We start from the raw sequence: 57671 nt of genomic DNA, 5'->3' as shown, positions 1-57671 counted from the left end.
TCCGCTCCCGTACCCATCACTACCCCTTCCGGCTGCTCCCGCCCGCCACCATGCGCGGCCTGCTCGGCAAGATCTGCGACCAGGAGAACGTGCAGGTCGAAGAGTCGGTGTACCCGTTGGTGATTCGCGCCGGCGGCGGTTCCCCCCGCGACAGCCTCAGCGTCCTGGACCAGCTGCTCGCGGGCGCCGGCCCGGAGGGCGTCACCTACCCCCGCGCCGTCTCCCTGCTCGGCGTCACCGATATCGCCCTCATCGACAATGCCGTCGACGCCCTCGCCAACTCCGACGGCGCGGCCCTGTTCGGCACCATCGACAGCGTCGTGGAAGCCGGCCACGATCCCCGCCGCTTCGCCACCGACCTGCTCGAACGCCTCCGCGACCTCATCCTGCTGCGCGCCGTCCCCGACGCCACCGAACGCAACCTGGTGACCGGCCCCGGCGACGTCCTCGACCGTATGCGCGCCCAGGCGAACAACATCGGCCCCGCCACCCTGGCCCGCCACGCCGAACTCCTCCACGAGGGCCTCGGCGACATGCGAGGCGCCACGAACCCCCGCCTCCTGCTCGAGGTCATCGCCGCCCGCATGCTCCTCCCCGCGGCCTCCGACACCGAATCCGCGGCCCTGCAACGCCTCGAATCCCTCGAACGCCGCATAGCCAACGGCCTCCCCGCCGCCCCGGCCGGTGCACCACAACCACAATCCGCCCCCGCGGCCGCTCCGCCCAGCACCGCCCAGTCGGCCCCGAGCGCACCCCCGGCCGCCGGCAACCGCCGCCGCGGAGCGGAAGCCCTCGCCGCCCTCCGCGCCGAAAAGGGCGGCGACCCAACACCTCCCGAAGCTCAGGCCGTGACGGCCGCCGCCACTCCTTCCGCCCCGCCGCAGGTTGCCGAAGTCGCGCGTCCGACTTCCGCGCCGCAGCCGCCGGCCGCCGAGCCTGAAGCGGCTGCGCAGCCCGCCGCGACGGCTATTCGTCCACCGGAACTGAGCCCGGTGTCGGCTGCTGCGGTCCAAGTTGCGGCAACCACCGGGACGCAACCGGATTCCGATGCCGGTGCCCCGGCCCCCGCGAATACCGCTGCGGCACAGGAGCAACCGGCGCATCCGGCGGAGCGCGCCACCGCCATGCCGTCCGAGCCTGAGGCGGGGGGACCGGCCGTCACGGCCCACTCGGCTGCGATGGAATCCACGGCCGTGGATGCCGTCGACGCATCGCAGCCCGCCGGGGGTGCCGTAGTGGAAGCGCCGCCGGGTGCGGTGGCAGCCGAGGCGGAAGCGCTTTCGGCTGTCGCGCATGAGACCGCTCGAGCGGCCGAACAGTCTGCACCACAGCACATTTCCGAATCGCTGCCGGATCCGGCCGACGCGGCGGGGCCGGATGTCGCCGCCGGTATCGAGCCGGACGTAGCGACTCCCGGAGCCGATGCGCCGTCTCTTCCGGATATTGCACCGGCAGCGGAAGCCGTTGGCGCTCCGGCCGATTCGACTGCCGGAAGTTCTGGTGTCGTGTGGGGTGCGCCGGTCGGCGCCGCTCCGGGTGCGGTCGGGGCCGACGCGGAGTCCGGTGCGGCCGAGGCCGCCGAGCCGGCGGCGGTCGTGGCCGGTGGCGCGCTCGCGCACGCTCCCGATGATGTGCTGCAGGAGATCGAGGCGGCTTGGTCGGATATCCGGGCCAAGGTGCGGGAGTTCGGGGCCGCGGTGCAGGCATTGCTGTCCGGGGCGAGCGTGGCCCGGGTCGAGGGGATGACGATCGTGTTCGCGCATCAGCACGCGCCGTTGGCGCAGCGGTTGTCGCAGCCGAAGAACCTGGAGGCGGTGCGGTCGGCGGTCAAGGCCGTGCTGGGGCGCGATCATGACGTGAAGTGGGAAGTCGGCGGGGCGGGGTCGGCTCCGGCGGGGCGGGGCGGGGCGAGCGGTTCGGGCGGGCGGGGGCCGGCGACCAAGGAAGCGGAGAAGAAGGCGGCGCCGAAGTTCTCGCGGCCGAGTCAGGCCAAGGGGGCGGCTCCGGCGGCCGAGGCGCCGGCCGGATGGGGGAGTGCGCCCGAGGCGAAGGCCGCGCCCGCGGCGCCGGTCCAGGCTCCTGTCGAGCGGGGTTCCGGTGGTTCGGGTGCGGGTGCGCCCGCGCCGCAGGTGACGCCGTACGACGACGATATTCCGCTGCCGGACGGCCCGGACCTCCCGGACGACCCGGGGGCTGTTGACTACCCGCCAGTAGGTTATGACGGCGTTCCACCTGCCACTACGGAGGAGGAAGAGCGCGAGATGCTGGAGGAATCGGCGAAGCCGGTGCCGGCGGGGGAGCGGCGCGACCCGGATGATGTGGCGCTGGAGCTTTTGCGAGCTGAGTTGGGCGCCACTCCCCTGGAGGGTTGACAGTTCGCCTGTGGAGAGCCTTAAGTTAACCGGAGTTCGCATCGCGGCGTACTATGATCGGGTGGCCGTGAGTTCCGGTTCGGTGAGGTTCTAAGGTATGCCCAGGCGTACGGGCTACTGGCGAGTCAACTAACTGGTTCCTGTCGCAGTTTGTACAGCGTCAGGAAGGTCGGTCCGCGAGGACAGATCGGCGAGGGTAACCCGCGGCCAACCCGCACATCGCGGTGTCGGCGCACCTAAGAGAGGACAACTCGGATATGACCACTGAGGCCTACATTTACGAGGCCATCCGCACTCCGCGCGGCAAGAACCGTAAGGGCTCGCTGCACTCGGTCAAGCCGATCGACCTGACCACCGGTCTGGTCGCGGAGCTGCGGAACCGGTTCCCGAACCTGGACGAGGACCGCATCTCGGACATCATCCTGGGCGTCGTCTCGCCCGTGGGTGATCAGGGTGCCGACATCGCCCGCACCACCGTTCTCGCCGCGGGTCTGCCCGACACCGTCGGTGGCGTCCAGATCAACCGCTTCTGCGCCTCCGGCCTGGAAGCCGTCAACCTGGCCGCCCAGAAGGTCCGCTCCGGCTTCGAGGACCTGGTCATCGCCGGTGGCGTGGAGTCCATGTCCCGCGTGCCGATGGGCTCCGACGGCGGCGCCATGTTCATGGACCCGAAGACCTCCTACGAGGCTTACATTGTCCCGCAGGGCATTTCGGCCGACCTGATCGCCACCATCGAGGGCTTCTCCCGCGACGACGTCGACGCCTACGCCGTCCGCTCGCAGGAACTGGCCGCCAAGGCCTGGGACAACGGCTACTTCGCCAAGTCCGTCGTGCCGGTCAAGGACATCAACGGCCTGACCGTGCTCGACAACGACGAGCACATGCGTCGCGGCACCACCGCCGCCGACCTGGGCAAGCTGAACCCGGCCTTCGCCGGCATCGGCGACATGGGCGGCTTCGACGCCGTGGCCATGCAGCGCTACACCTACGTCGAGAAGATCGACCACGTGCACACCGGCGGTAACTCCTCCGGCATCGTCGACGGCGCCGCGCTGGTGCTGGTCGGCTCCGAAGAGGCCGGCGCCGCTTCGGGTCTGACCCCGCGCGCCCGCATCGTCGCCACCGGCATCTCCGGCGCCGACGCCACCATCATGCTGACCGGCCCGACCCCGGCCGCGCACAAGGCCCTCGCCAAGGCGGGCCTGACCGTGGACGACATCGACCTGTTCGAGATCAACGAGGCCTTCGCCTCCGTGGTGCTGAAGTTCCAGAAGGACCTGAACATCCCGGACGAGAAGCTCAACGTCAACGGCGGCGCCATCGCCATGGGCCACCCGCTGGGCGCCACCGGCGCGATGATCACCGGCACCATGGTCGACGAGCTGCACCGTCGCAACGCGCGCTACGCGCTGGTCACCCTCTGCATCGGCGGCGGCATGGGTGTCGCCACCATCATCGAGCGCGTCTGACGCCCACCCGAGACTTTTCAGGAGAACGAAACACAATGACTGAGAACATGATCGGCTGGGAAAAGGACGCCGACGGCATCGTCGTGCTGACCATGGACGACCCCAACCAGGGCGCCAACACCATGAACCAGCTCTACAAGGACTCCATGCGGGCCACCGTGGACCGCCTGGTCGCCGAGAAGGACGACATCACCGGTGTCGTCATCACCTCCGCGAAGAAGACCTTCTTCGCCGGCGGTGACCTCAAGAACATGATGCAGACCACCAAGGCCGACGCCGCTGCCATCATGGAAGAGCTGACCTTCATCAAGGACGACCTGCGTCGTCTGGAGCAGCTCGGCAAGCCGGTCGTCTCCGCCATCAACGGCGCTGCCCTCGGCGGCGGCCTGGAGATCACCCTCGCCACCCACTACCGCATCGCGGCCGACATCAAGGGCGTGCAGCTGGGCCTGCCCGAGGTCTCCCTCGGCCTGCTCCCGGCCGGCGGCGGCGTCACCCGCGTGACCCGCATGCTGGGCATCGCCAACGGCCTGATGGGCGTGCTGCTGCAGGGCCAGAAGTTCACCGCGCAGAAGGCCAAGGCCACCGGCCTGATCAACGAGGTCGTCGGCTCGGTCGAGGAGCTCGTCCCGGCCGCCAAGGCGTGGATCAAGGCCAACCCGGACAAGGGCGTGCAGCCCTGGGACGTCAAGGGCTACAAGATCCCCGGCGGCACCCCGTCCACCCCGGCGCTCGCCGCCAACCTCCCGGCGTTCCCGGCCAACCTGCGCAAGCAGCTCAAGGGCCAGAACATGCCGGCGCCGCAGGCCATCATGGCCGCCGCGGTCGAGGGCGCGCAGGTGGACTTCGACTCCGCCTCGCTCATCGAGTCCCGCTACTTCGTCTCCCTGCTGACCGGCCCGGTCGCGAAGAACATGATCCAGGCGTTCTTCTTCGACCTGCAGTCGATCAACAACGGCGGCTCGCGTCCCAAGGACATCCCGAAGCGCGAGATCAAGAAGGTCGGCGTCATCGGCGCGGGCATGATGGGCGCGGGCATCGCGTACGTCACCGCCAAGGCCGGCATCGACGTCGTCCTCAAGGACGTCACCATCGAGGCCGCCAACAAGGGCAAGAACTACTCCGAGAAGCTCGAGGAGAAGGCTCTCTCCCGCGGCAAGACCACCCCGGAGAAGTCGGCCGCGCTGCTGGCTCGCATCACCCCCACCGCCGATCCCAAGGATTTCGCGGGCGTGGACTTCGTGATCGAGGCCGTCTTCGAGAAGCCGGAACTCAAGAACGCGGTCTTCCAGGAGATCGAGGACATCGTCGACGCCGATGCGCTGCTCGGCTCGAACACCTCGACCCTGCCGATCACCCTGCTGGCCAATGGCGTGAAGCGGGCCGAGGACTTCATCGGCATCCACTTCTTCTCGCCGGTCGACAAGATGCCGCTGGTCGAGATCATCAAGGGTGAGAAGACCTCCGACGAGGCGCTGGCCCGGGTGTACGACTACACCCTCGCGATCCGCAAGACCCCGATCGTGGTCAACGACTCGCGTGGCTTCTACACCTCGCGCGTCATCGGCAAGTTCATCAACGAAGCCATCATGATGCTCGGCGAGGGCGTCGACCCGCAGACCATCGAGCAGGCCGGTCTGCAGGCGGGCTACCCGGCGGCGCCGCTGAAGCTGTCGGACGAGCTGAACTTCACCACCATGCAGAAGATCTACAAGGAGACCGCCGAGGCGATCATCGCCGCCGGTGGCGAGATCGACGCCGCTTCCGGCGCGACCGCGCAGATCCTCGACAAGCTGGTGGACGAGTTCGACCGCAAGGGCAAGGCCGGCGGCGCGGGCTTCTACGACTACGTCGACGGCAAGGCCACCAACCTGTGGCCCGAGCTGCGCACCCTGTTCAAGACCTCGCGGGAGCTGCCGGAAGGCGTCACCCTGCAGGACCTGAAGGACCGCATGCTCTTCGCCGAGGCCATCGAGACCCAGAAGTGCTTCGACGAGAACGTGCTGACCTCGACCGCGGATGCGAACATCGGTTCCATCTTCGGCATCGGGTTCCCGGCCTGGACCGGTGGCACCCACCAGTTCATCGTGGGCTACCCGGGCGGCCAGGAGGCCTTCGTGGCCCGTGCCGACGAGCTGGCCGCCAAGTTCGGCGACCGCTTCCAGGTTCCCGCCTCGCTGCGTAAGTAATCGGGTTGCGGGCGCAAATGCGCCACTGACCTGATGTTTCACCCGGCCCGGGCCGCGTTTGTCGCGGTCCGGGCCGTTGTGCATTCTGGAGACGCTTGGTCTTGTCCGCCCGGGTTACTCGTAGCTGTGTCGAATCGTGTACGTCTGCGCCGGGACCGCGCTACGTTGGATTATGCGCGGGTGAACACCGGAACAGCCCGTACGCGATTCGGTACGCGCTCTTTCCAGTTCGAGGTGGCCAGAGATGAATCCACAGGCGCGCCCGGGAGGCTCCCGGAGTGAATCCACCGGAGCCGAATCCGCCACCGCGGCGTATATCCCCATGACCATCACCGACGAGCTCGAGGCCATGGGCCTGTTCGACGCCGAGGAGATCGGTCGCGGCGGGTTCGGTGTCGTATTCCGTTGTGCGCAAAAGACGCTGGATCGGATTGTAGCCGTGAAGGTGCTCTCCTCGGAGATAGACGAGGAGAGCCGGGAGCGGTTTTTACGGGAAGAACAAGCGATGGGCCGGCTGTCGGGCCATCCGAACATCGTCGACATCCTCCAGGTCGATGTGACGCCGGCGGGTAAGCCGTTCATCGTCATGCCGTACGCGGTGCACGGCTCGCTTGAGCGGCTGGTGCACGAGAACGGGCCGTTGACCTGGGAGGATTCCCTGCGCGTCGGGGTCAAACTGGCGGGGGCCATCGAGACCGCGCATCGCGCCCAGGTGCTGCACCGGGATGTGAAACCGGCCAATGTGCTGCTCAGCCGCTACGGCGAACCGCAGCTCACCGACTTCGGAATCGCCCGCATCCCAGGCGGATTCCGCACGTCGACCAGTCTGATCACCGGTTCGCCCGCGTTCACCGCGCCCGAGGTGCTCAAGGGCGACGAGCCGACCGTGCGCTCGGACGTGTACGGGCTCGGCTCCACCCTGTTCGCCCTGCTGACCGGCCACGCCGCCTATGAACGGCAGGCGGGGGAGAAGGTGGTCGCGCAGTTCCTGCGCATCACCAGCCAGCCGCTGCCGAACCTGCGCGAGCACGAAATCCCTTCCGACGTAGCGGCGGCCATCGAAGCGGCCATGTCGACCGATCCGCGCGACCGCCCCGCCAGTGCCGTCGAATTCGGCGATCTGCTGCGTGCGGTGCAGCGCGAGCACGGGCAGGTGCCCGACGAGATGGCGCTGCTCGACGGCGACCTCACCGGCACCGCCGACGGGCCGGATCCCACCGGCTCCCAGAGCTATTCGCGACAGCGCACCGGCACCGTGGTGACCGCGCCGCGCGGCCGGTCGCTGTCCTTCCGGCCGCCCGGACCGGCCACCGAATCCTTCCCGGGCGGCGGCACGGCGGTGGGCAATACGCTGCCGCCCACGGCCGCAACGAAATTCCGGCCGCCGACCTCGGTCCGGGAACCGGTGACGCGGCCGCGGCTGCTGGATCCGCTGCGCGCGGGCGGCCGGCGGCGACTGGCGGTGATCCACGGTCCGGCGGGATTCGGCAAGAGCACCCTGGCCGCGCAATGGTGCGCCGAACTCACCGATCGCGGGGTGGCGGTGGCCTGGATCGCCATCGACCGGGACGACGACAACGAGGTGTGGCTGCTCGCGCACATCATCGCCGCCATCCACCGGGTGCGCCCGGAGATCGGCGCGGGCCTGGAGCAGGTGCTGGAGGAGCGGACCGCCGAGGCGGTGCCCTACGCCGTCTCCGCGCTCATCGACGAGGTGCACGCCGGCGGCGGCACCGTGGTGGTGATCGTGGACGACTGGCATAGGATCACCGACCACGGCGCGCACCGGGTGATGGAGTCGCTGCTCGACAACGGCTGCCACCATTTGCGTTTCGTCATCACCAGCCGGGAGCACGCCGGGCTGCCGCTGAGCCGGATGAAGGTGGCCGACGAACTGGTCGAGATCGGCTCGGGGCAATTGCGGCTGACGCCGGAGGAGACCCGGCAGATCCTGGTGGAGCGCACCGGGCTGGAACTGTCCGACCGGCAGCTGGAGCAGATCCACACCGCCACCGACGGCTGGCCCGCCGCCATCCAATTGGCGAGTCTGTCGCTGCGCAATGCCGGGCAGGACGCGGATGCCCTGGTGGCGCGGCTGTCCGGGGACAACAAATCGATTCGCGACTATCTGGCCGAGAACGTGCTGGACGCGCTCGACCCGCGAATGCTCGAATTCCTCACCGCCATCGCGATTCCGGAGCGGGTGAACGCCTCGCTGGCGGAGGCGCTGACCGGGATGACCGACGCGGCGCAGCTGCTGGAGCAGGCCGAGCAGCGCGAGTTGTTCGTGCACCGGCTCTCCGACGATTCCAGCTGGTACAAGATGCAGCCGATGGTGGCCGAGCATCTGCGGGCCCGCCTGGAGCGGGCGCAGCCGGGCGCCGGTAAAGCCCTGCACCGCAAGGCTTCCCGCTGGTTCGCCGAGCATCAGCTGCTGCGGCAGTCGGTCGATCACGCGCTGGCCGCCACCGATTTCAAGTTCGCGCTCGACCTGGTCGAGAACGGCGGCATGGATCTCATCGACCGTTCCCGGCTGGCCACGCTGTTCGGGACGGTGTCGAAACTGCCTGTGCAACAGGTGACTTCGCGCTCCAAGCTGCTGATGGCGCTGGCCCGCGCCAATGTGAACCTGCAGCAGTCCGGCGCGGCCCGCACCGCGCTGGGCCGGCTGTCGAACATGCTGGCCCGCAGCTCACCGACCGATGCCGAGGCGGTGCAGCAGCGCTGCCAGGCCGCGGTGCTCGGGGCGGCCGATCAGATCGCGCGCGATCGCACCGAAGGCGTGCTGGAACGCCTCGCCGACTGCCTGCGCCTGGCCGACGAACTGCCCGCCTGGACGGTGTCCACGGCGGCGAATCTCGCGTCCTACGTCCGGCTGTGCGAATTCGACTTCGTGGGAGCGCGGGAGACGCAGGACTGGGCCGCGCCCTATCACGCCCGTTCCGCGGATCCGCTCGGCGAAGTGTTCGGGCTGTGCGGGCAGGGCGCCGCCGCCTACGAACAACTCGATATCGTCGCCGCCGATCGCTGTTTCGATCAGGCCTGGCAGACCGCCCGCGACCGCTCCGGTCCGCGCTCGCACGCGGTCCGGGTGGCCGCGGCGCTGCTCGGCGAGGTGACCTATCGCCGCGGTGAGCTGGACAGCGCCGAACGCCTGCTGGATCAGAGTCACGAACTGCTGCCCAAGGTGGGCCCGGTCGATTTCCTCATTCCCATCTTCGTGATCGGCGCCCGGGTGAAGGCGGTGCGTGGCGACCTGGAGACCGCCACGGCCCGCCTCGACGAGGGCGCGCGAATCGCGGTGGACCGCAAGTTCACCCGGCTCGCCGCCCATATTCGCGCGGAACGCCTGCGTCTCGGCCTGCCCGCCGATCCGCTGACCGCGGGGCTGGTCACCGATCCCATGGTGCGGCCCATGCGCCATGCCAGCGGCGCCGCCGCACTGGCCGCCGAGGCCGAGGAAATCGCGACCGTCCGGGCGCTGCTCTACCGGCATTACCACGGCGACGACCGCGCCCCCGACGATTTCGCGCCGCTCGGCACCGACGACACGGCCGTCAAACGCGCCCGCGCCCTGCACGGCCGCATTCGCGAACAGCATCGTCCGCGTGCCGAACTCGACACCGCCATTCTGCTGGCGGAGTGCCTGTCCGCCGCGGGCTGGATGGGGGAGTCCATCGCGACGCTGACTCCGGCCGTCATTCGCTGCGCCGAACTCGGCTGGACCCGGCCGCTGCTGGACGCGGGCCCGGGCGTGCTCGGCATCCTGCGCACGCTGCGCAATGAGATGCCGTTGGGTGCGGTGGATTCCGCGGAACTACCCCGGCAGTTCCTCGACGACCTGATCTGAGCCGCCGGCGGCCGCCAGCATCCCCGGAGCTTGTTCACAGGGTTTCTCGAGGAACGCCGACCATGATCGCCGTCGTGCCTCCGCCGCCGCCGAACCCCGTGCAATCGGTCAACCGGACCTTTCATCATGGGCTGTCGCTGCTGCACGGCTGGGTGCCGCAGGTGCTGGTGTTCGTGGCGGTGCTGCTGCTGGTGGTGGCGTTCGCGCGGGCATCGCGCCGCTGGTGGCTGGTGGGCGTGCCGGTCAGTCTCGGCGTCGGGCTCGTAGCCGCGTGGGGCGCTCGGGCTTACATGAACGATGAAGGGCTGGCGTCGAATCCGGCCCCGATGCTGTTGTGGGTGTGCATCGGCGCGACGGCGGCGGCGCTGACTGCCGCGGTGGTGGGTGTGCGTTCCGGTGCGGTGTGGCAGCGCGTGGTGGCGGTGCTGGCGGTGCCGGTCGCCCTGCTGAACGCCACTGTGGTGCTGAACCAATGGGTGGGTTACTACCCGACGGTGCAGGCGGCCTGGGCGGCGGCCACCGCCGAGCCGCTGCCGCATCAAACCGACCTGGACGAGCTTGCGGCGCTGCGGAACACGGATGTGGGGATCGGCCGGATCGTGCCGGTGGACATCCCGGAGTCGGGCAGCGATTTCCGCCATCGCACCGAGTACGTGTACCTGCCGCCCGCCTGGTTCAAGGGCGGCACCCCGCCCGCGCTACCCGTGGTGCTGATGATCGGCGGCGAATTCAACACTCCCGCCGATTGGGTGCGCAGCGGCCAGATCATGCCCGCCGTCGACGATTTCGTGGCGAGCCACGGCGGAGCAGCCCCCATCCTCGTATTCGTCGATGCCGGAGGCAGTTTCAACAACGACACCGAATGCGTGAACGGCCCGCGCGGCGACGCCGCCGACCACCTGACCCGCGACGTACCCGACTACCTGAAGTCGGAATTCGGCGTCGCACGGGATCCGGCGCAATGGGCGGCCGTCGGCTGGTCGATGGGCGGCACCTGCGCGGTCGACCTGGCCGTCATGCATCCCGAACTTCTGCACACCTTCGTGGACATAGCCGGCGACGCCGGACCGAACTCGGGCACCAAGGACCAGTCGATACGCCGATTGTTCGGTGGCGACCCGACGGCCTGGGCGACCTTCGATCCCGAGACGGTGATGGAGAAGCACGGCCCGTACACCGACATGTTCGGCCTCTTCGACGACCTGACCCCGCCCAAGCGCCAGGCCGGCAACGGCCGCCCCCACCCCACTCACACTGCGCTGGAAGACGATTCGGCCGGCTACGGCGGCCGCGATGCCGTCTACGACAGCGGCGAGGTCGGCGCCGCGGCGGCCCTGTGCGATCAGGGCCGCCGAGTCGGCATCGACTGCACGGTGTACACCACCGAAGGCGGCCACACCTGGCAGTTCGCCGCCTCGGCCTTCACCTCCGCACTACCCTGGCTGAACTCCCGCCTCGGCCTGTAAGAAGGTTCCAAGTGCTTACTGCACGGCGCGGCCCGGCCGGTAAGGGTTTCCGAGAGTCGCCTCGCCACCCCACTCGGCCGGCGCGTGACGGATCGCGTACCTCGCCGCCCAGCCCGGCCGCTTCGCCTCGTAAGGGGTTTCAGGGGCTTGCCCCTGAGAGCTACGAGAGTTGTCCTATGCCTTCCACCACGGCCGCAGCGGCACCGTCCACGCCTGGTCGGCCCCCAGCTTGACGCCGAGGACCTGGTGTAGCTGCACCACGTTCCGTTCGAACCCGAGCTGACAGCCGGCCATGTATAGACCCCACACCTTGGCGGTGCCCTCGCCGACCTCCTTCACCGCGGCATCCCAGTTCTCCACCAGGTTGTCGCACCATTCGGCGAGGGTGAGCGCGTAGTGGTACCGCAGGTTCTCCTCGTGCAGCACCTCCAGGCCCACGTTCTGCGCCTCGGAGATGATCCGCCCGGACCCGGCCAGCTCCCCGTCCGGGAACACGTACCGGTCGATGAAATCGCCCGCCTTGGTGGTGTGCTTGTTCTCCGGCCGGGTGATGGAGTGGTTGAGGAACAGCCCGCCGTCGCGCAGCTTCGACTTCATGAACTCGAAGTACGCCGGGTAGTTGTGCACCCCGATGTGCTCGGTGAGCCCGATGGAGGACACCGCGTCGAACCCGGATTCGCGAATATCGCGGTAGTCCGAATGCCGCACCTCGGCCAGTTCCGCCAGCCCGTCCTCGACGATCTTGGCCTGCGCCCATTCGGCCTGTTCGGCCGACAGCGTCGCCCCGATCACCCGGACCCCGCGCTTGGCCGCGTATCGCACCATGCCGCCCCAGCCGCAGCCGATATCGAGCAGCCGGTCCCCGGCCTTCAGGTTCAGCTTCTCGAAGACCAGCCGGTACTTGTTCTCCTGCGCCTGTTCCAACGTCCAGGCCGGATCCTCGTAGGCCGCACAGGTGTAGGTCATGGACGGCCCGAGCACGTACTCGTAGAACGTATTCGAGACGTCGTAATGATGGTGGATGGCTTCCGCGTCGCGAGTCTTGGAGTGCCGCAACCCTTCCAGCGCGATGCGCCGCCAGCGCGGCAGCGTCTCCTGCGGCGGCGGCGCGATGGGCTTGAGCAGTTCCCAGCCCAGCGAGCGCGCGATGACCACCAGCTGCATGGCGGTGGGCCGGCGGAACTTCATGTTCCCCATGGCCTTCAGCAGCTCGTACGGATCGCCCGGGTGCACGCCGTGCGCGATCATGTCACCGGAGATGTAGGCGCGCGCCATGCCCAGGTCGCCGGGCGCGGTGGCGATGTAGTTGACCCCGCGCGGGCTGGTGATCTCCAGGCCGAATTCCGAATCCTCCGGGCCGGTGCTGCTGCCGTCGTAGGCGGTCAGCCGGATGGGCACGGGTCCGTCGATGAGCGTCTCGAAGATCTCGGCAATGGTGAGCTTGGTTCCGAGCTCTGTGAAAACGTCGGAACGATCCTTGAACGTGGTCATTTGCGTTGCACCGCCTTCGAATACAGATCCAGTAAACGATGATCCGGGTCGTAGGTTCGCTTGAGTTGCCGATAGGTGTCGCCGCCGTAATACAGCGCGGCGAAGTCCTCCTCGGAGTAGTAAGCATCCGAGTAGAGCGATTTGTGCCCGTCCAGCCGGGACACCTCGTCCTCGATGGCGCGATTGGCCGCGCCTTCGATCTGCCCCGCCACGGTCGGCACCGCGGACCAGAAGCCGACGTTCACGTAGGTCCGGCCCGGTTCCAGCGGGTACAGCGGCCACGGCTGTTCACCCTCGGTGTCGCGCAATCGCAAGGGACACAACCAGATCGGTTCGATGGGGATCTCGCGCAGGAACCAGTCCAGGAAGTCGGCGGTGCGCTCGATGGGCACCTCGATGTCCTGCACCACCCGCTCGCGCGGCAGGTTCCCCTGCCGGGCCTCCAGCTTGTCCCCGATGTGGTACTTGTGATCGAGTGCGATCAGCTTCCAGTAGAAGCTGGAGCGCAGGTACTTCTTCGGCCAGAAGCGCCGGATCTTCGGGTTCTGGGTGCCGAAAGCCCGTGAGCACCAGAACCAGTCGGTGTCCCAGCGCCACAGGTAGTCGGAGATGGTGAGCCGGTCCCGCTTGGGCGTCGTCGAATCGTGCTGAATGGACCGGTAGTAGATGTTCATCCCGGTGTAATCGCTGGTCGGCCCCGGTTCGTCGGTTTGCCGCCCGACGGTCAGATAGCTCTCGTCCGCGCTGAACACCACACCGTCGAGGTAGTCGACCCGCTCCCCGGCGTACGAGCGGTCCGCGATGATCTGCGCCATGGTCGCCTCCAGCTCCCGCAGCTCATGAAACCGTATGTGCCGCAGCGCCACATAGGGTTCCACCGCTTCCAGCTCGATTCGTAACCGAGTCGAATAGCCCAGCGTGCCATAGGAGTTCGGGAAGCCCCGGAACAGATCGGCGTGCGCGCCGTCGCGGGTGGCGGTGACGATCTCGCCGGCTCCGGTCAGCACGTCGATCTCCAGCACCGATTCGTGCGGCAGACCGTTGCGGAAGGACGTCGATTCGATGCCCAGCCCGGTGACCGCCCCGCCCAGCGTGATGGTCTTGAGCTGCGGCACCACCAGCGGCGCCAGCCCGTAGCGCAGCGTGGTCGCGACCAGGTCCTCGTAGGTGGTCATGCCCGCCACGTCGGCGGTCCGGGCCTCCCGGTCGACCGCGATGACCTGGTTCAATCCGGAGACGTCGAGGCCGGGTGCGGGGTTCTTGGCGCGGGCCCGGAAGAGATTGGACGTCTTCTTGGCCAGGCGCACATTGGCGTCCGGCGGTATCGCCCGATACGAGGCCAGCAGTCGATCGACGCCTGCTCGATGCGCGGCGAAACCTGATTCCTGTGCGGCCGGTGCGCGGCCGGCCTTCCCCAACAGACTCACTGCCACCCTCGGAACCTATCGTGCACCGGACGGTCCGGCCAGCAAGATGACACCGGCGGGGCGGTTTTTCACGCAGGGTTTGCATACGTGTCGACGGTCCCCACCTGCTCGTGTTCGAGTCTATTCCCGCTGCGAAGGTGAATATTCTTACGCTTGCTAACTATCTGGTAACCAAATAGTCCGATTCGCGCCGGAATTCCGCCGTCAGCCCGACCGTCCCGCCCGCCACCAGCAAACCCCCGATGCCCAGCAGGACCCACGGCGCCCATCCGCTGTCGTCCCGCTGCTCGTCGAAGGTCCGGCTGACGGTCCGGCCGTTGCGGGTGATCGCGCAGGTGTCACCCGGATGCATCTGCCGCCACCCGCACATCACCTTGCCGGAACTGTCCGCCAGCGAAGCGCAACCACCGATGATGAGACCGGCCCCGAAAACCGCGCAGAGCAGATAGGGCACCGCGTCCTTGACGCGACGCACGGTGTGCATGGCGAGCGATCTCCTCGAAAAACCTGGTACAGCAGCGGAATCCGGCCGGATCCGGCTGCGGCGTAGCATAGCCGGGCCCGGCCGCGCTCACAGCGGCTCGTCGAGCCGGAGTTGCCGGATCTGCGGCTGATACGGCTCCAGCTCGCCCACTTCGAACCGGTACATGCCGATCACCTGCCAGAACTGGCCCGCCGTCAGCCCTTCCGCCTTGTAGCGGCCGTCCGGGGTGAAGGCCACCCAGCCCTCGGGCAAGCCGAGCAGGGTCGCGCGCAAGGCGGGCGCGTCGCCCAGCGACCAGACCATGACGCAGCCGTCGTTGCCGCCGCTCACCAGCAAGTCCCCGGCCGGATCGAAAGCCAAGGACCGCACCCGGTTTCGATGCCCGGTCAAGCTGTGCAGCAGTTGTCCCGACGCCAGCTCCCACAGGTGGATGACCAGGTCGTCGCCTGCGGTGGCGAGCAGTCCGGCAGTGCGGTCCACGGCCGCGCACCAGAGCTTGCCGTGATGCTCGCCGAGCCGGTAGAGCGGCTGTTCGGCGCGCGGATTCCAGATGCGCACGGTAGCGTCCCAGGACACCCCGGCCAGCCGATCGGCATGCACCCCCACCCCGTAGACGCGTTTGAGCGGCTCGGATTCGCGAGTGTCCCAACCGGATTCGCCCTGCTGCCGGTCCGAGAGCGTATCCAGCAGGGTGCCGGTGGCCACCTCCCACACCCGGATCTTGCCGTCGTCGCAGCCGGTGGCCATGCGCCCGCCGTCCGCGGTGAAGGCGATCGACCGCACCCGGCCCCGATGTTCCCCGCACACCGCGTGCTCGCCGCCGGTATTGAGCGTCCACAGGGTGACGGTGTCGTCGTCGTTGGCGGTGGCGAACAGCCGTCCCGCCGGGTCGTAGGCGACGGCCCAGACCGGCGCGGAATCGATGCTGATCCGGGTCTCGTGCGCGCTGCCGTCCACCGCGAACACCCGCAGGGTGCCGTCCCGGGCGACGGTGGCCAGCTGTTTCGGATCGTGCGGTGCGAAGACGGCCCAGTCCAGCGGGACCAGCGAATCCGTGTCACCGTGAATCCGGTCCACCAGCCGCCCGGTCCGCAGGTCCCACAGCCGGACACTGCCGTCGTTGCCGCAGCCCGCGATCAGCGTGCTGTCCGCGTTCACCGAAACGCCCCGCACGTGCCGGCCGTGCCCGGTCAGCACATGGCGGCACGCCCCGGTGCCCGGATCCCAGATCCGCAGCGCGGATTGCCCGTCGGCGACGGCCAATTGGCTGCCGTCCGGCCGGAAGGAGAACGGCCAGATGGAACTGGTGTGCCCGGCCAGCCGATGCCGCGGCGCACCGTCGCGCGCGTCGCGCACGAACACCAGCCCCGCCGCGTCGCCGGTGGCGAGCAGTTCCCCGCCCGGATCGAAACTCAGCCAGTGCACCGGGACGTTGCCGTGTTCGGCGCATTGCTGGAATACCGTGCCGGCCAGGGCATTCCACAGGATCACCGCCCCGGCATTGTCGCCGGTGGCGAGCAGCGCCGGGTCGCTGGGATGAAATGCCAAGGTGTAGACGCTGCCTCGATGCCCGTCCAGCCGATGTCGCTGTCCCGTTTCGAGATCCAGGATCGCCAGGTTCCCGTCCGCCCCGCCCGCCGCCAGCCGCGTACCGGACGGGTCCCACGCCAATCGCCGCACCGACTCCGGATCGCCCGGGAAGACCGCTGTCTCGGAGCCGGTCCGGGCGTTCCACACCCGGATCGTTCCGTCCTGATACGCCGCGGCCAGCCGATCATCGTGGAACGCCAGGCTGAAGATCCGCTGCGCGAACCCGCGCGGCGGGCCGAATCGATGCCGGAGCTCGCCGCCCGGCAATTCGAAAACCCGCAGCACCCCCGCCGCGTCCCCGGTCGCGAGCAGGCCGCCGCCCGCGTTCACCTCCAACGGCCACGGCCATTTCGCGAAGTCGCTCAGCAGTTTCCGCAGTTCCCCGGTCGCCGCGTCCCAAATCCGCGCGGTGCCGTCCGCCGACCCCGAGACCAGCACGTGCTCGGTGAACGCCACCGCGACGGCCCGCGCCTGATGCCCCTGCAAGGTTCGCAACGTCCGCCCGGTATCGGCCCCGTAGATGACCACCCCGCCGTAATCGCATCCCAATGCGATAGCCCGCCCGTCCGGACTGTAGGCCAGCGGCCGGGGCAGCCGTCCGTGCTGCGTATCGATCCCGTGCCGGACTCCGATTGTCGCCGGGGCGAATTCGGTTCCCGACCCCGTGCCCGGCACCTGAATGGCCCCGGCCAGCGCGGTATTCGCCGGACGCCCGGTGGCCTCGATCAGTACCGCCCGGGTCCACCGGCTGCCCGCCCCGCGACTGCCGGACAGATCGGTCCGCACCAAGCGCGCCGCGGTCAGATCGGCGCGCTCCAGATCGGAGCCGGTCAGCGCGGCATGATCCAGCCGGGTGCGATGCAGTCGCGCCCCGCTCAGATCGGCTCCGCTCAGATCGGCGCCACCCAGATTCGCCTCGGTCAGATCCGCGTCCCGCAGATCCGCCCCGGTCAGCGTGGTCCGCGCCAAATCGGCTCCGGCCAGGCGCGCCCCACTCAGGTCCGCCCCGTCCAAAGCGGTATCACTCAGCCGCGCTCCGCTCAGATCGGCGCCCGAGAGATTGATCCGGCGCAGATCCCGATCCGACAACTCCGCGCCCGCCAACATGGCCCCCCGCAGATCCGCATCGGGCCGGATCCGCAAGCGAGTCGCGATGCGCACCGCATTGGCCCGCCCGATGTCCGCCGCGGCCTGGTTCGTCTCCGCACCGGTGGAATCCGGGCGATCGGTATTTCCGGGGCGCCCGGCGGGTTCGGCGGTGGCGTCCGGGTCGATGCGGGCTATCCAGGAGCGCAGGGCGGTGATATCGGCGAGGTCGCAGAGAAAGCCGACGGCCATATCGCCGAGGTGGCGCGCGGTCAGTGGCGCGGGAGTCTCCGCGCCGCTGTCGAATTCGTCGCTGACCTGTCGCATCACCAGCCACTCGGTGACCGACGGGTGGATGAGGGCGAAGCGGTTGTCTTCGGTGCGGACGACGAGGCTGCGGGCTCCGAGATAGTGGGCGAGTTGTGCGACGCCGAGATGGCGGGCGGTGCCGAACCGTTCGGCCACGAGCTGGGCGACCTCGTTCAAGTCCCCGGGGCCCAGGTCCGCCAGGCCGAGGTCGGGTTCGCCGGAGTTCCAGACGCGGAGGGCGAAAAGGGTTACGGCCGTGCGTAGTTCGTCGAGGCGTAGTTCGCTGCGGCCGTCGGGTCCGGCGGGCGCTCGGCTGATCTCGTAGCGCAGCCAAGTATCCAGGAGGGCTTCGTAGAGCATGGTCGGGCCGATGAGTTCGCCCGCGTCGGCCACGCCGCGCAGGCGGTGCTCGTCGAGTTCGGCGATGAAGCTGAGCATGCGCGGGTTGCGGGCCAGGGCGAGCAGGGCGGGGATGCGGTGCAGCAGGCGCATACGGTTCGCGGCGGCCGATTCGGCATCGGGGTAGCGATTGCCGAGGAAGTCGCGGACCTGGTCGTCGGTGAAATCCTCGATGCTGATCAGGGTGCGGTCCGAGCGGGTGCGCAGGCGTTCGCCGAGGGCGATGGAGACCTGGTCGCGGGAGCGGAAGTGCTGGGTGCGGGCGGCCACCACGACTTTGGCCTTGCCGACGGCGGCTTGCAGCAGGGTGTCCATGTGGTCGGCGGCGCTCTCGTAGCTGAGCCGGGACACCAGTTCGTCGAAGCCGTCGAACAGCAGCACCACGCGACCCTGTTCGAGCATGTAGTTCAGGGCCGCCAGATCGATGCGGTCCTCGCCGTGATTGGCCAGGTGCGCGGCGATCAGGGTTTCCACCGTGCGGGTGCGGTCGAGGGTGCGCAGTTCGATGAACAGCGGAACCAGGGTGGGTTCGCGGGCGCTGATCCGTAACGCCAGCTCGCGCAACGCGAACGATTTGCCGCGCCCGAAATCGCCGAGCAGCAGCACGAACCGGCCGTCGTCGGCGGTCACCTGATTCAGCAGTTCGTCGATCAGGTCCGCGCGGATCTCGCGGCTGCCGCGCTCCAGGATCCGGAAGCGTTGCGGCACGTACAGGGTGGAGGCGTAGCGCGGCTCTTCCCGCAGTCGCACGGTCTGGTTGCGCAGGTATTCGCCGAGATCGACCAGTCCCTGGAAATCGATGAAACTGCGCACCAGCACGCCCCGCAGCCCCGCGCGTTCCCGCAAGCGCCGGTCGGGCGCGCGGCCGCTGTAGACGAGTTCGGAACCCGGCTCCGGATCCTGGTTCAGGAATTCCTCGACGATCGGCCAGGTCACCTCGCCGTCGTGCACCCCGATCCGCCACTGATCCACCACTTCTCCGCGCTTGGCCGTGATCAGCAGGCACGGCAGCCCGGCCGGAATGCGCCGGAGCTTGGCCCCCGGATACCGCACCCGGCACACCTCCTCGATCCGGTCCAGCAGCAGATCGATGGGCCGCAACGCCGGAGCCGCGGGCAGTTCGGGGGCAGGCGCTTTCCGGAGCTCGACGACCGGCCGGCTGCTCGGTAGCGTCTCCGCGGCATGCCGCCAGGTGCGCTCGATGGAAACCGTTCCGCCCGTGCCGTTCTCGCACGGATACCGGGTCAATCCGGTCGCGGTCACGTGGATGATCTCGGCCCGCCCGGGTCCGGCGGCGGGCAGCACCGGCAGCGCGTCGCCCAGCGTGCCCGCGTGCACGCCGCCCGGTCCGGGCCCGTGCAGCAGCAGGTTCAGTCGCGGCGCGAGATGCCGGAACGCGGCGGCGGTATCGCGCAGCAGTTCCGGATGCCACGGCGAGGTGCCGGTGTCCGGCAGCGGGTCGTGGCGCAGCACGCCGAGCCGGAACCACCCCTGCCGCTCGAATTCCCGCAGCTGCTCGGCGAACCACAGGGCCTGTGGATCGCCGAGGAAGCCGTAATCGTCGTCCGCCAGATGCGTCGCGGCCAGCGTCGAATTCAGTCCGGCCACGACCATGCGCAGCTCGGGAATCGGGAACAGCGTCCACGGCTGGGTGCTGCCGAACACCAGATCGTCCATGCCCCGGAAGACCTCGGTGAACATGCGCTCGTACAGTTCGAGCTTGCGATAGTACGGCGGTTGCGGGCGGCGATTGTTGGCCTCGCATTCCAGCATGTACGAATGGCACAGCGGTTTCGACACGTCGTGATTGCCCGGCACCACCACGACCCGGCCCGGCTCCAGCTTGAGCAGCACGCGCAGTCCGCGCAGAAATGTTGCGGCGCTCTGGAATTCGGTGAGGTTCGCCGATTCGGTGAGATCGCCGCTGACCACCAGCAGATCCGGGGCGGGCACCTGCCGGTCCGCGAGTTCGCCGACCGCGCCCCGGATCTGCGATTGCAGCGTCTCCGGATCGTGCGCGGCGGCATCGAGCGTCCCGGCCCGCCCGAAGCGCGGACCCGCGACGTGCAGTATCGAAACCCCGGTGCGCCGCTGGTCCGGCGCGCCCCCGCCCGGGAACGCCGGCGCGGTCGGTGGACGCTTCCGCCCCGTCCCCGCCGGCTCTTCGAAATGCCCGAAGCCGCTGCGCCGCACCGGGAATCCTGGCCCGCTCCGCCCGCCCGGCAAGTGCGCCACCCACTCCAGCACCTGTTCGCGCGCGGCCGCGCCATCGCTCACCTGCACCAGATCCAGGCAGTCGACGCCCGCCGGCAGCGCCTCCAGCGAGCACTCCGTCACCCGCACCGCCAGCAGCTTGCCCGGGTCGGTGTCCAGCGCCGCCCGCCATTCCGGATTGGTGTGCCGCGCCGCCACATAGTTCGGCGACCACACCACCAGTACCGCCGCTGCTTCCCGCACCCCGCGATAGGCGAAATCGTCGAAATCCGCCCCCGGCGCGAAGTCCCAGGACTGCAGCAGTGTCCGATATCCCGCCCCGGCCGTCTCCAGCTCCCACGCCAGCCAGGTCGCCCACCGTTCGTCGGCCGGCGAGTAGCTGATGAAGAACTCTCCGGGCCGCCCTCCCGTCGAACTCACCGCACCAGTATTACTCTGCGGAATACTTATCGGGGGCAACTGAATAGGATCGGACCGGACACGATGTGGTCTGGGTCGCGCGCTAGATCCCCCTGAGATGACCGACTGTGCGAGGACGGATGGAATCGGATCCACCGGGCCCCGGGCCCGAAGGCGCGCCTTCGCCTGCCCATGATCGCCCGGCTCGCTCCCGCCCGTCCGGTATCCGTCGTGACCGGCCGGCCCGACCCGCCGGCACCCGCCCGGGCCGCGCCTTTCGCGACTGGCTCCGCAGCCTGCGCACGCGGCTGAGCCTGCTCGACGGCATCCGGCTGGGCCTGCTCGCGATCGGATTGCTGTGTGTCGCCACCGGTCTGCTGCCGCGTGCGGAAGCGGCCGACAATATGCGGCGGATCGCGCCGTTGCTGTTGTTCCTGGCGAGCGTGATCGTGCTCGCCGAGCTGACCAGGCGGGCCAAGGTGTTCGATGTGATCGCGCATCGGCTGGCCATCATCGCGGGCGGGAATTACGCAGCGCTGTTCCTGTTGTGTGTGCTGTTCGCGGCCACTACGACGACGGTGCTGAATCTGGATACGACCGCGGTGCTGCTGACGCCGGTCATGCTGGCGCTGGCGATTCCGGCGCGGATCGCGCCGGTGCCGCTGGCCATGACGACGCTGTGGCTGGCCAATACCGCGAGTCTGCTGCTGCCGGTGTCGAACCTGACCAACCTGCTGGCGGCCGATCGGGTCGCGCTGGACGCCACCGGGTTCGCGGCGAGAATGTGGCTGCCGCAGGCGTTTTCGGTGCTCGTCACCATGGTGTGCCTGTGGTGGTGGTACTGGCGGCGGACCGAGCGCGGGGCGGAGCGGTACGTGGTGCCGGAGCCGGTACGCCCGGCGGATGCGCGGGAACGGATTCTCATGTACACGACGGCGGGGGCGTGCGTGCTGTTCGTGCTGGCGATCCCGTTCGTCGGCGACAGTATCGGGCTGGCGGCGACCGGCGCGGCGGTGATCGCATTGGGGGCGTTCGCGGTCTTCGACCGTTCCGCGCTGCGCTGGTCGCTGATCCCCTGGCAGCTGCTGGTTTTCGTGGCGGGGCTGTTCCTGGTGGTCCCCACGCTGAGCCGGTACGGGCTCTCGGAGCTGATGCACGGGCTCATCGGAGACGACTCCGGGGTGGGCGGCGCAATCCGGGCAGCGGCGGCGGGGGCGGGGCTGTCGAATCTGGTGAACAACCTGCCCGCGTACACGGCGGGCGAGGCGGTGATCCCAGCGGGCGAGCGAAACCAATTGCTGGCCTTGCTGATCGGCACCAATGTCGGGCCGGTGATCACGCCCTGGGCTTCCCTGGCCACGCTGCTGTGCCTGGAGTTCTGCCGCACTCACGCCGTCCGGATTCCTATGCGGCGCTTCGTGCTGACCGGAGCGGTGCTGGCCGTCACGGCGACCGCGGCGGCGGTCGGCGGGCTGCTGCTGACCGGTTAGCCGCTCAGAACGGATTCTCCGGGCGCAGCGCGTACCGGACGATCTCGCTCACATCCCGATCGGTATAGGTGGCCGGCAGCGGCAGGCTCAAGTGCGTGAACAGCCGCCGCACCTGCTCCAGGCTCGGCTCGGCAGGCGGCGTCAGATCCCCGCGATAGCCGAGCGGAATCTGGCGCGCCTGTCGGAAACTCACCGCCAGCTCCCTGGTGAAGTCCTGATAGTGCGGCTTGCCGCGCTCGAAGAACAGCGCCGGCGTGGTCGGATTCCGTTGCGTCATGATGACCCCGCTGGCCGACAGGTCCCAGCGAAATGTGGTGGTACCCGCCGACACCGCCAGATCGATGGTCAGGAATTCCGACTGCTGCCCGTGCCAGTACGCCGCGAGCACGGTCGCATAGCACTGCTTGCGAATCCGCTCGGCGGTCCACGGGCGTCCGGCCGCATCACCCTGGGGTTGCAGCGAGGTCCGGTACTGCGCGTCGGCCTGGCACAGCGGCACATTGCCGGGATCCAGAATCTCGATCTGCATCCGCAGCGTCCGCTGTTCCCGGCGCGCCTTCTCCAGCAGCATGGGCAGCGTGACCGCCCGCAGATAGGACCCGGTGCCGCCCTTGCATACCCATTGGTCGGTGTCGCGGCGGGACAGCGTGTGCTGCTGCCCGATCTCCGATCCGTACAGCAATCGCACGGCCGTCGTATCGCGCACCGCGCGCGCCATTTCCTGCCGATCGCGCAACAGCATCATGGCCAGCAGGCCCAGCACCGCCAAGGTCGCCGCCCCCACGAAGCCGGCGGCCAGCTCTTGAGAGATGGCGTCCCCGAAGATATCGATCGCCTGGATCGCCACCGCCGTGAATGCGATGCCCAGCACCACGGCCCCGTCCAGATTGGCGCGCAACCACTTCGCGATGCGTTTCATCATCCGCGCCTCCCCCTCGGTGCCACCCCCAGGATAGGCCCGCTACCTCGGCCGACGCCCGATTCCGAAGGGATTGCCCGGCTTGAAGGTTCGCCGTGGGTACCCGCGGGAACCCGGCCGGGGCGGAATCGGGCGTAGCATAACCGGGCGGCAGCAGGGTACAGCCGGGCAATCCGTGCAATCAGTAAGGAGCACATGGTGGGACAGGTCAGCGCCTCCAGTTCGATCGTCGTGACGGCCGATCCGAAGCGGACTCTGGACGCTCTCGCGGACTACGAGACGGTGCGGCCGCGCATCCTGTCCTCGCACTACCGCGACTACAAGGTGGTCGAGGGCGGCAAGGGCGCCGGCACCGTCGCCGACTGGACGCTGCAGGCCACCGAGAAGCGGTCCCGCAATGTGCACGCCACCATCTCGGTCTCCGATTCCATGGTGACGGAACGGGATTCGAACTCCTCCATGGTCACCACCTGGACCGTGACCCCCTCCGGCAGTGGCTCGCTGGTCACCGTGCGCACCAGCTGGAAGGGCGCCGGCGGTATCGGCGGCATCTTCGAAGGCATCTTCGCCCCCCTCGGCCTGAAGAAGATCCAGGCCGAGGTGCTGGAGAACCTGAAGCGCGAACTCGCGTAATCCCGGTCGTCAGTGGGCGGCGATATCGAACAGATTCCCTTCGGGATCGGCCAGCGTCGCCCATTTGATGCCGTACTCGTCGAAATCGGCGATGTGCTTGGCGCCCAGCGCGATCGCGCGCTCGATTCCGGCGGGCTGATCGTCCGACGCCAGATCCAGGTGCACCACATTCTTGCCGGGTGTCTTGTCCGGGACGTGGATGAACATGAGCGTCGGCGCGTGACCCGAGGTCTGGCCGACGGTGGCGAAATGCTCGTTGGCGTCCGGGTCGACGGCAAGGTCGAGCAGCTGGGCGTAGAACCCGGCCAGCTCGGCGGCGTTCGCGCAGTCGAAGGTGATATTGGCGAGTTTCACGGACATATCGATGTCTCCTGTTCAGAGCCGGCCGATGGGCCAGCAGATTTCGGTGATGTAGTCCGAGGGCACGACGTCCCCCGGACCGGCTAGGTAGAGCTCGCGAATGGGTTCCGCGAGTGCGGTGTCGTGTTCGGCGACGAAGGTGCCCAGCGCGCCGTAGGTGATGTCGAAATCGGTGAACGGCCCGACATGGGTGGCCACCGCGAACCGGCGGGCCGGTAGATCGACGACCGTGCCGAGCGTCGCCGCGCGTTCCCGGTCCGCCGGGTCGATCGGCACGAAGGCCATCACCTCGCCCTTGTCCTCCTCGAAGAACTCGGGGGAGTAGGTCGCGCCGCCGGGTCCCGCGGGCTGGATGCCGAGGCCCTCCAGGGAGATGTAGAGCGGCGGGAACTGCTCGTCGCACCAGTCGCCGATCACCTCCCGCAGTACCACTTCGGCGACCGACAGGGCGGGAAAGCTTGGGACGGAACGATATTCGACCTGGACCGTGATCTCCGCGGGCGGCAGCAGCAGCGTGCGCAGCGAGGCCACCACATCGCGGGTGCGCTGCAGCTCGGCTTCCATCCGCTCCAGATGCGCCCGCAGCGCCGCGTCCCGGCTCGCGCGATCCGGCGCCGAGAGCACCTCGCGGATCTCCGGCACCGGCATGTTCAGCTCGCGCAACCGCCGGATCAGATGCGCCTGGTCCACCTGATCGGTCGAATAGAAGCGGTACCCGGAGCCGGGATCGATCCGCACCGGTTCCAGTAGTTCGATCTCGTGGTAGTACCGCAGCGCCTTCACGCTCAGATGGCTGAGCTTGGAGAACTCCCCGATCGGGACCGTTGCCGTCATGCCTTCAGCGAACACCCTCCCACCGGGGGAGAGTCAAGGAGCGGGGAGTTTTCGCATCTCCGGCCCGCGAACCCCTGCCGTCGGCGCGGGGGTCGGGGCCGGTCGCCGCGTTCCGCGACTAGGCTGGGCGGCAATCACTTCCCCGCAGAGAGGAAACGCCGTGCAGCCCGGTGGAGAGTTCGACATCCAGCAGTTGATGGCCCAGGCCGCTCAGATGCAGCAGGCCGTCATGGCCGCGCAGCAGGAGATCGCCGAGGCCGAGGTCGAGGGCGAAGCGGGCGGCGGCCTGGTGCGGGCCCGGATCAAGGCCACCGGTGAGGTGCTGGCGCTCACCATCGACCCCAAGATCGTCGATCCGGAGGATGTCGACACCCTCCAGGACCTGGTCATCGGGGCGATCAACAATGCCATGGAGAATGCCCAGCAGGTGGCGGCCGAACGCCTGGGACCGCTCGCGGGCGGCCTCGGCGGCGGCGCCCTGCCCGGTTTCTAGTCGGGGAAGGCGCAGGTGTACGAGGGTCCCGTTCAGGATCTGATCGACGAACTGGGCAAGCTGCCCGGCATCGGTCCGAAGAGCGCGCAGCGCATCGCTTTTCATTTCCTCTCGGTGGAGCCGCCGGAGATCGACCGCCTGCAGTCGGCATTGCAGAAGGTGCGCGACGGCGTGCGGTTCTGCTCGGTCTGCGGCACCGTCTCCGACGGCGAACTCTGCCGCATCTGCGCCGATCCGCGCCGCGACCGCACCATGATCTGCGTGGTCGAGGAACCCAAGGACGTGCAGGCCATCGAGCGCACCCGCGAATTCCGCGGCCGCTACCACGTGCTCGGCGGCGCCCTCGACCCGTTGTCCGGCATCGGCCCCGACCAGCTCCGCATCCGCGAACTGCTCACCCGCATCGGCAATCAGGACGACGGCGTCGACGTCACCGAGGTCATCATCGCCACCGACCCCAATACCGAAGGCGAAGCCACGGCCACCTACCTGGTCCGCATGCTCCGCGATTTCCCCGGCCTGTCGGTCACCCGCCTGGCCTCCGGCCTCCCGATGGGCGGCGACCTCGAGTTCGCCGACGAACTAACCCTCGGCCGAGCCCTCTCGGGCCGCCGGGCACTCTAGTCGTACAGCCGGTTTCGCGGCGCAGCCCGGGATCCTCGGCCAGCGGGGTTCCTCGGGCGCAGCCCCGAGATCCTGGGCGAGGGGTTTCAGGGGCGAAGCCCCTGAGAGCCTACGAGAGTTGTCTAAGTCCAAGTCGGCGGCGCGGGCAGCGCCGCCGGCTGGGGGCAGGGGATGTGCTGGAGGTTCCGGGGGATGTCCGCGCCCGCGCCGGTGGCGTGCAAGGCCACCGCCACGGCGAACGTCGCCGCCACACCGGCTACCACGGCCAGGCTCTTGCGTAGCCTCGGGCCGCTGAGCTTCGGGACTAGCTTCATGGGTTCTCTCCTCGCCGGAAGTGATTACGAGAACTAGCCGGAACGAAGCGAAATGCTAGCGTTCCTGCGCCCATGAATCTTGTAAGCGGACACCACCTTTTCGAAAAGAAATATGTCCGTTATGCCGGAGACCGGAAAATCGTCAGAAGGTCAGCCGCTGCCAGTCGAGCGAATCGAACCGCTCCCGCTCACCCGTCGCCCACTCCCAGATGAGCTCCGACACCAATTTCGCATCCCCCAGCGCGATGGCGAAATGCTTGTCCGGCGACCCCGCCCGATACTCCAGGTCGTATCGGCCGTCCTCGTGCCGGTAGGTCTGGATGTAATCCTGATCCGCCCGCTCGGCGATCAGATACGGCCCCGGCGCCCCCAGCTCCGGCACCCACAACTCGACGAGTTCCTTTGTCAGATAGGGGAACTCACCCGCCCCGCCGTGATTCACGGTGAGCGGCACCGCCCCCGCCGGATCGATCAGCCAGGCCAGCTGCGGATCGTAGACCGCGTACCCGCGCGGCGTCGCCAGCTCGAACAGCACCCCGCGCAGATGCCCGATCGCGTCGTACGGGCTGGAGACGAACAGCACCTCGCCCATGGCCCCGTCGACCGCGGGCGCGCCCAGGAACGCGTCGATCTCGTCCAGCTCCCCATTGCGCCGGTCCAGCTCGGCCGCGAACCCGGCGATCGCCTCGACCGCCGGTTTCCCGTCCTGCGTGGTCAGGTACGCGTCCACCTCGGCGGGTGTCGCGGCGGCGCCGGAGGGCAGCAGTACGTGGTCGTAGCTCACCCGGCCAGGCTAGTTGTCAGCCCGCGAGGGTCTGCGGCCCGGTCCGGATGTACTCGGTGGTGACCAGGCAGTGGCAGCCGCCCGCCACGTCCGAGCAGTCGGCGATGAACAGGTGCCGGACCCGGTCGGTGTCGTGGCAGTCCTGGTCGGTGCATTCGAGAGAGCCGTCGGCGTGCGCCAGCAGGGTCCCGTGACAGTGGTCGAGCACCGCTGCGCAGCGCGAGCATTCGGGGTCGCTCATTCCAACCTCCTTGTCCCTACGAGTCCTATCACTCGGGTCCGACAACTGTGGGAGGTCACCGCGTGTCGTCCGAACTGTCCGGAAATCACCCGCGTGTCGCGCCCCGGGTTCACGGTGGCTTAACAGGAATCGCACGCCGCGAGCACGACGCCGTGGTGAACTTGGTCATGGGCATCAAAGTGTCCCTGGAACATCGCACCACCTACTCCTTCGACCGGCCCGTGCGCATCCATCCGCACGTGGTGCGGTTGCGGCCCGCGCCGCACACCCGCACCACCATCGAGGCCTATTCCATGCGGGTGACGCCCGCGGACCACTTCGTGAACTGGCAGCAGGACGCGTTCGGCAATTTCCTTGCGCGCCTGGTGTTCCAGGAGCCCGCGCGCGAACTCTCGATCGATATCGGGCTGATCGCCGACCTGGACGTGATCAATCCGTTCGACTTCTTCGTCGAGGATTACGCCGAGCATTTCCCTTTCGCCTACAGCCCGCAGCTGGCCGCCGATCTCGAGGTCTATCTGCGCCCGGTGGACGAGCGTGAATCCGGTTCCGGCCCAGGCGAAGCCGTGCTCGAATTCGTGCGCGCCCACGCCCCGAAGGATTTTCCGCGCAGTATCGAATTCCTGGTCGCCGTCAACCAGGCGCTGCGGGAAGCCGTCGGCTACACCATCCGCATGGAGCCCGGGGTGCAGACCCCCGACCACACCCTGCGCACCGCCCTCGGCTCCTGCCGCGACTCGGCCTGGCTGCTGGTCTCGATCCTGCGCGAATTCGGTTTGGCCGCAAGGTTCGTCTCCGGCTACCTGATCCAGCTGGCCCAGGACGTGCCCTCGCTGGACGGCCCCTCCGGCCCGCCCGCCGACTTCACCGACCTGCACGCCTGGACCGAGGTCTATCTGCCCGGTGCGGGCTGGGTCGGTCTCGATCCCACCTCCGGTCTCTTCGCCGGCGAAGGTCACATTCCGCTCGCCGCCACCCCGCACCCGGTCTCCTCGGCCCCCATCACCGGCGCCACCGACCCGGTCACCGCCACCCTCGATTTCTCCAACACCGTCAGCCGCATTCACGAAGATCCGCGAATCACCCTGCCCTACCGCGATATCCAATGGCAGCGCATCACCGCCGCCGCGGCCACCGTCGACGCCCGCACCGCCGCCGCCGATATCGGTCTCACCCTGGGCGGCGAACCCACCTTCGTCTCCATCGACGATCAGACCAGCCCGGAATGGACCACCGCCGCCGACGGCCCGCACAAGCGCGAACGCGCCGCCGACCTGGCCAATCGCCTCCGCGCCATCTACGCCCCGACGGGCATAGTCCAATACCGCCAAGGCAAGTGGTACCCGGGCGAACCCCTGCCCCGCTGGGATATCGCCCTGCTCTGGCGCACCGACGCCCACCCCCTCTGGACCGATCAATCCCTGCTGATCGATCCCTGGCTCCCGGCGTCCGCCGGCTCGTCCGAGCGGGCGGACACGACGCTCGAGTTCGGCGCGGCGGATCCGAAGCCCGCTCCGGCCCGCGCATTGATCCCGCCGGCGGCGCACAGCGTTCCCGCTGAACGACCGAACGCGGTGGTTCAGCCGCCCGTGCCACAGTCCCCGGAGCGTGTGGTCACCGCACCGGTGCCGGGCGATCTCGCCGACCGCCGCGGGCCGATCGCGAATCCGGCGCAGGCCAACGGTTCCGGTTCCCGACCCGCGCCTCCCGATGGCGGACAACGGGAAACCGCGGAAGGCATTACCGCGCAGCATGATCCGGCGCGCCGGCTGATGCTGGCGGTGGCGGCCGGACTCGGCTTGCCGGAAGGGCAGGTGCGGCCGGCCTACGAAGACGCGCTGCTGCGGCTGGCCGCGAAATCGCGTGCGCCACAGGGCGAACCAGTCGTACACGGTGATGACCTGTTGCCGGGTGCGGACTCGGTGCAAGCGCGGAAGGCATTGCTCGCCGAGCTGGATGCCGCGGTGGCCGAGCCCGCCGCCTATGTGCTGTCGCTGTATCGGCGCGCGGACGAGGCGGGGTGGGCGAGCGCCGATTGGCGGTTGCGGCGTGGCCGAATCGTCTTGACCGAGGGCGATTCTCCGGCCGGGTTGCGGTTGCCGCTCGGGTCGGTGTCGTGGCAGTCTCCGCCCGCGCGGCCGGATGCGGATCCCTTCGCGGAGCGGATGCCCTGGAGCGCGGCGGAGCCGCCCGCGGTGGTGGAGTCGGCTGACCGCGCGCCGATCAGTGCGCTGGTCGCCGAGATGCGCGAGGAGCGGCTGTTCGTATTCCTGCCGCCGGTGGAGGAGTTCGGGGCGTTCTGCGATCTGGTGCGGCGGGTAGAAGCGGCGGCCGCGGCCGTCGGGCAGCCGGTCGTGCTGGAAGGCTATGCGCCGCCGGTGGATGCGCGCTTGCAGTCGCTGTCGATCACGCCGGATCCCGGGGTGATCGAGGTGAACATTCAGCCGACGAGCAGTTTCGCGGAGCAGGCGCGATTGCTGGAGACGCTGTACGAGCAGGCGCGCGAAGCCCGGCTGGGCACCGAATCGTTCGATGTGGACGGCAGCAACAGCGGGACCGGCGGGGGGAATCACATCACGCTGGGCGGGGCCACGCCCGCGCGCTCGCCCATGCTGCGCCGACCGGATCTGCTGGTTTCGATGCTGACCTATTGGCAGCGGCATCCGGCGCTGTCGTATCTGTTCTCGGGGCGGTTCATCGGGCCGACCTCGCAGGCGCCGCGCGTCGACGAGGGGCGGCCGGAGGCGTTGTACGAGTTGGAGATCGCGTTTGCGGAGATCGCCAGATTGTCGGGCGAGGGGGAGCGGACCTCCGCGCCCTGGGACGTGGACCGCGCGCTGCGGCATCTGCTGGTCGACCTCACCGGCAACACGCATCGGGCCGAGTTCTGCATCGACAAGCTGTACAGCCCGGATTCGGCGCGCGGGCGGCTCGGCCTGGTGGAGCTGCGCGGCTTCGAGATGCCCCCGCACTTCCGGATGGCCATGGTGCAATCGCTGCTGGTGCGGGCGCTGGTGCTGCGATTCTGGGAGCATCCGTACACGGCGCCGCTGATCCGGCACGGGGCCAACCTGTACGGCCGATACCTGTTGCCGCACTATGTGCTGACCGATATCGCGGAGGTCGCGGCCGATCTGCGTTCGCACGGTATCGAATTCGATACCAGCTGGCTGGAACCTTTTGCCGAGTTCCGTTTTCCGCGCCTGGGCACGGTGGTACTCGGGGATATGGAAGTGGAACTACGCGGGGCCATCGAACCGTGGAACACCCTCGGTGAGCAGACCGTCGCCACCGGCACGGCCCGCTACGTGGATTCGTCGGTGGAACGGCTGCAGGTGCGGGTGGTGGGCGCGGATCGCGGGCGCTACGCGGTGACCTGCAATGGTTACCCGGTCCCGCTGCTCGCCACCAGCAAGGCGGACGTGCAGGTCGCGGGTGTCCGGTACCGGGCCTGGCAGCCGCCGAACGCGCTGCATCCCTCGCTGACCGTGGACGCGCCGCTGACCTTCGACGTGGTGGATCTGGAATCGGGGCTGTCGCGCGGCGGGTGCACGTACTACGTCTCGCATCCGGGCGGGTTGTACTACGCGGGACCGCCGGTGAACTCGGTCGAGGCGCAATCGCGGCGCAACCGGCTGTTCGAACCTTTCGGACATACCCCGGGTCCGGTCGACATCGCCGATCTGCGTGCCAAAATGGCCATACAGGCCACCGACATCGGCGCGCCCGGAATACTCGACCTCCGCCGGGCTCGCACCGTGTGGAACGCGGCCCGCGACCGATAGGCATCCGGGGAAGTGGTAGGCGGTGACAGTGCTCGACACGACGCCACCGGGTGACGCCATGGCCGGCGAACCGGACCGCTGGAGCACCCCGGCGCAGCACGGCGAAGTGCGCGCGGAATTCGCGAAATACCGTGCGGCGGCCGCCGATACGGGCGGCATCGATGCCTGCGGGCTGCCCACCGGCGGCTACTGGGACGAACTCGCCGACGGCGCGGGCCGGCTGCGGCCGCTGTGGGCCGACCTGTCCGCGGACCTGCTGGATCAGGGGCGCGAGGGGCTGCATCGCCTGGACGGGCGGGTGCGGCGGCTCATCGAGGACGACGGCATCACCTACACCGAGCTCAAGGAGACCGAGGAGACCGCCGCGCCCGCGCCCTGGCGGCTGGACCCGATTCCGCTGCTCGTCTCCGATACCGACTGGACCGGGCTGGAAGCCGGTGTGGTGCAACGCTCCCGGCTGCTGGACGCCATCCTCGCCGATGTGTACGGACCCCGGCACACCCTCGCACGCGGGCTGCTGCCGCCGCAGATCGTGTTCGCGCATCGCGGGTATGTGCGTGCGGCGCACGGGATCCCATTGCCCGGGCGCCAGCAGTTGTTCCTGCACGCCTGCGATATCAGCCGCTGGAGCGACGGCGGGTTCCGGGTGCTGGCCGACTGGGCGCAGGCGCCCTCCGGCATCGGCTACGCGCTCGCCGATCGCCGGGTGGTCTCCGCCGCCATCCCCGAAGCCTTCGAACTCGCCAGCCCGCGCCCGCTCACCCCGTTCGTGCGAGCCATGCGGCTCATGCTCATCGAAGCCGCCCCGCGCGCGGCCGACGAGGAACCCGTCGTGGTGGTGCTGAGCCCGGGCGTGCATTCCGAAACCGCTTTCGACCAAGCGTATTTGGCGTCCGTGCTGGGTTTTCCGCTGGTGGAGAGCGCCGACCTGGTGGTGCGCGACGGCCGCCTGTGGATGCGCTCGCTCGGCACCCTGAAGCAGGTCGACGTGGTGCTGCGCCGGGTGGACGCCGAATTCTCCGACCCGCTCGATCTGCGGCCCGATTCCCGCCTCGGCGTGGTCGGCCTGGTCGAAGTGCTGCGGCGCGGGGCGGTCACCGTGGTCAACACCCTGGGCAGCGGGCTGCTGGAGAGCCCGGCGCTGGCCGCCTTCCTGCCGCGATTGTCCCGCGTCCTGCTCGACGAGGAACTGAAACTGCCCGGCGTGCAGTCGTATTGGGGCGGCGACGACACCGAGCGCGCGCACCTGACCGCCAATCTGCATCGTCTCGTGCTGCGCTCGGCCGTCGACGACACCACCGTCTTCGGGCATCTGCTCACCCGCGCCCAGCGCACCGAATGGCAGGCCCGCATCGCCGCCGAAGGCTGGAAGTGGGTCGGCCAGGAACCCGCCCGCTTCTCCGTCGCCCCCGCCGTCGCCGCCTCCGGAGAACTCGCCGCCGCCCCCGTCGCCACCCGGCTGTTCTCGCTCGCGGGCCGCGTCGGATATCGCGTCATGGCGGGCGGACTCGGCCAGCTCCATCAGCGCGGCGGTCCGGACGGCATGATCGGCGAGGCCGCCGCCAAGGACATCTGGGTCAGCGCCACCCCCACGCTCGTCCCCGCCGTCGAGATCCACGAGGAACGCCTGCGCCCGGCCCGCGTCCCCGCCCTCGAGGTCGTCAGCTCGCCCCGCGTCCTCAACGACCTGTTCTGGCTGGGCCGCTACGGCGAACGCGCCGAGGCCACCTGCCGCCTGCTCGCCGCCACCCACGACCGCTACCAGGACTACCGCTACCGCCCCTGGATGGAAGGCGCGGAAGCCATGCCCGTCCTCATCGCCGCCCTGGCCCGCACCACCGGCGCCGGCCTGCCCGCCCCGAAACCGCGCCCCAGGCAGGGACTCTCACAAGTCGGGCCCGCGCAAACGCAGTCGTCATCGGCGAGCGGGGCGGAATCGGGTCGGCGGCGGGAGTTCTCGGACGAACCGACGGTGCCCATCGCCTTGCCGGGGACTTCGCGGCGGGAGCACGACTATCTGGTGGCCCTGTCGGTGGATCGGGAATTGTCGGGGTCGCTGGCCTATGCGGTGGAGCGGTACGCGAAATCGGCTCGGGCGGTGCGGGATCAGCTGTCGCCGGACACCTGGATGATTCTCGGGTCGGCGGATCGGGCGCTGGCGGAGTATCGGGCCGCGCGGGGTGATCGGGGGGCGGCGCTGGCGGCGGTGCATTCGCGGGTGCTGTCGGCGCTGTTGTCGCTGCAGGGAATCGACGCGGAAACCATGGTGCGGGATACGGGTTGGTACGTGATGGATATCGGGCGGCGGGTGGAGCGGGCGCTGGCGCTCACCGCGCTGCTGACCGCCACGCTGACCGAGAGCCGTCCGCCGGAGGTGGGCCGGGTGGTGATCGACGCGGTACTGCAGGCGACCGTCTCGTCGGTGAGTTACCGGCGGCGGCACCGGGATTCGATGCGGGTGTCCGCGCTGGCGAGCCTGCTGCTGTTCGACGCGAGCAATCCGCGCTCACTGGCCTATCAACTCGAACGCCTGGAGGCCGATTTCCTGGCGCTGCCCGCCGCCACCGGATCCTCGCGCCCGCAACGCCTGTTGACCGATGCTCAGCGCATGCTGCGCCGTATCGACCCGGCCGATCTGGAAAGCGCCGACGCGGCCGGCCATCGCACCGATCTGGCCGAACTGCTCGACGGCGTGCACCTGCGCCTGCGCAAGATCTCCGAATCCTTCGAAGCCACCCGGCTTTCGGTGCCGAGCGAGATCCAGCCGCTGTGGGGTACGACCCGGGTGGTCGGATGAGCGGGCGGCGCTACCGGGTGCTGCATCGCACCGTCTACGTGTACTCCGATGCCGTCACCAGCTCCTACGGCCGCGCCTACCTGACCCCGCGCGAATACCCAGGCCAGCGGCTGCTCTCCCACGAGGTGCAGGTCGACCCGGTGCCATCCGACCGGTCGGTGGGCTCGGATGTCTACGGCAACACCACCCTCTACTTCCACGTCACCGCCGAACACGAACGCCTGGAAGTCACCGGCGTCTCCGTCATCGACGTCGAACCGCCGCCTCCGCCGCCGCCCGCCCTGCCCTGGGAGCAGGCCCGCCCGGGGATCGGAAACGGCCCGCTCGCAGTCGAATTCACCCTGGACCTGAATCCCCCCGAGATCATTCCCGAGGTCGCCGCCTACGCCGCCGAATCCTTCCCGCCCGGCCGCCCGCTGCCGGACGCCGTCGCCGAACTCACCACGCGCATCAATACCGACTTCACCTACGAGTCCGGTTCCACCAATGTCAGCACCCGCGTCGCCGATGTCTTCGCCGCCCGCACCGGGGTCTGTCAGGACTTCGCCCGTCTCGGCATCGCCTGCCTGCGCTCGCAGGGCCTGGCGGCCCGCTACGTCTCGGGCTATCTCGCCACCGATCCACCACCCGGAAAGGAGCGACTGGTCGGTGTGGACGCCACCCACGCCTGGGCCGCGGTCTGGCTTCCCGGCGACGGCGGCGCGGACGGCCGCTGGCTCGGATTCGATCCCACCAACGACCAATTCGCCGACGAACGCTATGTCACCGTCGCCTGGGGTCGCGACTACGCCGACGTCCCGCCACTGCGCGGAATCATCTACACCGATGCCAAGGAATCCACCATCACGGTCTCGGTGGATGTCGCCCCGATCGAGGTATAGCCCGAGCATGCGCGATTTCAACTGCCCCAACTGCGGCCAGCAATTGGATTTCGAGAACACCCTCTGCCTCAACTGCGGCAGCCCGCTCGGCTTCCAGCTCGCCGACCGCGCGATCGTGGTGCTGGACGGCGAATTCCGGCATTGCGCCAATCAGTTCGTGGCGCAATGCAACTGGCTCATTCCCATCGGCTCCGCGGCGGCGCTCTGTGAATCCTGTGCGCTCACCCGCACCCGGCCCGCCGATCAGGACGACAAATGGCTGCCCGCCTTCGCCGAAGCCGAAGCCGCCAAACGCCGCCTGGTGCTGGAGCTCACCGAGCTCGGCCTGCCGCTCACCGGCCGCGACGCCGACCCGGAACACGGCCTCGCCTTCGACCTGCTGGCCAGCGGCGACGAACCGGTCACCACCGGCCATCACAACGGCGTCATCACCCTGGACCTGGCCGAGGGCGACGATGTGCACCGCGAACAACTGCGCGTCGAGATGGCCGAGCCGTATCGCACCCTGCTCGGGCACTTCCGGCACGAGATCGGCCACTACTACTTCCCGGTCCTGGTCACCGGCGACGAGGCACTGGCGCGCTACCGCGAACTGTTCGGCGACCCCTTCGCCGACTATCAGGAGGCCTTGGACCGGCACTACTCCGAAGGCGCGCCGGCCGGGTGGGGAGACCGTTATGTCTCGTCCTACGCCACCATGCATTCCGCCGAGGACTGGGCCGAGACCTTCGCCCACTATCTACACATTCGCGACACCCTCGACACCGCCGCCGCATTCGGCTTCGCCCCCGCCGGCGCCACCCTGGACCGCCCGCAAACCGGCCGGGCGGGATTCGATCGCATCATCGAACTCTGGCTGCCGCTGGCCTGGGCGCTCAATATGATGAATCGCTCGATGGGCCATCCGGACCTGTATCCTTTCGTCCTGGCCGACCCCGTGCTGGACAAAATGCGGTTCATCCACGAACTTTGCGCGACCGCGGCCCATGGGTGACACACTCGGACTGTGGCTCCCGCCTCCCTGCCTTCCGGGCTTCTATTGCCCCCCTGTAAACTCGTGATCATCATGCAGCGGGCACTTCTCCTCGGCCGCCGCGACGGGGTCTGATACGGACCGGCTCCCGTCGCGGGGCTTTGCGGTGCCGGTCTACCCCACTTACTGGGATCCAGTCACACCCTCGGAGAGAATCGCCATGTCACCTGCTGATGCCTTCGTATCCGGCTCGCGCACCATCACCGCGCCGAGCAAGCCCGCGCCCGCCGACCAGCCGGCCTGGAACAAGCAGAAGAACTCCTCGATGCCGGTGTTCCGGTACCGGCCCTTCGCCGAAGAGGTCCAGGCCATCGAGCTGCCGGACCGCACCTGGCCGGACAAGATCATCGACCGCGCGCCGTCCTGGTGTGCCGTGGATTTGCGCGACGGCAATCAGGCGCTCATCGACCCGATGAGCCCGGCCCGCAAGCGCCGCATGTTCGACCTGCTGGTGCGCATGGGCTACAAGGAGATCGAGGTCGGCTTCCCGTCCGCCTCGCAGACCGACTTCGACTTCGTGCGCGAGATCATCGAAGACGGCGCGATTCCGGACGACGTCACCATTCAGGTGCTGGTGCAGTGCCGGCCCGAACTGATCGAGCGCACCTTCGAGGCCTGCGCCGGCGCGCCGAACGTGATCGTGCACTTCTACAACTCCACCTCGATCCTGCAGCGCCGCGTGGTCTTCCGCGCCGAGCGCGACGCGGTGAAGAAGATCGCCACCGATGCCGCCAAGCTGTGCCTGGAGATCGAGAAGCAGCACCCGGACACCAACTGGCGCTACGAGTACTCGCCGGAGTCCTACACGGGCACCGAGCTGGAGTACGCCAAGGAGGTGTGCGACGCGGTCTCGGAGATCATCGCGCCGACCCCGCAGAAGCCGCTGATCATCAACCTGCCGGCGACCGTCGAGATGGCCACGCCGAACGTGTACGCCGACTCGATCGAGTGGATGCACCGGAACCTGGAGCGCCGCGACTCCATCGTGCTGTCGCTGCACCCGCACAACGACCGCGGCACCGCGGTGGCCGCCGCCGAACTGGGCTACCAGGCCGGCGCCGACCGCATCGAGGGCTGCTTGTTCGGCAACGGCGAGCGCACCGGCAACGTCTGCCTGGTGACCTTGGGTATGAACATGTTCTCCCGGGGCGTGGATCCGCAGATCGACTTCTCGAACATCGACGAGATCCGCCGCACGGTCGAGTACTGCAACCAGCTGCCCGTGGCCGAGCGCCACCCCTACGGCGGCGATCTGGTCTACACCGCGTTCTCCGGGTCGCACCAGGACGCCATCAACAAGGGCCTGGACGCCATGAAGGCCGCCGCCGACGCGGCGGGCGCGGATGTCGACGACATCACCTGGGAGGTCCCGTACCTGCCCATCGACCCGAAGGACGTCGGCCGCACCTACGAGGCCGTCATCCGGGTGAACTCGCAGTCCGGCAAGGGCGGCGTCGCCTACATCATGAAGACCGACCACGGCCTGGTGCTGCCGCGCCGCCTGCAGATCGAGTTCTCGCAGGCCATCCAGCGCATCACCGACGGGGAAGGCGGCGAGGTCACCCCGAAGGAGATGTGGGACGTCTTCGCCGACGAATACCTGACCCCGATCCGGCCGCTGGAGCGCATCCGCCAGAAGGTCACCGCCTCGGAAACCGATGGCGGCGTGGACCACATCGAAGCGGTCGTGAAGGTGGACGGCGTCGAGCAGGCCATCTCCGGTGAGGGCAACGGGCCGCTGGCCGCGTTCGTCGACGCGCTGTCGACCATCGGCTACGACGTGCGCATCCTGGACTACTCCGAACACGCCATGTCGGCGGGCGACGACGCGCAGGCTGCCTCGTACGTCGAGGTAGCCATCGGCGACAAGGTGACCTGGGGCGTCGGCATCGCCACCTCCATCACCACCGCCTCGCTGCGCGCCGTGGTTTCCGCGGTGAACCGGGCGGCGCGGTAGTCGTACATGCCAAGGTGACGACTGATTTCGGGAGTTTCGGGGTAACTCACCGGGGACGACCGAAATCGGTTCGGCACCTGACCGCAGGCACGCGTGTGTTTCTGGCAACGGCACCCGGCTGCGCGCTGAAGTTACGGAGAGGCGGAACAGCTGGTGATGCTAGCGTTGGGTCGCATTAGCGCCGAGCTCTCTGTTCGAGCTGTCGAGCAGATGGGGGACACGTGACCACGAAAGATCAGAAATCGGACTCGAAGCCTGTTGATGGGGCCGAGGACGTCGAAGATGTTGTTTCGGCTGCAAAGGCGCAGGACGAGGCCGAGAGCGGTGTGAAACCGGAACCCGCGGACGCCGCCGGGGAATCCGAGGAGCCGGCGGGGTTCTTCCCCGCGGTGCCGGATTCCATCGAGCAGGTGCCGGGTGAAGGCGTGCCGCCGTTCGGTGCCGGGCCCGGGCAGCCGGGGCCGTTCGCCGGGCCGGGGTACGGGCCGGGCGATATGCCGAATCCCTTCTCCGCCGGGCCGAATGGGCCGGGCGAGGGTCCGAATCCGTTCGCCGCCGGACCGGGCGGGCCTGGCGAGGGGCCGAATCCGTTCGCGCCGACCGGTGGGCCGTTCCCGCAGGCCGGGCCGTACGGCGGGCCGGGGCCGTTCAATGGCGGGCCGGGGGACGGGCCGTTCGCGGGTGGGCCCAATGGGCCGTTCCCGGGAGCGCCGCAGCCGGGGTTCCCGCCGACCGGGGCGTATCCGCCGCCGGATGCGGGGCAGTTCGCGCCGCCGCCGAATTCCGGTGCGCCGGGCGCATTTCCGGGGCCGGGCGGGTCGTACGGGGAAATCCGGACCGATACGCCCTACGGTGAGGTCCGGCAGGAGATCGGCAGTGACGGCATGGTGCGGCGGGTGTTTCCCGAGCAGCCCGCCGACGCCGCCGGTGGGCAGCCGGGACAGTTCCCCGGTGGGCCGGAAAACACCGGTCCGCAAGGACAGTTCGGCGCGCCGGGCCAGCAGGGCCAGTTCGCGCCGTCCGGGGAGCAGCCGGGCGGGCCGATCTACAGCTGGTCGCCGCCGCCCGCGCAACCGCAGCCGCCGATGCAGCAGCCGGGCTTCCCGCCGGGCTGGAACAACCAGGGGCAGCCGGGATTCGGGCCGCAGCCGGGGTATGGGCAGAATCCGCCGCCGGGGCATTCGGTCAATGACCTGAACCTGCTGAAGCGGGCGCGCCGGGCGCCGCGCAGTGGCTGGCGGCGGGCCGTGCACAAGATGTCCGGCGGGTCCATCAATCCGGGCGAATCGCCGGCCGATGTGGTGTATTCGCAGCTGGTCGATCGGGTGAATCAGCCGGTGCGCGGCGACTATCGGATCGCCATCCTGTCGCTGAAGGGCGGCGTCGGCAAGACCACCACCACGGTGGGCCTGGGCTCGACGTTCTCCTCGCTGCGCGGTGACCGCGTCATCGCCATCGACGCCAACCCGGACCTCGGGACGCTCGCGCATCGCGTGCCCCGGCAGACTCGCTCCACGGTGCGAAACCTGCTGGAGGACAACCACATCAGCCGGTACTCGGATGTGCGCGCCCACACCTCGCAGGCGCCCAGCCGACTGGAAGTGCTTGCCAGCGAACAGGATCCGGCGGTTTCGGAAGCGTTCAGCGAGGCCGACTACCGCAAGGCCATCGGCATCCTGCAGCAGTTCTACAACATCATCCTGACCGACTGCGGCACCGGACTCATGCACTCGGCCATGGCCGGCGTGCTCGATATGGCCAGTTCGCTGGTGCTGGTGACCTCCCCGGCCATCGACGGGGCGCGCAGTGCGTCCGCGACCCTGGACTGGCTGGATCATCACGGCTACCACAAGCTGGTGGAGCGAACCGTGGTGGTGGTCAACGCTTCTCGCAAGGGATCGTCCACGGTGGATCTGGATCAGCTGCGCAAGCTGTTCCTGGATCGCACCCGGGCCGTGCAGGTGGTGCCGTTCGACGACCATCTGGCCGAGGGTGCGGAGATCGACCTGGAGCTGGTGTCCAAGCCGACCCGCCGGGCGTTGCTGGAGCTGGCGGCCATGGTGGCCGACGATTTCGGGTACCACGCGGCGCAGCAGGGCGGGTTCCCGCAGCAGCCGCGCTGATACGAAAAGCGAACGCCCCGCGGCTGTTTCGGCCGCGGGGCTTCTTCTGCGCGGAGTCAGCCGCGGACGAGCGGTGCGAGGGCGCGTCCGGCCAGGTCGACGACGCCCGGCTCGTGACCGTTGGTGACCAGATTGACGATGAGGCCGTCGATGCCCTGGTCCAGCACCCGGGTCTGCAATTGCTCGGCGACTTCGTCCGGGGTGCCGACGAATTGGCGATCCGCCGGAGTCTGCCGCAGTTCCTCCGCCGACAGTCCCGACAGTTCGACGCCCATGCGCGCCAGCAGTTCCGCCTGCGTCTTGCGCGCCCGGTCGCCGTCCTCGTCCACGATGACGAACGCCAGGAAGCTGGTCTCCAGGGTCTCCGGAGCCCGCCCCGCCTCGTCCAGCCGGGCCTGCAGCGCCTCCACCTTGCGCGGCAGTTCGGAAGCGTTGCAGATGATGTTCAGATGGTCGGCGAATCGCGCCGCCAGCGCGAACGTCTTCTTCTCCCCGCCGCCGCCCAGCAGAATCGGCAGATCATCGCGCACGCGCGGCTCGTTGAGCGCGTTCTCGGTCCGATACCAGCGCCCCTCGAACGTCGGCTGCTCGCCGCGCAGCATCGGCTGAATGATCTGCAACGCTTCTTCCAGCCGCGCGAACCGTTCGGTGAACGTGCCGAATTCGAACCCGTAAGCCTGATGCTCCAGCTCGAACCACCCCGCGCCGATCCCGAGCACAGCCCGGCCCCGGCTCACCACATCCAGCGTGGTCACGGTTTTCGCGGTGAGCGCCGGATTCCGGTACGTATTCCCGGTGACCAAGGCGGACAGCTGAATTCGCTCGGTCGAGGCGGCCAATCCGGCCAGCGCGGTGTACGCCTCCAGCATCGGTTCCCCCGGCGCACCGAGCAACGGCAGCTGATAGAAGTGATCCATCACGAACGCGGCATCGAACCCCGCCGCTTCGGCCTCCCGCGCCTGCGCGACCACCGCGGGAAACAGGTCGGCCGGCGCCACTCCGTAGGAGAAATTAGGCATCTGATATCCGAGGCGAATGCTCATAGCGCCACGGTATGACCTGGAGTGCACTCCAAGTCAAGAGCCGCGCCGCACCGCCGAAAACGCGGCATAATTCGCAAACGACCTGATCATGACGGCCGGGGGAACCGTCGCGACAAGGGGCATTCGGATGTCGGATCAAGACGATCGATCGGCTGTGCCGTGCAAATCGGCCCCGCTGTTCCTGGCCGGAATCGGTGCGGCCATGTTCTCCGGGTCGCGATCGCGGGCGTCTTGCGTGCTGGCCGCCCGGTGCGGGACGGAGTGACGCCGGCCTATTTTCCCGGCGCACGGCCCGTCACTCGGCGGGCGGCGGCTTGGAAGGCCGCGATGACGGTGGCGACGGCGGGGCGGTTCTCGGCGTGCGGGCGGGTGGCGAGGTCGTAGAGGCGGGCGGCGCGGACGCCCGCCAGGCGGAGCACGACCAGGTCGGGGTGGCGGACGGCGTAGCGGGGCATGAGGGCGACGCCGTAGCCGGAGGCGACCAGGGCTTCGATCACACTGAACTCGTTGAGCCGCTGCACGATTCGCGGTTGTACACCGGTGACGGTGGCGATGGAGCGCAGCACGTCGTCGACCGGGAAGCCGCTGCGCACACTGACCCAGGTCTCGTCCGCGAGTTCGGCGGGCACCACCGCGCCATTGCGCGCCAGCCGATGATCCGGTGCGACAACCACATCGATCGGCTCGCGCATCAGCACCCGCGACGCGACGCGAGCCCCGCCGATGGACGCCGCCCGCTCGTCCCGATGCGTCAGCACCACGTCGTAATCCGCGAGCAGCCGCGGCACCTCGGACGGCGGCACATCCTCGTCCGCCGCGACGACTTCCACTCCGCTGCCGGACAATTCGGCCAGCACATACGGCAGCAGCAACGTCGCACCCGACGGAAACAACGCCACCCGAACCTGCCCCCGCGGCGACCCCCGATACGACGCCATCTCCGCCGCCGCCCGATCCATCGCAGCCAGCACTTCATCCGCCCGCACCACCAACGCCCGCCCCGCATCGGTAAGCCGCACCCGCCGCCCATCCGGCTCCAGCAACGCCACCCCGGCTTCCCGCGCAAGCACTTTCAACTGCTGCGACACCGCCGACGGCGTCATCGACAGCGCCTCCGCCACCGCGGCAACGGTCCCCCGATCAGCCAATTCCCGTAAAACACGCAACCTTTCGACCGACATTGCAGGCCCGCCGACCCGAATCTCCCCGCTGCTGCTGCCGCTGCTGGCTTGACCGGTGGAGGCTTGGCTGGTGCGCGGTGCCCCAGTGCGTATGGTGCCGCTGATCGGCTGCCGTGGTTCGGTTGCGCCGCTCGGTGATTCGGCTGCGGGCCGGTGTGCGGTTGCCGAGCTCACCCGGCGTGCGCGCGGTGGTGTCGTCTTTGCCGCGCGAGTCTGATCGGACCCTGGCCGCGCTGCCTCGGATGCTGAGATTCGACGCGGCGGCGGGGGTGCCGTGGTCTCCCGGGCGACCGCCGCGGCATGAGGGTGGGCTGCCGGCATCTGGTCGGAGGCTGCGTGATCAGGTGCGGCCGGCTCGGACCGTTCCGGTGTGCCGCCGGCGGCATGCTGCAGCGGGTCGGCTGTGCTGTCGGAAGGCGTCGGCGTCGCGGGGGTGGGTGGGGTGACCGAGGCGCGGCCGGGTGTCGTCGCTGCGAGCGCTGCCGGCGGGGTGAGTGTGGCGTTCACCGATTGCTCGTGTTCGCCGACTGTCGCAGTTCTCAGGGGTTCGGCGTGGCTCTCGAGCGGCGGCACCGATGCCGGGGTCGGCATCGGCGGAAAACCGGTCGGGCTGGGCGGCGAAGCGGCGGAGGGCGTCGTTGACGATGCGGGGGCTGGTATGGCCGAGGGCGTGCGGCCGGGCGGCGGGGCCGCGAAGTTCGGTGGTTCGGATTCGCGCGCCGGGGCTGGTCCGGGTGCGGCGGGCGTAACCGGCTTTTCTGTGGCGTCGGTGTTCCCGGTGGGGGCGGCACCGTGTCGCGGTGCCGGGGAGTGGTCGAGCTGGAGTTGGGTGGTGCCGATGCGGCGGGGAGGGCGGGGGGTGCGGGGGAGGGGAGTGTCTGTGGTGGGGGGTGCGGACTCGGGGTGCACGGGGGCGGGATCGGGAGCGGGGGACCGGTCGGGATCGGTATCGTGCGGGGAGTCCGGGTGGGGCATGATTAAGTTTTACTACATCGTTGGTGCAGAATTATTCGATTGTTCTTACCTATCGAAGTCCGCACCATCATTTGCATGACCAATCGTGATCGGGTGCTCGGGCTGGCCGTGGTGCTGTTGTGGGGGCTCAACTTTCTGGCCATTCGGGTGGGGCTCGACCACTTTCCGCCGTTCTTCTTCGCGGGGTTGCGGTTCGCGGTGATCGCGGTGCCGGTGCTGCTGTTCGTGCCGCGGCCGCAGGTGCCGTGGCGGTGGCTGCTGCTGTATGGGACCGGGTTCGGGATTCTGCAGTTCGCCTTCCTGTTCTCGGCCATGCGGGCCGGGATGCCGACCGGGCTGTCGTCGCTGGTGTTGCAGTCGTCGGCGCCGTTCACCGTGCTGCTGGGGGCGGTGTTCCTGCGGGAGAAGCTGCGGGCGGTGCAATTGGCTGGGTTGGCGGTCGCTTTGGCGGGAATGGTGATCATCGGATGGGATCGGGCGCAGCACGCTTCGCTGCTGCCGCTGGTGCTGACCCTGGCCGGCGGGCTGGGCTGGGCGTTCGGCAATATCGGATCGCGGTTGGCGGCAGCCGATTCCGAGGGGGTGAACCCGCTGCACCTGACCCTGTGGATGGCGGTGATCCCGCCGCTGCCGATGTTCGCGCTGTCCGCGCTGACCGAGGGGCCCACCACCGGCTGGCGCGATCTCGCCGATTCCTTCACCGCGTCGGGCTGGCCCGCCTTCGCAGCGTTGGCATACATCGCGCTATTGGGCACCATCGCCGGTTCGGGACTGTGGACTTACCTGATGAGCCGCTATCCGGCGGGCACGGTCGCCCCGCTGTCGCTGCTGGTGCCGGTGGTCGGGATCGCCGCCTCGTGGGCCTTCCTGCACGAGAACCCGTCGCCGTTGTCGCTGGTAGGCGCGGTGATTGTCATCGCGGGCGCGTTCACGGCCACCTCCGCGGGGCGGCGTCCGGCCGTCGCACCGGTGCCCATCGACCCGGATGCGCCGGCCCTGGCAGCCGAGCCGGAACCGGCGGAGATCGCCGCGCGCACCGGCACCCGCCTCGCAACCGCCAACTGAGCGGTCGTGAATCGGCCGCCGAATCCGTCGGCCGGTTCACAAATTCGCACCCCCAATAGACCCGCGCCTGGTTATCGCTGCCTAGGATTCCAACCGGCGTGGGAGGTAGGGAAATGGCAGGACAGCGTATGTCCGTCACGCGGCGGGCAATGCTGCGTGGCACGGTCGCGGCCGGAGCGGTGGCAGCGGGGACTCTGGCGGCCGGGACCTTGCGACCCACGCCCGCCCACGCCGAACCCGGACGCCGGGTCGCGGTGCTCGGCGGCGGCGTCGCGGGCCTCACCGCCGCCCACGAACTGGCCGAACGCGGCTTCGAGGTGACCGTCTACGAACGGCGGGCCCTCGGCGGCAAGGCCCGCAGCATTCCGGTCCCGGGCACCGGCAAGGACGGCCGCCCGGATCTGTGGGGCGAGCACGGCTTCCGTTTCTTCCCCGGCTTCTACCGCCACATTCCGGACACCATGCGGCGAATCCCGTTCGCGGGCAATGCCAATGGCGTGTGGGACAACCTGGTCGCCGCTTCGGAAGCGCGTTTCTCCCGCCGCGATGCCGACGACACCATCATTCCGATGGGCCGCGCCGGCCGCCCCTGGTCGACCCCCGACGATTTCCGGGAAACCGTCAGCTCCGCCATTTCGACCTCGGCCAAGATGCCGCAGGACGACGCCCTGTACTTCGCCAATCGCCTGCTGGTCTTCAACACCAGCTGCGATGCTCGCCGATACGGCCAGTGGGACAATATGTCCTGGCGCGACTATGTCGGCGCGGGCCGCCGCTCCACCGAATTCCGCATGCTGCTCTCGCGCACGCTGACCACGCTGCTGGTGGCCGCCAAGGACGATCTGGCCAGCACCCGCACCATCGGCAATATGGGCGAGCAGTTCCTGGGCAATCCGCTGGAAATCGGGAACGACGGCGCCCTGGACCGCTTGCTGAACGGCTCCACCAACGAGGCGTGGATCAATCCGTGGACCGCCCGACTACGCGACCTCGGCGTGAAATTCGTGAGCGCGGAAGTACAGGGGCTGGAGCTGGCCGAGCGCCGGATCACCGCCGCCCGCATCACCGACGCGTCCGGCGCGGCGCGCACCGTCGAGGCCGACTACTTCGTGACCGCGGTCCCGGTCGAGGTCGCACGCCGCTGGTGGACGCCCGAAATCCTGGAATTGCGACCGGAATTGGCGGGCATGAGCCAGCTGGTGGTGGATTGGATGACCGGCATCCAGTTCTTCCTGAAGGACTCCAGCAATATCGCGCGCGGCCATGCGGCGTACGTGGATTCGCCGTGGTCGCTGACCTCCATCTCGCAGAACCAGTTCTGGAATCGCACCCCGCTCAGCGGTTTCGGCGACGGCACCGTCAAGGACTGCCTGTCGGTGGACATCTCGGACTGGAACACCCCCGGCATCCTGTACGGCAAGACCGCCAAGGAATGCACGCACGAGGAGATCGCGCGCGAAGTCTGGGCGCAATTGCGCGCGCACCTCAACGACAAGGCCGACCTGCTGCGCGACGAGGATCTGCATTCCTGGTTCCTGGACACCGGAATCGGCTGGGACGCGGCGAACAAGCGCAATACCAATGCCGATCCGCTGCTGATCAATACCGCGGGTTCGTGGGCGCTGCGACCGGAATCGCATACCGCCGGCATCGAAAACCTTTTCCTGTCCGGCGATTACGTGCGCACCAATGTGGACCTGGCCACCATGGAGGGTGCGTCGGAGGCGGCGCGGACCGCGGTGAACGCGCTGCTCGAGGTGGCGGGATCCAATGCGGCGCGGTGCAAGACGTTCACGCTGTACCGGGCGACGGAGCTGGAACCGTTCCGGCAGCTGGACATCGCGCGGCAGGCTGCGGGGCAGCCGAACATGTTCGACGTGCCGCTGTAATTCGGCGGTGTGTCGCGGCGCGCCGGGGCGGGGTGCGCGAAGGTGCGGGATTCCGCACAATTCACTGGCGTCCCCGCCGGGTGCGCGCGTTGAATCGAAGGCATGAGCGAGATCACCGATCCGGCGGAATTACGTGAACTCCTCGGTACGCCCATGCCGCGTGCCGTGGCCAAGGAACGGATCGCGCTGCATCCGCGCGACCGCGACTGGATCGCCAACTCCCCGTTCATCGTTCTCGCCACCAGCGATGCCGAGGGCAACTGCGACGCCTCGCCCAAGGGCGACCCCGCCGGCTTCGTCCAGGTCCTGGACGACAAGACCATCGCGATCCCCGAGCGTCCCGGCAACCGCCGCGCCGACGGCTACCTAAATATCCTGAGCAATCCGCGCGTCGGCGTGCTCTTCCTCATTCCCACCCGCGGCGAAACCCTCCGCGTCAACGGCCGCGCCAAACTGGTCCGCGACGCACCGTATTTCGACGACATGGTCGTCAAGGGCCATCGCCCCATCCTGGCCATCGAGGTGGAGATCGAGCAGATCTTCTTCCACTGCGCGAAGGCCTTCCTGCGCAGCAACCTCTGGAAGCCGGAGGAGTGGCAGGAGCCGGATCTGCCCACCCAGGCCCGGTTGGTGAAGGAGCTACAGCCGAACACCCCGGAAACCGTCGAGCAGCTCGAGGAGTACTACGGCGAGATCTACCAGAACAAGCTGTACAACACCTAGATGCACGTCACGCGGCGCATCCCAATAAACTCGCGGCGTGGCAGAGACTTCGATGCGCGGAAAGCTGGCGTTGGGGGCGGCGAAGGCCGCTTCGTGGGCGTCGCGGAAGGCCGGGCGCGGTAACGGATCGATGATCGGCGGGCTGATCGCCCTGAAGATCGACCCGACGCTGATGACCCAGCTGGGACGCGGGCGGCGCACGGTGCTGATCACCGGCACCAATGGGAAGTCCACCACCACGCGGATGACCACGGCCGCGCTGCAGACGCTGGGCGATGTGGCGACGCAGGCCGACGGCGCGAACATGGATGCCGGCATCGTGTCCGCGCTCACCGCGAACCGGACCGCGCGGCTGGCGGCCATCGAGGTGGACGAGCTGCATCTGCCGCATGTGGCGGATGCGCTGAATCCGGCCGCGGTGGTGCTGCTCAACCTGTCTCGCGATCAGCTGGACCGGGTGGGCGAGATCAATATGATCGAGCGCCGGCTGCGGGCGGGGATGGCGCGGCATCCGGATGCGGTGCTGATCGCCAATTGCGATGACGTGCTGATCACCTCGATCGCCTACGACCATCCGAATGTGGTGTGGGTGGCGGCGGGCAGCGGCTGGGCGGTGGACTCCGCCAGCTGCCCGCGCAGTGGCGAGCCGATCCTGTGGGAGGGCGAGCACTGGTACAGCACCGGGGCGGATTTCAAGCGGCCCGAACCGCAGTGGCGGGTGGACGAGCACACGCTCTACGGTCCGGACGGCCTGGAACTGCCGCTGGCCCTTGCCCTTCCGGGGCGCGCCAATCGCGGTAACGCCGCGCAGGCGGTCGCCGCCGCGGTCGCGTTGGGTGCGAAGCCCGAAGCCGCGACCCGGGCCGCGGCCACGGTGCGCGAGATCGCGGGCCGCTACCGCACCGTCGAGGTGAACGGTCACACCGCGCGCCTGCTGCTGGCCAAGAACCCGGCCGGCTGGCAGGAAGCGCTGTCCATGATCGACCCCGCCGCAAAGGGTTTGGTGATCGCGGTCAACGGCCAGGTGCCCGACGGCGAGGATCTGTCCTGGCTGTGGGACGTGCGCTTCGAGCACTTCGAAGGCACCCAGGTGGTGGCCGCCGGGGAGCGCGCCACCGATCTCGCCGTGCGCCTCACCTATGCCGGCGTCGAGCACACCACGGTCGCGGATCCGTTGCGCGCCATCGCTTCCTGCCCGCCGGGCCAGGTCGAGGTGCTCGCCAACTACACCGCCTTCCGCGACCTGAACCGCGACCTGGAAGAGAAGGCCGGCGCATGAATGGTCAAGCCCGGAGGCGGCAGCGGAGTGTAACCACGCAGGGCTCCATTCAGGCGAAGAAGGAAACAGCATGAGCGAATCCACCCTCCGCATCGGTCTGGTGCTGCCCGACGTGATGGGCACCTACGGCGACGGCGGCAATGCCCTGGTGCTGCGCCAGCGCGCCCGCATGCGCGGCTACGACGCCGAAATCGTCGAGATCACGCTGCAGGACGAGGTCCCCGCCGCTCTCGACATCTACACGCTCGGCGGCGCCGAGGACTCGGCCCAGCGCCTGGCCACCCGCCACCTGCAGCGCTATCCGGGCATGCAGGAGGCCGCCGGCCGCGGCGCCCCCGTCCTCGCCATCTGCGCCGCCATCCAGGTCCTCGGCCACTGGTACGAAACCTCGTCCGGCGAGCGCGTGGACGGCGTCGGCCTCATCGACGTCACCACCTCCCCCCAGGACAAGCGCGCCATCGGCGAGGTCGCCACCCAGCCCATCATCCCCGGCCTCACCCAGCCCCTCACCGGCTTCGAAAACCACCGCGGCGGAACCAAACTCGGCGGCGAGGCCACCGGCCTGGCCCGCGTCACCAAGGGCGTCGGCAACGGCGTAGGCGACAACCTCGAGGGCGTTGTCCAAGGCTCCGTGATCGGCACCTACATGCACGGCCCCGCCCTGGCCCGCAACCCTGAACTCGCCGACCTCCTGCTGTCCCGCGCCCTCGGCGTGGATTCCCTTGCCCCCCTGAACCTCCCGGAGGTAGACCAGCTCCGCCGCGAACGCCTCCGCGCCTGACCCTCAGGCCGACAGCGTTGCTACCTCGTACTTCTGGCAGAGCGGATCTCGCGTCACGAGCGTGAGATCCTCGCACTGTGCCTGGGCGACGAGCACGCGGTCGAACGGATCTCGATGGATGAGCGGCAGTCGGCCGGCCACGATCACATGTGAATGATCGATCGGTAGCGGTACGAAGCCGCTGTCGCGCACCAGCTCGGGCAGATCCGGCGGTCCGGGGAGCTTGCCGAGCGCTTGTTTGATCGCGATCTCCCACACCGTTGCCGAGCTGACGAATACATCGGGATCATGGTCGAGCCGGTCTTTCAGGCTTGCGGACAGCTCCGGGTCGTCCAGGAGCCACCACAACACCACATGGGTGTCGAGCAACAGGCTCATGGTTGCATCCCGAAGTCTTCGGCGATGGCCGCGTTCGTTTCGTCGGAATCCCATTCGACAGGCAGGGTGAATCGGCCACGTAGGGACCCCCGCCCCGTGCGGTTGACGCGTCTCACCAGCGGGACGACCTTGGCGACGGGATGACCGGCCCGGCTGATCACGATCTCCTCGCCGTGCTCTACCCGTTCGATGATTCGGGAGAGATGGGTCTTGGCGTCATGAATGTTGAACTGCTCCGCCGCGTTGCTCGACATTTCGCCTCCTTAGCTAAGAGGTTAGTTCACCCCCATCGATCGTTGTCAGGATTCGGCATGGACGAAGGTGTCGAGGGGAGGTGCACACCGACGCAATCGGAGGTCCGGTGCTTTCGGCGTCGTGCCGCTTTCGTCCATTTCCTCCCCCTTTGGTCGATCGGTCCTGTGATCATTCACCAACCGGAACCGGGGCGCGACGTAGGTGTTGTTGGGGGCGCTGCGGACCGCTAGGCTCGCGCGCGGCCATACGTGATGAGGGAGGTGGCCTGTTGCGCAGGCGCGCCGTGTTGAAGGCTGCCGGTATTGCGGCTCTGTTGGCGGGCGCCGGATCGGGTACCGCGCTGCGCGGGGCCGGGACGGCGTCGGCGGACGTGTTGTGGAACGCGCTGTTCCAGTCGTGGGTGCCGGAAATCTTTGCGCCGCTGGCGGATCCGCCGGAGCACACCGAGGCGATCGTGATCGGCTCCGGGTTCGGGGCCGCGGTCACCGCCTTGCGGCTCGGTGAGGCCGGGGTGCGGACGACCGTGCTGGAGCGCGGGTCACGCTGGCCGAACGATCCGAACCGGGAGATCTTCACCGGGGACGACCTGCCCGACGGGCGCGGGTTCTGGCATCGCACCAACTTCACCGGCGTCACCAAGGTGACCATGCCGTTCGCGAGTTTCGGTGGCGTACTTGACGTTACGGAGTTCCCGGGCATCGATGTGTGGCGGGCGGCCGCGGTCGGCGGCGGGTCGGTCATCTTCACCGGGGCGATGGTGGCCCCGCCCAAGCACCTGTTCGACGCGGTGTTCGGCGGCGTCGTCGGCTACGGCGAACTGGACGCCGTCTACTACCCGCGGGTCCGGGACATGCTGCGGCTGAGCCCGATGCCCGGCGACATCTACAACTCGGCCCCGTTCGCGCATTCGCGGATCTGGGATCAGCAGGTGCGCGCCGCGGGATACGAACCGCAGGCCAACGATTCGATCTTCAACTGGGATGTGATCCGCGCCGAACTGGCCGGCACCTCGCGCGCCTCGGCCACCGCCTCGCGCAGCAATCTCGGCAATTCCAACGGCGCCAAGTTCGACCTCAACCAGAACTATCTGCGCTACGCCGAAGCCACCGGCAATACCGTCATCTATCCGGGCCACCGGGTGGACAGCATCGCCCAGGACGGCGCGAAATACGTCGTCACCGTGAGCAAGCTGACGCCCGCCGGGCAGATCCTCGCCACCCGCACCCTCACCTGCGACAAGCTCTTCCTCGGCGCCGGCTCGGTCGGCACCTCGGAGCTGCTGGTGCGCGCCCAGGCCACCGGCGCGCTGCGCAATCTCAACGAGCACGTCGGCGACGGTTGGGGCACCAATGGCGATGTGGTGCTGGCCCGCGGCGCCACCGGCTTGACCAGCACCGGCGGCGGCGTGCCCAGCGCCAGCCGCATCTTCGACGATTCCGGCGTACCGCTCACCCTCGAAAGCTGGTATGTCCCGGGCATTCCCGTGGATATGGCGGCCATCGCCTCGCTCGGCATGGTGCTGGATCCGACCCGCGCCCGCTTCGGCTACAACCGCGCCACCAATTCGGTCGGCCTGTCCTGGAACCGGGCCGCCCAGGATCAGGTGCTGGCGGCCGCGCGCTCGGTGGATCAGCGGATCGCCTCGCGCGGCGGGTCTTCGGTGGACTACACGCCCATCGGCTATGACGCGCAGGGCTTCTTCACCGCGCACCCGCTCGGCGGCGCGGTGCTGGGCCGGGCCACCGACGGCTACGGCCGCGTGCACGGCCACCCCGGCTTGTATGTCATGGACGGCGCCGGAATTCCGGGCAGCACGGCCACCGTGAACCCGTCGCTGACCATCACGGCCATCGCGGAACGCAATATCGAAGCCATTATTCGCGCAGGTCGTTGAGTTCATCCCCAGCACACTGTGTATTACCCCTGTGGAAATTCCGCAGGGGTGATACTGCGCATCGGGTGAAACCGCGACGCGGAATACCTCGAAAATGCCACATCCGCGGTTAAGCCTGGGCTACTACTCTGGCGAATCTGTGACTGTGGAAGGGGTCGAGGATGACCGTGACCAGCGAGCCGGACGCCGACGACGAGTTCCCGCGCAAGCCGCCCGCGCTGTGGACGGACTTCGCCATGCTCGGGCTGGCGGTCGTCTCGGTGGTGCTGGTGGTCTGGGTGACCTTCTTCCCGGTGTCGGGCCACACCTACAACGTCATCCGGGCGATCGACTACAGCATCTGCGCGATCTTCGCGGTGGAGTTCGGGCTGCGCTGGCGGCGGGCCGGCTGGAGCTGGACCTTCCCGTTCGTCTACTGGTACGAGGTACTGGGCATGATCCCGGTGACCAGCCCGTTCTTCCGCGGGTTCCGGCTGCTGCGGATCGTGGTGATCGCGGTGCGGGTGGGCCGGGTGGCCGATCGCGCGTTCGGCGACCGGGTGACGGCGGCGGTGGTGAATCGCTCGGTCGGGGTGATCGTCGATGCGGTCCGGCGGCCGGTAACCATGGCGGTGCTGGACGAGGTCGCCGAGGTGTTGCGCACCGGCCATTACACCCGGAATATCGCGAATGCCCTGGAGGAGAATCGCTCCGAACTCGACCAGATGATGCTGGAGCTGATCCGCCAGGACCCCGCCCTGGGCCGGGTCCGCTACCTGCCCTTCCACGAGGACATCATCCGCGGCATCGCCGATGCCAGTTTCCGCATGGTGTTCCAGGTCCTCGCGGATCCGCGCACCGACGAACTGGTGGCGGATGTGCTGCGCGAGAACGTGAATCAGATGCGCGAGGCGGTGCAGTCGGGCACGCGGGTGCCGGAATCCATCGATCACCGGCCCCCGCGCGCGGTGTGACCCCGCGAACGGCCCTCAGTGCCCGTGCCGGATGGTTTCCCGCGGTTCGGCGAGCGAGACCGTCTCCCAGACGATCAGGGCGGTGAGCACGGCGGCCAGCGCGCCCAGCGAGGCGAGTGCGGGCAGCGCCGTGGCGATCGGGATGAGCGCCAGCAGCACCACCGCGGCGATGATCCGCTGCACGCTGAGGTTGCCGGTCGCGTAGTGCTTGAACCCGACCAGCGCGAGCAGGTACGCCACCACGCCGCCGTAGAGCGCGTAGAGCGGGATCCCGTAGAGCGCGTCGGACAGCGTGTGATGCGATTCGTCGCCGACGTAGTTGAGCACCTTCTTGAGCCCCAGCGACAGTGCGATGACGCCCGCGATCATCGGAAAATGCCAGTAGGTGTAGCAGTTTCGCGCGATCTGGATGCGGCGTTCCCCGTGCGCGTGCTGCAGGGCGTGCTCGACATTGATCGACGCGACGTCGAAGTACGCCCACCACAGCAGGCCCGAGATGGCCAGCCCCAGCATCGATCCCACCGCGATGGGCCAGTCGATGGGCAGCCCCGACACCCCGATGCCGATGGACACGATGGATTCGCCCAGCGCGATGATGACGATCAGCCCGTACCGTTCGGCGAAGTGCTTGGCCGAGTTCAACCGCCATTCGTTGCCCGCGAACATGGTCCACAGCATGTCGCCGCCCAGCGCGGCCGCCCACAGCCCGATCTGCCAGCCGCCGTCGGTCAGCGCACCGGCGAGCAGCAGCACCGCGGAGATGGTGAGCGAGCCTGCCGCCCAGCGGATCACCTGCCCGCGCAGCTGCGCGTCATTGGCGCTGGCCAGCCAGAACGTGGCCAGGTGGATGAACCGCAGCACCAGGTAGGCGATGACGAAGACCAGCGGTGCGTACCAGCCGCCCGGCAGGTCGTGGAAGGCCTCGGGAATGGTGAGCGCGATGATGAAGGTCGCGCCCATGGCCACGAATATGGCCAGCCGCGCTATCCCCTCGTCGGCCTTGATGACATTGCCGAGCCACGAGTAGGCGATCCAGCCCCACCACAGCAGCATCAGGATGAGCAGCGCGCGCAGCATGTTCGCCGCGGTGGTCTCGTGTGCGGCGAGGTCGGTGACCATGGTGAAGGCGAAGACCACCACCAGGTCGAAGAACAGCTCCAATTGGGTCACCGAGGCGTCCTCGGTGACCGATACGACTCGGGATCGTCGCTTAGCTCCGGGCATGCTGGACATACTGCCCGGTTCGGGCGGCGAAAGGCAGTGCCCGCGTGCCGTGTTCGCGCTCGGCGTCAGACCGAGCGGTCGGCAGGGTTAGGCGGTGCCGAAGCCGGGTTCGAAATTGCCGGTGTACGGGCGCTGCCGCGAGAAGCCCTGCTGCTCGTAGGCGACCGCTTCGGGATAGGCCAGCTCGTCCGCCTCGGGCAGGCGTTCGATGCCGGTGAGGTCCTCGACGAAGGCGATGAAGTTCTCCACCACGGCTTCGCCCTCGCGCTTGGCGGTGCGCTTGAGCAGCATGCCGGGCGCGGGAATCGGCAGGTAGATCTCGGCGTGGTACCAGACCTCGGTGCCGCCGTCGGGGTGCTCGCTGATCTCGAAGAAGCCCTTGCCGCCGGCGCCGGCGGAGGATTCGGTGACGGTCCAGGAGACGCGTTCCTCGGTGCACTGGTACTCGACGACCTGGCGGTCGGGGCGGCCCATGGGGGTCGCGGTGACGTACACCCGCTTGGGGCGACCACGATTGTCCCTGGTCGCGACGCGCGCATCCTGATGGGAGGGGGACCAGTCCGGCAGCTGCTCGACCATGAGCAAAGCGTCCATCACCTGATCGGGTTCGACGTCGATGACGAACCTGTGGTCTGTTTTAGTACGCATTACCAACCCTCCAGCCTTGGCTGCCGATTGTGACCAGCGTCGCTCTGAGAGTCAACTACGTCTGGTTCGCAGCTTCCGGACCAGTAGGTTTGGAAACGTCAGCGCGTGGGTAGGACGACCGCGTCGGGTCCCGGGAAGACCAGACTCTCGCGCCCGTCGGCGAACCGCACCACATACGGCGGTTCACCGTGCGCGCCACGGACTTCCACGATCTCCGCGGTGTGATCGGGCAGTCCGACATTCCGGCCGTGCACGACAAGCCGGTCACCGACATTCGCTCGCATGATTCGAATTATTCGCCGATCGTGATGTGTGTCACAAGGGTGCGTCGACCCCGCTTCCGACCGCCCGATCCACCGCCACCCGCACCAGCTCTGCGGTCCGCTCCGCCGTGAAAATCCCTGGCAGCGTGAGCCGTTCGAGGATCAGCCAGTTCAAGGCCAGGTAGAGCAGGACCACGGTGTCGGCGTCGCCGGGCAGGCCGGACTCCAGATGATTGCGGATATTGAAGTCGAGATCGGCTTGCACGCGTTCGGTCAACAAGGCTTGCAATTCCGGCCGCCGGGTGGCCTCCAGTCGCAGTTCGAGAACCGCGAGATAGCCGGTGCGGAAGCTGGTGATGCGCTCGACGATCTCGGTCATCAATTCGACGATGGTTTCCCGGGTGCGCGGACCGTTCAGTTTGTCCATGGTCTCGTCGCTCGGGATCAGCCGCTCGTAATACCGATGCCCCGTCTGCACGAGCAGCTCGTCCCGGTTCGCGAAGTAGTTGGAGGCCGTCCCCGCGGGCACCGCCGCCTCCTTGTCTACCGCGCGAAAGGTCAAGCCGCGAGCCCCTTCCCGCGCCAGGACCTCGATCGATGCGTCCAGCAGCGCCTGCCGGCGCTCCGGGTTCGTTCTGGCCATTGACACCACTCCATCCGTAGTACTACATTCGTCCTTGTTCAAAGCACTACAGGCAGAGTACAACAGCTGAGGCGGTACGAGAATGCGAAAGCTCACCTACTTCGTCGGAATGTCGCTCGACGGCTACATCGCCGGCCCGAACCACGACATCAGCGCCTTCGATCTGTCCCCCGAGTTCCTGGCCTGGCTCGCCGCCGAATACCCCGAGACCCTGCCGGCCCACGTCTGGCCGCACTTCGGCATCGCGCCCGGCACCGCCCCCGTCCATTTCGACACCCTGGTCATGGGCCGCAACACCTACGAACCGGGACAACTGATCGGCATCGACAGCCCGTACCCGCACATGAAGACCCAATACATCGTCTCGACCACGCTCGGCGCCATCGACGCCCCCGGCGTCGAACTCGTCACCGGCGATCCGGTCTCCCTGGTCCAGCGCCTGAAAAAAGAAGAGGGCAAAGACATCTGGCTCGCCGGCGGCGGCCAGCTCGCGGCAACCCTCCTCGACGAGATCGACGACTTGATCATCAAGAGCTACCCCGTCGTCCTCGGCGCCGGCGCCAAAGCCCTCTCCGGCAACTACGACCCGAAGCAATTCACCCTCACCGCCCGCAAGAACTTCGCCAACGGCACCCAAGTCAGCTGGTTCACCCGCCCCTGACTCCCGGCTCGACCTGACCCACCAACGAACAAAGGCGGTATAGATATGCGAAACACCAAGAACCAGAACCCGGCCCCCACCTCGCGGCGGCGCTTTCCCGATCAGCCGGTGCACCCGCGCGCAGCGATGAACAAGGGCGCGTGGACCCGGCAGCACGTGCGCCGCGGGGCGCGGTAACCGCTAGCCGGCGAGGAAGGAAAGCCGCACCTGACGGTCCGGATTGTCGACGTTGAGATCGACGAAGGCCACGGACTGCCAGGTGCCCAAGGTCATTCGGCCGCCCAGTACCGGGACCGTTGCGTACGGCGGGATGAGGGCGGGCATCACGTGTGATCGGCCGTGGCCGCGGGATCCGTGGGCGTGCCGCCAGCGGTCGTCGGGTGGGAGTAGATCGCGCAGGGCCGCCAGTAGGTCCTCGTCGCTGTGTGCGCCCAATTCCATGATCGCGATACCGGCTGTGGCGTGCGGTACGAAGACGTGGAGCAATCCGTCGTTTCCGTCGGCTACCGCGTCGAGGAACTCGGCGCAGCGGGGCGTGAGGTCGTGGACCACCTCGCGGCGGCCGGTGGTGATATCGATCAGTGTGCTTCGCATCGGGGCCTCCCGGGCGGGCGATCGTTGGGTGTCAAGGGGTTTCGCGGAGCAGGGCGGTGACGCGGACGGAGGTTTCGTGCAGGCGGTGGAAGACGTCCAGTAGGACTTCCATCTGTTCGACGGTGTAATCGCCCATCACCTTGCCGAATTCGCGGGCCAGGATCTCGTAGTGCGGGGCGATGTCGTTCACCCGCTCCTCGCTGACGCTGACGATGACGCGCCGGCGGTCGCCGGCGTCGTGCTCGCGGCGCACGTAACCGGCTTTCAGCAGGCGATCGATCATGCGGGTGACGGCGCCGGTGGTGAGGCCGGTGCGCTGGGCGAGCTCGCCGGCGGTGGCGGGGCCGTCCAGGCGCAGCAGGTTCAGGCAGCGCAGGTCGGTGACGTGCAGGCCGAGCCGGTCGGCGACGGCCTGGTGCACCATCACCGAGTCGGTGGCGCTGCGCTGGGCGGCGAGCGTCAGCGCCCGGCCCAGCTGGTCGTGTTTCTTCGTCATCGCTTGACAGTTTAGTCTGCGCCGCGCAATCTCTTACTGAGTCAACTATTTACTGATTCAGTAGATGAACGGATCAGGCAAATCCCAGGGGAGGGATGTCATGACCACACCGCAGATCACCGACGAAGCCGCCGTGCGTGCGCTTTTCGAGCACGTCAACCAGGCGTGGGCCGATGGCGACGCGCACGCCTATGCCCAGGCCTTCACCGCCGACGCCGACTACGTCACCTGGATGGGCACCCACACGCGCGGGCGGGCAGCCATCGAGGCCACGCACGCGCCGCTTTTCGCCAAATATCTGAAGGGCACCCATCTCGATGGCGAGATCACCTCGGTGCGCTTCCTCACCCCGGACGTGGCGGTGGTGCACGGCCGCGGCGCGGTGGTGAAGGGCCGGAAACGCCGGGGCCGCTTCAATACGAAGGTGACCGTCTTCGTGGCGGTGCGCCGGGACGGCGAGTGGCTGTTCGACGTCTTCCACAACACCAAGCACCACTACCTACTGGAAACCCTTACCGCCAAGTTCGATTCGGGTAGCGGCGGCACTGTGACCAGTCACTGAGGAGGTAGGCGCAAATCCGGTGGACCTGCACCGGTAACCTTGGGGGTCGGTAGCAGCAGTTTGTCGATCTTGGAGGATTCCCGCCGTGGCTCTCGTCGTTCAGAAGTACGGAGGATCCTCGGTCGCCACCGCCGAGCGCATCCGCAGGGTC

General features: G+C 68.5%; 46 protein-coding genes (1 of these 46 running past the window's edge). 26 read left to right on the top strand and 20 right to left on the bottom strand.

Translation table 11 applies throughout. The annotated features are described in order from the left end of the window. From NY1_RS32925 to NY1_RS32905, 5 genes are all read left to right on the top strand, one after another. Positions 1 to 2372, top strand: the 3' portion of a protein-coding gene (locus NY1_RS32925; protein WP_084535792.1) for a DNA polymerase III subunit gamma and tau. Its footprint begins 493 nt before the window's first position; only the last 2372 of its 2865 coding nucleotides appear in the window; its start codon lies beyond the left edge, outside the window; it ends in the stop codon at positions 2370 to 2372. A 257-nt stretch (positions 2373 to 2629) separates the two neighbouring features. Beyond that, entirely contained in the window at positions 2630 to 3841 is a 1212-nt protein-coding gene (locus NY1_RS32920) for an acetyl-CoA C-acetyltransferase (RefSeq protein WP_067721057.1), read from the top strand. A 35-nt stretch (positions 3842 to 3876) separates the two neighbouring features. After that, positions 3877 to 6030: a 3-hydroxyacyl-CoA dehydrogenase NAD-binding domain-containing protein gene (locus NY1_RS32915; protein WP_067721056.1), complete on the top strand. Its 2154-nt coding sequence runs from the start codon at positions 3877 to 3879 to the stop codon at positions 6028 to 6030. 244 nt (positions 6031 to 6274) lie between these two features. Beyond that, entirely contained in the window at positions 6275 to 9880 is a 3606-nt protein-coding gene (locus NY1_RS32910) for a serine/threonine-protein kinase (RefSeq protein ID WP_084535790.1), read from the top strand. Positions 9881 to 9942: 62 nt separating this feature from the next. Then, on the top strand, positions 9943 to 11346 hold the full coding sequence (locus NY1_RS32905) for an alpha/beta hydrolase (RefSeq protein WP_084535788.1): 1404 nt from the start codon (positions 9943 to 9945) through the stop codon (positions 11344 to 11346). Positions 11347 to 11520: 174 nt separating this feature from the next. Here the strand turns inward: NY1_RS32905 and NY1_RS32900 are convergent, their stop codons facing one another. The 4 genes from NY1_RS32900 to NY1_RS32885 form a co-directional block, all read right to left on the bottom strand. Continuing rightward, the gene (locus tag NY1_RS32900) at positions 11521 to 12837 is read right to left on the bottom strand and encodes a class I SAM-dependent methyltransferase (RefSeq protein ID WP_067721055.1); all 1317 of its coding nucleotides are present in this window, start codon (positions 12835 to 12837) and stop codon (positions 11521 to 11523) included. After that, positions 12834 to 14264 (bottom strand): FAD-binding oxidoreductase, encoded by a 1431-nt coding sequence (locus NY1_RS32895; protein ID WP_067721054.1) that lies wholly within the window; start codon positions 14262 to 14264, stop codon positions 12834 to 12836. The genes NY1_RS32900 and NY1_RS32895 overlap by 4 nt, the downstream gene beginning before the upstream one ends. A gap of 160 nt (positions 14265 to 14424) precedes the next feature. Further along, complete coding sequence (locus NY1_RS32890; RefSeq protein ID WP_067721053.1) at positions 14425 to 14748, bottom strand: hypothetical protein; 324 nt, start codon at positions 14746 to 14748, stop codon at positions 14425 to 14427. Between the two features lie 87 nt (positions 14749 to 14835). After that, positions 14836 to 20766 (bottom strand): WD40 domain-containing protein, encoded by a 5931-nt coding sequence (locus tag NY1_RS32885; protein ID WP_067721052.1) that lies wholly within the window; start codon positions 20764 to 20766, stop codon positions 14836 to 14838. A 119-nt stretch (positions 20767 to 20885) separates the two neighbouring features. Here NY1_RS32885 and NY1_RS32880 point away from each other — a divergent pair, with 119 nt between their 5' ends. After that, positions 20886 to 22235: an ArsB/NhaD family transporter gene (locus NY1_RS32880; protein ID WP_084535786.1), complete on the top strand. Its 1350-nt coding sequence runs from the start codon at positions 20886 to 20888 to the stop codon at positions 22233 to 22235. A gap of 4 nt (positions 22236 to 22239) precedes the next feature. On the opposite strand, the gene NY1_RS32875 is transcribed toward NY1_RS32880, so the two are convergent. Continuing rightward, on the bottom strand, positions 22240 to 23157 hold the full coding sequence (locus NY1_RS32875) for a hypothetical protein (protein ID WP_233434590.1): 918 nt from the start codon (positions 23155 to 23157) through the stop codon (positions 22240 to 22242). Positions 23158 to 23352: 195 nt separating this feature from the next. Between NY1_RS32875 and NY1_RS32870 the strand changes: the two genes are divergently transcribed. Beyond that, positions 23353 to 23787, top strand: a complete 435-nt coding sequence (locus NY1_RS32870) for an SRPBCC family protein (RefSeq protein ID WP_067721101.1) — start codon at positions 23353 to 23355, stop codon at positions 23785 to 23787. 9 nt (positions 23788 to 23796) lie between these two features. On the opposite strand, the gene NY1_RS32865 is transcribed toward NY1_RS32870, so the two are convergent. After that, positions 23797 to 24147, bottom strand: a complete 351-nt coding sequence (locus NY1_RS32865; protein ID WP_067721050.1) for a VOC family protein — start codon at positions 24145 to 24147, stop codon at positions 23797 to 23799. Between the two features lie 15 nt (positions 24148 to 24162). After that, positions 24163 to 24981, bottom strand: a complete 819-nt coding sequence (locus NY1_RS32860; RefSeq protein WP_067721100.1) for a MerR family transcriptional regulator — start codon at positions 24979 to 24981, stop codon at positions 24163 to 24165. 160 nt (positions 24982 to 25141) lie between these two features. Here NY1_RS32860 and NY1_RS32855 point away from each other — a divergent pair, with 160 nt between their 5' ends. Further along, a complete protein-coding gene (locus NY1_RS32855) occupies positions 25142 to 25474 on the top strand; it encodes a YbaB/EbfC family nucleoid-associated protein (RefSeq protein WP_067721049.1) in 333 nt (110 codons plus the stop codon). A gap of 15 nt (positions 25475 to 25489) precedes the next feature. Then, a complete protein-coding gene (recR, locus tag NY1_RS32850; RefSeq protein ID WP_067721048.1) occupies positions 25490 to 26098 on the top strand; it encodes a recombination mediator RecR in 609 nt (202 codons plus the stop codon). 122 nt (positions 26099 to 26220) lie between these two features. On the opposite strand, the gene NY1_RS32845 is transcribed toward recR, so the two are convergent. The 3 genes from NY1_RS32845 to NY1_RS32835 all read right to left on the bottom strand — a co-directional run bounded on the left by NY1_RS32845 (position 26221) and on the right by NY1_RS32835 (position 27437). Beyond that, positions 26221 to 26412 carry a hypothetical protein gene (locus NY1_RS32845; RefSeq protein WP_067721047.1) on the bottom strand — a complete coding sequence of 64 codons (192 nt, stop codon included), beginning with the start codon at positions 26410 to 26412 and terminating at the stop codon, positions 26221 to 26223. 142 nt (positions 26413 to 26554) lie between these two features. Further along, on the bottom strand, positions 26555 to 27196 hold the full coding sequence (locus tag NY1_RS32840; RefSeq protein ID WP_067721046.1) for a hypothetical protein: 642 nt from the start codon (positions 27194 to 27196) through the stop codon (positions 26555 to 26557). 16 nt (positions 27197 to 27212) lie between these two features. Beyond that, entirely contained in the window at positions 27213 to 27437 is a 225-nt protein-coding gene (locus NY1_RS32835; protein ID WP_067721045.1) for a hypothetical protein, read from the bottom strand. Positions 27438 to 27604: 167 nt separating this feature from the next. Between NY1_RS32835 and NY1_RS32830 the strand changes: the two genes are divergently transcribed. The 6 genes from NY1_RS32830 to NY1_RS32805 all read left to right on the top strand — a co-directional run bounded on the left by NY1_RS32830 (position 27605) and on the right by NY1_RS32805 (position 40013). Beyond that, on the top strand, positions 27605 to 31222 hold the full coding sequence (locus tag NY1_RS32830; RefSeq protein ID WP_067721099.1) for a transglutaminase family protein: 3618 nt from the start codon (positions 27605 to 27607) through the stop codon (positions 31220 to 31222). A gap of 58 nt (positions 31223 to 31280) precedes the next feature. Next, positions 31281 to 34019 (top strand): circularly permuted type 2 ATP-grasp protein, encoded by a 2739-nt coding sequence (locus NY1_RS32825; protein ID WP_067721098.1) that lies wholly within the window; start codon positions 31281 to 31283, stop codon positions 34017 to 34019. Continuing rightward, positions 34016 to 34900, top strand: a complete 885-nt coding sequence (locus NY1_RS32820) for a transglutaminase family protein (protein ID WP_067721044.1) — start codon at positions 34016 to 34018, stop codon at positions 34898 to 34900. The genes NY1_RS32825 and NY1_RS32820 overlap by 4 nt, the downstream gene beginning before the upstream one ends. Positions 34901 to 34907: 7 nt before the next feature. Continuing rightward, positions 34908 to 35894 carry a zinc-binding metallopeptidase family protein gene (locus NY1_RS32815; RefSeq protein WP_067721043.1) on the top strand — a complete coding sequence of 329 codons (987 nt, stop codon included), beginning with the start codon at positions 34908 to 34910 and terminating at the stop codon, positions 35892 to 35894. Positions 35895 to 36093: 199 nt separating this feature from the next. Next, positions 36094 to 37890: a 2-isopropylmalate synthase gene (gene leuA, locus NY1_RS32810; RefSeq protein WP_067721042.1), complete on the top strand. Its 1797-nt coding sequence runs from the start codon at positions 36094 to 36096 to the stop codon at positions 37888 to 37890. A 221-nt stretch (positions 37891 to 38111) separates the two neighbouring features. Then, positions 38112 to 40013 (top strand): MinD/ParA family ATP-binding protein, encoded by a 1902-nt coding sequence (locus tag NY1_RS32805; RefSeq protein WP_157762602.1) that lies wholly within the window; start codon positions 38112 to 38114, stop codon positions 40011 to 40013. A 56-nt stretch (positions 40014 to 40069) separates the two neighbouring features. On the opposite strand, the gene NY1_RS32800 is transcribed toward NY1_RS32805, so the two are convergent. Then, a complete protein-coding gene (locus tag NY1_RS32800; RefSeq protein WP_067721041.1) occupies positions 40070 to 41056 on the bottom strand; it encodes an LLM class F420-dependent oxidoreductase in 987 nt (328 codons plus the stop codon). Between the two features lie 272 nt (positions 41057 to 41328). Continuing rightward, entirely contained in the window at positions 41329 to 42237 is a 909-nt protein-coding gene (locus NY1_RS32795) for a LysR family transcriptional regulator (RefSeq protein ID WP_067721040.1), read from the bottom strand. Between the two features lie 1050 nt (positions 42238 to 43287). Between NY1_RS32795 and NY1_RS32790 the strand changes: the two genes are divergently transcribed. From NY1_RS32790 to NY1_RS32770, 5 genes are all read left to right on the top strand, one after another. Next, a complete protein-coding gene (locus NY1_RS32790) occupies positions 43288 to 44277 on the top strand; it encodes an EamA family transporter (protein WP_067721039.1) in 990 nt (329 codons plus the stop codon). Between the two features lie 113 nt (positions 44278 to 44390). Continuing rightward, positions 44391 to 46166, top strand: a complete 1776-nt coding sequence (locus NY1_RS32785; RefSeq protein ID WP_067721038.1) for a hydroxysqualene dehydroxylase — start codon at positions 44391 to 44393, stop codon at positions 46164 to 46166. A gap of 102 nt (positions 46167 to 46268) precedes the next feature. Further along, positions 46269 to 46889: a pyridoxamine 5'-phosphate oxidase family protein gene (locus tag NY1_RS32780; protein WP_067721037.1), complete on the top strand. Its 621-nt coding sequence runs from the start codon at positions 46269 to 46271 to the stop codon at positions 46887 to 46889. 52 nt (positions 46890 to 46941) lie between these two features. Then, a complete protein-coding gene (locus tag NY1_RS32775; protein ID WP_067721036.1) occupies positions 46942 to 48168 on the top strand; it encodes a Mur ligase family protein in 1227 nt (408 codons plus the stop codon). A 70-nt stretch (positions 48169 to 48238) separates the two neighbouring features. Further along, positions 48239 to 48949: a type 1 glutamine amidotransferase gene (locus NY1_RS32770; protein ID WP_067721035.1), complete on the top strand. Its 711-nt coding sequence runs from the start codon at positions 48239 to 48241 to the stop codon at positions 48947 to 48949. A 3-nt stretch (positions 48950 to 48952) separates the two neighbouring features. Here NY1_RS32770 and NY1_RS32765 read toward each other — a convergent pair whose 3' ends face one another. Together NY1_RS32765 and NY1_RS32760 are read right to left on the bottom strand one after the other, a co-directional pair. Continuing rightward, the gene (locus NY1_RS32765; RefSeq protein ID WP_067721034.1) at positions 48953 to 49327 is read right to left on the bottom strand and encodes a type II toxin-antitoxin system VapC family toxin; all 375 of its coding nucleotides are present in this window, start codon (positions 49325 to 49327) and stop codon (positions 48953 to 48955) included. After that, positions 49324 to 49581 carry a type II toxin-antitoxin system Phd/YefM family antitoxin gene (locus NY1_RS32760; protein WP_067721033.1) on the bottom strand — a complete coding sequence of 86 codons (258 nt, stop codon included), beginning with the start codon at positions 49579 to 49581 and terminating at the stop codon, positions 49324 to 49326. The genes NY1_RS32765 and NY1_RS32760 overlap by 4 nt, the downstream gene beginning before the upstream one ends. Before the next feature lie 269 nt (positions 49582 to 49850). Here NY1_RS32760 and NY1_RS32755 point away from each other — a divergent pair, with 269 nt between their 5' ends. Both NY1_RS32755 and NY1_RS32750 read left to right on the top strand, forming a co-directional pair. Beyond that, entirely contained in the window at positions 49851 to 51476 is a 1626-nt protein-coding gene (locus NY1_RS32755; RefSeq protein ID WP_067721032.1) for a GMC oxidoreductase, read from the top strand. Positions 51477 to 51637: 161 nt separating this feature from the next. Further along, a complete protein-coding gene (locus NY1_RS32750; RefSeq protein WP_067721031.1) occupies positions 51638 to 52429 on the top strand; it encodes a hypothetical protein in 792 nt (263 codons plus the stop codon). Between the two features lie 15 nt (positions 52430 to 52444). Here NY1_RS32750 and NY1_RS32745 read toward each other — a convergent pair whose 3' ends face one another. From NY1_RS32745 to NY1_RS32730, 4 genes are all read right to left on the bottom strand, one after another. Further along, positions 52445 to 53653, bottom strand: coding sequence for a low temperature requirement protein A (locus NY1_RS32745; protein WP_067721097.1), 1209 nt, complete (start codon positions 53651 to 53653; stop codon positions 52445 to 52447). Positions 53654 to 53740: 87 nt separating this feature from the next. After that, a complete protein-coding gene (locus tag NY1_RS32740) occupies positions 53741 to 54301 on the bottom strand; it encodes an SRPBCC family protein (RefSeq protein ID WP_084535782.1) in 561 nt (186 codons plus the stop codon). Positions 54302 to 54399: 98 nt separating this feature from the next. After that, positions 54400 to 54585, bottom strand: coding sequence for a DUF1918 domain-containing protein (locus tag NY1_RS32735; protein ID WP_067721029.1), 186 nt, complete (start codon positions 54583 to 54585; stop codon positions 54400 to 54402). 31 nt (positions 54586 to 54616) lie between these two features. Beyond that, entirely contained in the window at positions 54617 to 55207 is a 591-nt protein-coding gene (locus NY1_RS32730) for a TetR/AcrR family transcriptional regulator (protein WP_067721028.1), read from the bottom strand. An 82-nt stretch (positions 55208 to 55289) separates the two neighbouring features. Here NY1_RS32730 and NY1_RS32725 point away from each other — a divergent pair, with 82 nt between their 5' ends. Beyond that, the gene (locus NY1_RS32725) at positions 55290 to 55868 is read left to right on the top strand and encodes a dihydrofolate reductase family protein (RefSeq protein WP_067721027.1); all 579 of its coding nucleotides are present in this window, start codon (positions 55290 to 55292) and stop codon (positions 55866 to 55868) included. Positions 55869 to 55913: 45 nt separating this feature from the next. After that, positions 55914 to 56045, top strand: coding sequence for a hypothetical protein (locus NY1_RS45225; protein WP_267888474.1), 132 nt, complete (start codon positions 55914 to 55916; stop codon positions 56043 to 56045). Positions 56046 to 56048: 3 nt separating this feature from the next. On the opposite strand, the gene NY1_RS32720 is transcribed toward NY1_RS45225, so the two are convergent. Beyond that, positions 56049 to 56462: a secondary thiamine-phosphate synthase enzyme YjbQ gene (locus tag NY1_RS32720; protein WP_067721026.1), complete on the bottom strand. Its 414-nt coding sequence runs from the start codon at positions 56460 to 56462 to the stop codon at positions 56049 to 56051. Between the two features lie 31 nt (positions 56463 to 56493). Beyond that, entirely contained in the window at positions 56494 to 56958 is a 465-nt protein-coding gene (locus NY1_RS32715; protein WP_067721025.1) for a MarR family winged helix-turn-helix transcriptional regulator, read from the bottom strand. Between the two features lie 100 nt (positions 56959 to 57058). Between NY1_RS32715 and NY1_RS32710 the strand changes: the two genes are divergently transcribed. Continuing rightward, positions 57059 to 57520, top strand: a complete 462-nt coding sequence (locus tag NY1_RS32710; protein WP_067721024.1) for an SgcJ/EcaC family oxidoreductase — start codon at positions 57059 to 57061, stop codon at positions 57518 to 57520. An 85-nt stretch (positions 57521 to 57605) separates the two neighbouring features. Then, positions 57606 to 57671: hypothetical protein (locus NY1_RS44850; RefSeq protein ID WP_233434591.1), on the top strand; the 66-nt coding region annotated here is incomplete at its 3' end.

The organism is Nocardia yamanashiensis NBRC 100130 (assembly GCF_001613325.1).
Classification (GTDB): Bacteria; Actinomycetota; Actinomycetes; order Mycobacteriales; family Mycobacteriaceae; genus Nocardia; species Nocardia yamanashiensis.
Note: the sequence above shows the minus strand (reverse complement) of the source record. Positions and strands in the feature narration are given on the sequence as shown.

Bases quoted from the DNA above. Each gene is read 5' to 3' on its own strand.
- NY1_RS32920 (WP_067721057.1), top strand. From the start codon at position 2,630: ATGACCACTGAGGCCTACATTTACGAGGCCATCCGCACTCCGCGCGGC.
- NY1_RS32915 (WP_067721056.1), top strand. From the start codon at position 3,877: ATGACTGAGAACATGATCGGCTGGGAAAAGGACGCCGACGGCATCGTC.
- NY1_RS32910 (WP_084535790.1), top strand. From the start codon at position 6,275: ATGAATCCACAGGCGCGCCCGGGAGGCTCCCGGAGTGAATCCACCGGA.
- NY1_RS32905 (WP_084535788.1), top strand. From the start codon at position 9,943: ATGATCGCCGTCGTGCCTCCGCCGCCGCCGAACCCCGTGCAATCGGTC.
- NY1_RS32900 (WP_067721055.1), bottom strand. From the start codon at position 12,837: ATGACCACGTTCAAGGATCGTTCCGACGTTTTCACAGAGCTCGGAACC.
- NY1_RS32890 (WP_067721053.1), bottom strand. From the start codon at position 14,748: ATGCACACCGTGCGTCGCGTCAAGGACGCGGTGCCCTATCTGCTCTGC.
- NY1_RS32880 (WP_084535786.1), top strand. From the start codon at position 20,886: ATGGAATCGGATCCACCGGGCCCCGGGCCCGAAGGCGCGCCTTCGCCT.
- NY1_RS32875 (WP_233434590.1), bottom strand. From the start codon at position 23,157: ATGATGAAACGCATCGCGAAGTGGTTGCGCGCCAATCTGGACGGGGCC.
- NY1_RS32865 (WP_067721050.1), bottom strand. From the start codon at position 24,147: ATGTCCGTGAAACTCGCCAATATCACCTTCGACTGCGCGAACGCCGCC.
- NY1_RS32860 (WP_067721100.1), bottom strand. From the start codon at position 24,981: ATGACGGCAACGGTCCCGATCGGGGAGTTCTCCAAGCTCAGCCATCTG.
- NY1_RS32845 (WP_067721047.1), bottom strand. From the start codon at position 26,412: ATGAAGCTAGTCCCGAAGCTCAGCGGCCCGAGGCTACGCAAGAGCCTG.
- NY1_RS32835 (WP_067721045.1), bottom strand. From the start codon at position 27,437: ATGAGCGACCCCGAATGCTCGCGCTGCGCAGCGGTGCTCGACCACTGT.
- NY1_RS32830 (WP_067721099.1), top strand. From the start codon at position 27,605: ATGGGCATCAAAGTGTCCCTGGAACATCGCACCACCTACTCCTTCGAC.
- NY1_RS32825 (WP_067721098.1), top strand. From the start codon at position 31,281: ATGGCCGGCGAACCGGACCGCTGGAGCACCCCGGCGCAGCACGGCGAA.
- NY1_RS32820 (WP_067721044.1), top strand. From the start codon at position 34,016: ATGAGCGGGCGGCGCTACCGGGTGCTGCATCGCACCGTCTACGTGTAC.
- NY1_RS32815 (WP_067721043.1), top strand. From the start codon at position 34,908: ATGCGCGATTTCAACTGCCCCAACTGCGGCCAGCAATTGGATTTCGAG.
- leuA (WP_067721042.1), top strand. From the start codon at position 36,094: ATGTCACCTGCTGATGCCTTCGTATCCGGCTCGCGCACCATCACCGCG.
- NY1_RS32800 (WP_067721041.1), bottom strand. From the start codon at position 41,056: ATGAGCATTCGCCTCGGATATCAGATGCCTAATTTCTCCTACGGAGTG.
- NY1_RS32795 (WP_067721040.1), bottom strand. From the start codon at position 42,237: ATGTCGGTCGAAAGGTTGCGTGTTTTACGGGAATTGGCTGATCGGGGG.
- NY1_RS32790 (WP_067721039.1), top strand. From the start codon at position 43,288: ATGACCAATCGTGATCGGGTGCTCGGGCTGGCCGTGGTGCTGTTGTGG.
- NY1_RS32785 (WP_067721038.1), top strand. From the start codon at position 44,391: ATGGCAGGACAGCGTATGTCCGTCACGCGGCGGGCAATGCTGCGTGGC.
- NY1_RS32780 (WP_067721037.1), top strand. From the start codon at position 46,269: ATGAGCGAGATCACCGATCCGGCGGAATTACGTGAACTCCTCGGTACG.
- NY1_RS32775 (WP_067721036.1), top strand. From the start codon at position 46,942: ATGCGCGGAAAGCTGGCGTTGGGGGCGGCGAAGGCCGCTTCGTGGGCG.
- NY1_RS32770 (WP_067721035.1), top strand. From the start codon at position 48,239: ATGAGCGAATCCACCCTCCGCATCGGTCTGGTGCTGCCCGACGTGATG.
- NY1_RS32765 (WP_067721034.1), bottom strand. From the start codon at position 49,327: ATGAGCCTGTTGCTCGACACCCATGTGGTGTTGTGGTGGCTCCTGGAC.
- NY1_RS32760 (WP_067721033.1), bottom strand. From the start codon at position 49,581: ATGTCGAGCAACGCGGCGGAGCAGTTCAACATTCATGACGCCAAGACC.
- NY1_RS32750 (WP_067721031.1), top strand. From the start codon at position 51,638: ATGACCGTGACCAGCGAGCCGGACGCCGACGACGAGTTCCCGCGCAAG.
- NY1_RS32745 (WP_067721097.1), bottom strand. From the start codon at position 53,653: ATGCCCGGAGCTAAGCGACGATCCCGAGTCGTATCGGTCACCGAGGAC.
- NY1_RS32740 (WP_084535782.1), bottom strand. From the start codon at position 54,301: ATGCGTACTAAAACAGACCACAGGTTCGTCATCGACGTCGAACCCGAT.
- NY1_RS32735 (WP_067721029.1), bottom strand. From the start codon at position 54,585: ATGCGAGCGAATGTCGGTGACCGGCTTGTCGTGCACGGCCGGAATGTC.
- NY1_RS32730 (WP_067721028.1), bottom strand. From the start codon at position 55,207: ATGGCCAGAACGAACCCGGAGCGCCGGCAGGCGCTGCTGGACGCATCG.
- NY1_RS32725 (WP_067721027.1), top strand. From the start codon at position 55,290: ATGCGAAAGCTCACCTACTTCGTCGGAATGTCGCTCGACGGCTACATC.
- NY1_RS45225 (WP_267888474.1), top strand. From the start codon at position 55,914: ATGCGAAACACCAAGAACCAGAACCCGGCCCCCACCTCGCGGCGGCGC.
- NY1_RS32720 (WP_067721026.1), bottom strand. From the start codon at position 56,462: ATGCGAAGCACACTGATCGATATCACCACCGGCCGCCGCGAGGTGGTC.
- NY1_RS32715 (WP_067721025.1), bottom strand. From the start codon at position 56,958: ATGACGAAGAAACACGACCAGCTGGGCCGGGCGCTGACGCTCGCCGCC.
- NY1_RS32710 (WP_067721024.1), top strand. From the start codon at position 57,059: ATGACCACACCGCAGATCACCGACGAAGCCGCCGTGCGTGCGCTTTTC.